Origin of the sequence: Kitasatospora gansuensis (assembly GCF_014203705.1) — a bacterium.
Taxonomy (GTDB): domain Bacteria; phylum Actinomycetota; class Actinomycetes; order Streptomycetales; family Streptomycetaceae; genus Kitasatospora; species Kitasatospora gansuensis.
On sequence record NZ_JACHJR010000001.1, the window covers coordinates 7,185,897 to 7,241,976 of the forward strand.

54 protein-coding genes and 1 pseudogene (2 of these 55 only partly in view) are annotated in these 56,080 nt (G+C 71.6%); 20 read left to right on the forward strand and 35 right to left on the reverse strand.

Features of this window, described 5'->3' with window-relative positions; translation table 11 throughout:
• Together F4556_RS32400 and F4556_RS32405 are read right to left on the reverse strand one after the other, a co-directional pair.
• A protein-coding gene (locus tag F4556_RS32400) for a hypothetical protein (RefSeq protein ID WP_184922526.1) crosses the window boundary here: on the reverse strand, positions 1–240 show its start. Its footprint begins 672 nt before the window's first position; only the first 240 of its 912 coding nucleotides appear in the window; it begins with the start codon at positions 238–240; its stop codon lies off the left edge, out of view.
• A 125-nt stretch (positions 241–365) separates the two neighbouring features.
• Positions 366–1,817, reverse strand: coding sequence for an MFS transporter (locus tag F4556_RS32405; RefSeq protein WP_184922528.1), 1,452 nt, complete (start codon positions 1,815–1,817; stop codon positions 366–368).
• 127 nt (positions 1,818–1,944) lie between these two features.
• Between F4556_RS32405 and F4556_RS32410 the strand changes: the two genes are divergently transcribed.
• Positions 1,945–2,634, forward strand: a complete 690-nt coding sequence (locus F4556_RS32410) for a TetR/AcrR family transcriptional regulator (RefSeq protein WP_184922529.1) — start codon at positions 1,945–1,947, stop codon at positions 2,632–2,634.
• Between the two features lie 58 nt (positions 2,635–2,692).
• Here F4556_RS32410 and F4556_RS32415 read toward each other — a convergent pair whose 3' ends face one another.
• Both F4556_RS32415 and F4556_RS32420 read right to left on the reverse strand, forming a co-directional pair.
• A complete protein-coding gene (locus tag F4556_RS32415; protein WP_376775761.1) occupies positions 2,693–3,679 on the reverse strand; it encodes a cytochrome c oxidase assembly protein in 987 nt (328 codons plus the stop codon).
• Between the two features lie 97 nt (positions 3,680–3,776).
• A complete protein-coding gene (locus F4556_RS32420) occupies positions 3,777–4,265 on the reverse strand; it encodes a MarR family winged helix-turn-helix transcriptional regulator (RefSeq protein ID WP_184922531.1) in 489 nt (162 codons plus the stop codon).
• A 114-nt stretch (positions 4,266–4,379) separates the two neighbouring features.
• Between F4556_RS32420 and F4556_RS32425 the strand changes: the two genes are divergently transcribed.
• A complete protein-coding gene (locus F4556_RS32425) occupies positions 4,380–4,790 on the forward strand; it encodes an organic hydroperoxide resistance protein (RefSeq protein ID WP_184922533.1) in 411 nt (136 codons plus the stop codon).
• A 56-nt stretch (positions 4,791–4,846) separates the two neighbouring features.
• Here the strand turns inward: F4556_RS32425 and F4556_RS32430 are convergent, their stop codons facing one another.
• The 5 genes from F4556_RS32430 to F4556_RS32450 all read right to left on the reverse strand — a co-directional run bounded on the left by F4556_RS32430 (position 4,847) and on the right by F4556_RS32450 (position 8,748).
• Positions 4,847–5,758 carry an amino acid ABC transporter permease gene (locus tag F4556_RS32430; RefSeq protein ID WP_184922535.1) on the reverse strand — a complete coding sequence of 304 codons (912 nt, stop codon included), beginning with the start codon at positions 5,756–5,758 and terminating at the stop codon, positions 4,847–4,849.
• Positions 5,755–6,420, reverse strand: coding sequence for an amino acid ABC transporter permease (locus F4556_RS32435; RefSeq protein ID WP_184922537.1), 666 nt, complete (start codon positions 6,418–6,420; stop codon positions 5,755–5,757). The genes F4556_RS32430 and F4556_RS32435 overlap by 4 nt, the downstream gene beginning before the upstream one ends.
• Before the next feature lie 69 nt (positions 6,421–6,489).
• Entirely contained in the window at positions 6,490–7,326 is an 837-nt protein-coding gene (locus F4556_RS32440; RefSeq protein WP_184922539.1) for a glutamate ABC transporter substrate-binding protein, read from the reverse strand.
• Positions 7,327–7,368: 42 nt separating this feature from the next.
• Positions 7,369–8,148, reverse strand: coding sequence for an amino acid ABC transporter ATP-binding protein (locus tag F4556_RS32445; protein ID WP_184922541.1), 780 nt, complete (start codon positions 8,146–8,148; stop codon positions 7,369–7,371).
• Between the two features lie 192 nt (positions 8,149–8,340).
• The gene (locus F4556_RS32450; RefSeq protein ID WP_184922543.1) at positions 8,341–8,748 is read right to left on the reverse strand and encodes a hypothetical protein; all 408 of its coding nucleotides are present in this window, start codon (positions 8,746–8,748) and stop codon (positions 8,341–8,343) included.
• Between the two features lie 264 nt (positions 8,749–9,012).
• On the opposite strand from F4556_RS32450, the gene F4556_RS32455 reads away from it, so the two are divergent.
• The 9 genes from F4556_RS32455 to F4556_RS32495 all read left to right on the forward strand — a co-directional run bounded on the left by F4556_RS32455 (position 9,013) and on the right by F4556_RS32495 (position 15,914).
• Positions 9,013–9,177: a hypothetical protein gene (locus F4556_RS32455; RefSeq protein WP_184922545.1), complete on the forward strand. Its 165-nt coding sequence runs from the start codon at positions 9,013–9,015 to the stop codon at positions 9,175–9,177.
• 249 nt (positions 9,178–9,426) lie between these two features.
• The gene (locus F4556_RS32460) at positions 9,427–9,915 is read left to right on the forward strand and encodes a hypothetical protein (RefSeq protein ID WP_184922547.1); all 489 of its coding nucleotides are present in this window, start codon (positions 9,427–9,429) and stop codon (positions 9,913–9,915) included.
• A gap of 202 nt (positions 9,916–10,117) precedes the next feature.
• Positions 10,118–11,620 (forward strand): ATP-binding protein, encoded by a 1,503-nt coding sequence (locus F4556_RS32465; RefSeq protein WP_184925549.1) that lies wholly within the window; start codon positions 10,118–10,120, stop codon positions 11,618–11,620.
• Positions 11,617–12,024, forward strand: coding sequence for a roadblock/LC7 domain-containing protein (locus F4556_RS32470; protein ID WP_313068952.1), 408 nt, complete (start codon positions 11,617–11,619; stop codon positions 12,022–12,024). The genes F4556_RS32465 and F4556_RS32470 overlap by 4 nt, the downstream gene beginning before the upstream one ends.
• Complete coding sequence (locus F4556_RS32475) at positions 12,021–12,380, forward strand: DUF742 domain-containing protein (protein ID WP_184922549.1); 360 nt, start codon at positions 12,021–12,023, stop codon at positions 12,378–12,380. The genes F4556_RS32470 and F4556_RS32475 overlap by 4 nt, the downstream gene beginning before the upstream one ends.
• Entirely contained in the window at positions 12,361–12,984 is a 624-nt protein-coding gene (locus F4556_RS32480; RefSeq protein WP_184922551.1) for a GTP-binding protein, read from the forward strand. Before F4556_RS32475 ends, F4556_RS32480 begins: the two co-directional genes overlap by 20 nt.
• Before the next feature lie 43 nt (positions 12,985–13,027).
• Positions 13,028–14,473, forward strand: a complete 1,446-nt coding sequence (locus F4556_RS32485) for a cytochrome P450 (protein ID WP_184922553.1) — start codon at positions 13,028–13,030, stop codon at positions 14,471–14,473.
• 133 nt (positions 14,474–14,606) lie between these two features.
• On the forward strand, positions 14,607–15,266 hold the full coding sequence (locus tag F4556_RS32490; protein ID WP_184922555.1) for a DUF1326 domain-containing protein: 660 nt from the start codon (positions 14,607–14,609) through the stop codon (positions 15,264–15,266).
• Between the two features lie 27 nt (positions 15,267–15,293).
• A complete protein-coding gene (locus F4556_RS32495) occupies positions 15,294–15,914 on the forward strand; it encodes a DUF1326 domain-containing protein (RefSeq protein ID WP_184922557.1) in 621 nt (206 codons plus the stop codon).
• A 46-nt stretch (positions 15,915–15,960) separates the two neighbouring features.
• On the opposite strand, the gene F4556_RS32500 is transcribed toward F4556_RS32495, so the two are convergent.
• From F4556_RS32500 to F4556_RS32595, 20 genes are read right to left on the reverse strand one after another with little or no spacing between them, the layout of a single operon-like run.
• Entirely contained in the window at positions 15,961–16,761 is an 801-nt protein-coding gene (locus tag F4556_RS32500; RefSeq protein WP_184922559.1) for a DUF2182 domain-containing protein, read from the reverse strand.
• 59 nt (positions 16,762–16,820) lie between these two features.
• Positions 16,821–17,750 (reverse strand): LipP1 family hormone-sensitive lipase, encoded by a 930-nt coding sequence (gene lipP1, locus F4556_RS32505; protein WP_184922561.1) that lies wholly within the window; start codon positions 17,748–17,750, stop codon positions 16,821–16,823.
• A 16-nt stretch (positions 17,751–17,766) separates the two neighbouring features.
• Positions 17,767–18,477: a 4'-phosphopantetheinyl transferase family protein gene (locus F4556_RS39585; RefSeq protein ID WP_184922563.1), complete on the reverse strand. Its 711-nt coding sequence runs from the start codon at positions 18,475–18,477 to the stop codon at positions 17,767–17,769.
• Entirely contained in the window at positions 18,474–19,766 is a 1,293-nt protein-coding gene (locus F4556_RS32515) for an aminotransferase-like domain-containing protein (RefSeq protein ID WP_313068956.1), read from the reverse strand. The genes F4556_RS39585 and F4556_RS32515 overlap by 4 nt, the downstream gene beginning before the upstream one ends.
• Entirely contained in the window at positions 19,763–20,854 is a 1,092-nt protein-coding gene (locus F4556_RS32520; RefSeq protein WP_184922565.1) for an alpha-hydroxy acid oxidase, read from the reverse strand. The genes F4556_RS32515 and F4556_RS32520 overlap by 4 nt, the downstream gene beginning before the upstream one ends.
• Positions 20,851–21,498 carry a hypothetical protein gene (locus F4556_RS32525; RefSeq protein ID WP_184922567.1) on the reverse strand — a complete coding sequence of 216 codons (648 nt, stop codon included), beginning with the start codon at positions 21,496–21,498 and terminating at the stop codon, positions 20,851–20,853. Before F4556_RS32525 ends, F4556_RS32520 begins: the two co-directional genes overlap by 4 nt.
• Entirely contained in the window at positions 21,498–21,782 is a 285-nt protein-coding gene (locus tag F4556_RS32530) for an acyl carrier protein (RefSeq protein WP_184922569.1), read from the reverse strand. Before F4556_RS32530 ends, F4556_RS32525 begins: the two co-directional genes overlap by 1 nt.
• Positions 21,783–21,806: 24 nt before the next feature.
• Positions 21,807–22,736, reverse strand: coding sequence for a 3-oxoacyl-[acyl-carrier-protein] synthase III C-terminal domain-containing protein (locus F4556_RS32535; RefSeq protein ID WP_184922571.1), 930 nt, complete (start codon positions 22,734–22,736; stop codon positions 21,807–21,809).
• Positions 22,733–24,100 (reverse strand): condensation domain-containing protein, encoded by a 1,368-nt coding sequence (locus F4556_RS32540; protein ID WP_184922573.1) that lies wholly within the window; start codon positions 24,098–24,100, stop codon positions 22,733–22,735. Before F4556_RS32540 ends, F4556_RS32535 begins: the two co-directional genes overlap by 4 nt.
• Entirely contained in the window at positions 24,100–25,740 is a 1,641-nt protein-coding gene (locus F4556_RS32545; RefSeq protein ID WP_313068958.1) for a class I adenylate-forming enzyme family protein, read from the reverse strand. The genes F4556_RS32540 and F4556_RS32545 overlap by 1 nt, the downstream gene beginning before the upstream one ends.
• Positions 25,737–26,726 carry an alpha-ketoacid dehydrogenase subunit beta gene (locus F4556_RS32550; RefSeq protein WP_184922575.1) on the reverse strand — a complete coding sequence of 330 codons (990 nt, stop codon included), beginning with the start codon at positions 26,724–26,726 and terminating at the stop codon, positions 25,737–25,739. The genes F4556_RS32545 and F4556_RS32550 overlap by 4 nt, the downstream gene beginning before the upstream one ends.
• Positions 26,726–27,697, reverse strand: coding sequence for a thiamine pyrophosphate-dependent dehydrogenase E1 component subunit alpha (locus F4556_RS32555; protein WP_184922577.1), 972 nt, complete (start codon positions 27,695–27,697; stop codon positions 26,726–26,728). Before F4556_RS32555 ends, F4556_RS32550 begins: the two co-directional genes overlap by 1 nt.
• On the reverse strand, positions 27,690–28,619 hold the full coding sequence (locus F4556_RS32560; protein ID WP_184922579.1) for a phytanoyl-CoA dioxygenase family protein: 930 nt from the start codon (positions 28,617–28,619) through the stop codon (positions 27,690–27,692). Before F4556_RS32560 ends, F4556_RS32555 begins: the two co-directional genes overlap by 8 nt.
• Entirely contained in the window at positions 28,616–29,647 is a 1,032-nt protein-coding gene (gene hppD / locus F4556_RS32565) for a 4-hydroxyphenylpyruvate dioxygenase (protein WP_184922581.1), read from the reverse strand. Before hppD ends, F4556_RS32560 begins: the two co-directional genes overlap by 4 nt.
• Before the next feature lie 36 nt (positions 29,648–29,683).
• Positions 29,684–30,952: a beta-ketoacyl-[acyl-carrier-protein] synthase family protein gene (locus F4556_RS32570; protein WP_184922583.1), complete on the reverse strand. Its 1,269-nt coding sequence runs from the start codon at positions 30,950–30,952 to the stop codon at positions 29,684–29,686.
• On the reverse strand, positions 30,949–31,509 hold the full coding sequence (locus F4556_RS32575) for a hypothetical protein (RefSeq protein ID WP_221503754.1): 561 nt from the start codon (positions 31,507–31,509) through the stop codon (positions 30,949–30,951). The genes F4556_RS32570 and F4556_RS32575 overlap by 4 nt, the downstream gene beginning before the upstream one ends.
• Before the next feature lie 2 nt (positions 31,510–31,511).
• A complete protein-coding gene (locus F4556_RS32580) occupies positions 31,512–32,669 on the reverse strand; it encodes a beta-ketoacyl synthase N-terminal-like domain-containing protein (RefSeq protein WP_184922585.1) in 1,158 nt (385 codons plus the stop codon).
• Between the two features lie 32 nt (positions 32,670–32,701).
• The gene (locus F4556_RS32585) at positions 32,702–32,920 is read right to left on the reverse strand and encodes an acyl carrier protein (RefSeq protein ID WP_313068960.1); all 219 of its coding nucleotides are present in this window, start codon (positions 32,918–32,920) and stop codon (positions 32,702–32,704) included.
• 2 nt (positions 32,921–32,922) lie between these two features.
• Positions 32,923–33,192, reverse strand: a complete 270-nt coding sequence (locus tag F4556_RS32590) for an acyl carrier protein (RefSeq protein WP_184922587.1) — start codon at positions 33,190–33,192, stop codon at positions 32,923–32,925.
• Positions 33,182–34,636, reverse strand: coding sequence for a class I adenylate-forming enzyme family protein (locus F4556_RS32595; RefSeq protein ID WP_313068962.1), 1,455 nt, complete (start codon positions 34,634–34,636; stop codon positions 33,182–33,184). The genes F4556_RS32590 and F4556_RS32595 overlap by 11 nt, the downstream gene beginning before the upstream one ends.
• A gap of 495 nt (positions 34,637–35,131) precedes the next feature.
• On the opposite strand from F4556_RS32595, the gene F4556_RS32600 reads away from it, so the two are divergent.
• The 6 genes from F4556_RS32600 to F4556_RS32625 are packed head-to-tail and all read left to right on the forward strand — an operon-like array spanning position 35,132 to position 40,258.
• Positions 35,132–36,028 (forward strand): methyltransferase domain-containing protein, encoded by an 897-nt coding sequence (locus tag F4556_RS32600; protein ID WP_184922591.1) that lies wholly within the window; start codon positions 35,132–35,134, stop codon positions 36,026–36,028.
• Positions 36,025–36,303 (forward strand): acyl carrier protein, encoded by a 279-nt coding sequence (locus F4556_RS32605; protein WP_184922593.1) that lies wholly within the window; start codon positions 36,025–36,027, stop codon positions 36,301–36,303. Before F4556_RS32600 ends, F4556_RS32605 begins: the two co-directional genes overlap by 4 nt.
• On the forward strand, positions 36,303–37,496 hold the full coding sequence (locus F4556_RS32610) for a glycosyltransferase (RefSeq protein WP_184922595.1): 1,194 nt from the start codon (positions 36,303–36,305) through the stop codon (positions 37,494–37,496). The genes F4556_RS32605 and F4556_RS32610 overlap by 1 nt, the downstream gene beginning before the upstream one ends.
• Entirely contained in the window at positions 37,493–38,257 is a 765-nt protein-coding gene (locus F4556_RS32615) for an ABC transporter permease (protein WP_184922597.1), read from the forward strand. Before F4556_RS32610 ends, F4556_RS32615 begins: the two co-directional genes overlap by 4 nt.
• Positions 38,258–38,273: 16 nt before the next feature.
• Positions 38,274–39,266, forward strand: coding sequence for an ATP-binding cassette domain-containing protein (locus F4556_RS32620; RefSeq protein WP_313068964.1), 993 nt, complete (start codon positions 38,274–38,276; stop codon positions 39,264–39,266).
• A gap of 35 nt (positions 39,267–39,301) precedes the next feature.
• Positions 39,302–40,258, forward strand: coding sequence for an NAD-dependent epimerase/dehydratase family protein (locus F4556_RS32625; protein WP_184922599.1), 957 nt, complete (start codon positions 39,302–39,304; stop codon positions 40,256–40,258).
• A gap of 44 nt (positions 40,259–40,302) precedes the next feature.
• Here F4556_RS32625 and F4556_RS32630 read toward each other — a convergent pair whose 3' ends face one another.
• The 4 genes from F4556_RS32630 to F4556_RS32645 form a co-directional block, all read right to left on the reverse strand.
• Complete coding sequence (locus F4556_RS32630) at positions 40,303–43,323, reverse strand: RICIN domain-containing protein (protein ID WP_246511938.1); 3,021 nt, start codon at positions 43,321–43,323, stop codon at positions 40,303–40,305.
• Between the two features lie 588 nt (positions 43,324–43,911).
• Positions 43,912–45,468, reverse strand: a complete 1,557-nt coding sequence (locus F4556_RS32635) for an RICIN domain-containing protein (RefSeq protein ID WP_184922603.1) — start codon at positions 45,466–45,468, stop codon at positions 43,912–43,914.
• Positions 45,469–45,695: 227 nt separating this feature from the next.
• Positions 45,696–47,216, reverse strand: a complete 1,521-nt coding sequence (locus F4556_RS32640) for an arabinofuranosidase catalytic domain-containing protein (protein WP_184922605.1) — start codon at positions 47,214–47,216, stop codon at positions 45,696–45,698.
• 98 nt (positions 47,217–47,314) lie between these two features.
• The gene (locus F4556_RS32645) at positions 47,315–49,543 is read right to left on the reverse strand and encodes an alpha-L-fucosidase (protein ID WP_184922607.1); all 2,229 of its coding nucleotides are present in this window, start codon (positions 49,541–49,543) and stop codon (positions 47,315–47,317) included.
• Positions 49,544–50,421: 878 nt separating this feature from the next.
• Here F4556_RS32645 and F4556_RS39240 point away from each other — a divergent pair.
• Both F4556_RS39240 and F4556_RS32655 read left to right on the forward strand, forming a co-directional pair.
• Positions 50,422–53,226 carry a galactocerebrosidase gene (locus F4556_RS39240; protein ID WP_184922609.1) on the forward strand — a complete coding sequence of 935 codons (2,805 nt, stop codon included), beginning with the start codon at positions 50,422–50,424 and terminating at the stop codon, positions 53,224–53,226.
• Between the two features lie 108 nt (positions 53,227–53,334).
• Positions 53,335–53,580 (forward strand): RICIN domain-containing protein, encoded by a 246-nt coding sequence (locus F4556_RS32655; RefSeq protein WP_184925569.1) that lies wholly within the window; start codon positions 53,335–53,337, stop codon positions 53,578–53,580.
• A gap of 151 nt (positions 53,581–53,731) precedes the next feature.
• Here the strand turns inward: F4556_RS32655 and F4556_RS32660 are convergent, their stop codons facing one another.
• Complete coding sequence (locus F4556_RS32660; RefSeq protein WP_184922611.1) at positions 53,732–54,697, reverse strand: AraC family transcriptional regulator; 966 nt, start codon at positions 54,695–54,697, stop codon at positions 53,732–53,734.
• A 101-nt stretch (positions 54,698–54,798) separates the two neighbouring features.
• On the opposite strand from F4556_RS32660, the gene F4556_RS32665 reads away from it, so the two are divergent.
• On the forward strand, positions 54,799–55,557 hold the full coding sequence (locus tag F4556_RS32665) for a nuclear transport factor 2 family protein (RefSeq protein WP_184922613.1): 759 nt from the start codon (positions 54,799–54,801) through the stop codon (positions 55,555–55,557).
• A gap of 79 nt (positions 55,558–55,636) precedes the next feature.
• Here F4556_RS32665 and F4556_RS39590 read toward each other — a convergent pair.
• Positions 55,637–56,080, reverse strand: a pseudogene (locus F4556_RS39590) (beta-galactosidase small subunit) (it continues 621 nt past the right edge of the window).

Below are 56,080 nucleotides of genomic sequence, written 5' to 3' on the forward strand. Positions count from 1 at the left end.
GAACACCTGGAGCGCGCGGCCCGCCGGGTCGTCGGTGGTGACGTGGAAGGTGACCAGTCCGCCGGGGGCGCTGGCGGGGGCCTGGATGCCCGAGGCGCCAATCCGCACCTCGATCGGGACGGGGGCGGAGCCGGTCCGGCCGGTGGCGTCGGCCGTGCCGATCCCGGTGAGACCGGAGGTGAGGGCCAGGGCGGCGACGGCTGCGGCTCTGGCACCGCGGAACAGCAGTGCGGTGTACATGGATCTCCTGTTCGCAAGGGACGTCCCCCGGATCCAGACCAGCACCGAACGCTCCGACGGACCGTCAGGCACGCGGACGGACTGGCCCGTTGGGGCCAGTCCGGACCACCGAACGAGGTAGGCCGTCAGGGTGCGCCGTCCTCCTGCGGGCGGGCCCGCTCGGGCAGCAGGAAGGCGAGCGCGGCGGCGATCAGCAGGCCGACGGCGGTCAGGCCCAGGGTCCGGCCCGCTGCCGGACGGAAGCCGTCGGAGGCGGCCCAGCCGAAGAAGGCGGTGCCGAGCACGGCGACCCCGACCGAGCCGCCGAGCTGCTGGACCGCGTTCAGCACACCGGAGGCGGTGCCGACCTCGTGCTCCTCGACGCCGGCCAGCGCGATGTCGAAGAACGGCGCCATGATCAGGCCGAGCCCGAGGCCCGCGACGACCAGCGCCGGGATCAGCTGCCAGGAGGTCAGCCCGTCGGCGCCGTACGAGAGGGTGGCCCACAGGATGAGCGTGCCGAGCACGGCGACCGTCAGACCGAGGTGCAGCACCCGGCGGCCGTACTTGGGGCCGAGCACCGCACCGGACAGGATCGCGCCGGCCACCAGGCCGAGCGAGAGCGGGATCATCGTCAGACCGGCGTGCAACGGGGTCCAGCCGAGGCCGAGTTGGAGATAGAGGGTGAAGACCAGCATCAGCCCCGCGAACGCGCCGAAGAACACCACACCGGCGGCCAGCGCCCCGGTGAAGGCACGCCGGCCGAACAGTGAGGGCTCGACCAGCGGGGAGCCGCCGCGGCGCTTCAGCCGCCGCTGGTAGCGGGCGAAGACCAGCAGGACGGGCAGCGCGGCGGCCATGCTCAGGTACGTCCAGAGCGGCCAGCCCAGCTCGCGGCCCTGGACCAGCGGGAAGACCAGCAGCAGCGCGGCCAGGCCGACCAGCAGCACGCCGGGCAGGTCGAGGCGGACGGCGCCGTCGGCGCGGGTGAGGTGGTTGGCGGGCAACAGCCGGGTGGCCGCGGCGACGGCCAGCAGGCCGAGCGGGAGGTTGACCAGGAAGACCATCCGCCAGCCGGTGCCGAGCCAGTCGGCGTCCACCAGGAAGCCGCCCAGGGTGGGGCCGAGCACCGAGGAGAGCCCGAGCACCGGACCGAACAGCCCGAACGCCGCGCCGATCTCCCGGGGCGGGAACATCAGCCGGATCAGGCCGAGGCCCTGCGGGATGAGCAGCGCGGCGAAACCGCCCTGGACGGCGCGGGCCCCGATCAGCAGACCCGGGTCGGTCGCGGCGGCGCAGGCCGCCGAGGCGAGGGTGAACCCGGCGGCGCCGAGCAGGAAGAGCCGCTTGCGGCCGAAGATGTCGCCGAGCCGGGCGCCGGTGACCATCAGCATGGCGAAGGCCAGCGTGTAGGCGGCGGCGATCCACTGGATCTGCGACTCGCTGCCGCCCAGGTCGCGCAGGATCGCCGGGGAGGCGACGCCGGTGATGGTGGCGTCCAGCAGGTCCATCACCTCGACCAGCAGGACCACGCCGAGGGCGGCCCAGCGGTGGCGGTAGAGCGGTGGTTCGGTGGGTGCGTCGAGCACGGCGGTCATGGCGACTCCTTGACGGAACGGCGTTCGTCGAGGCGAACAGTGTTTGTCTTGACGAACACCGTTCTACGACTGGAACGGCGTTCGTGTCAAGGTAGGATTCGGGAGTCGCCTACTCCGGAGGTTCCGCATGACCAGCTGGCCCGACACCTGGCCCGGCCGGGAGAAGCCCGCGCCCAAGCGGCAGCCGCTCAGCCGGGAGCGGATCGTGGCGACCGCGCTGACGATCATCGAGACCGAGGGCCTGGACGCGCTCTCGATGCGCCGGGTCGCCCAGGAGCTCGGGACGGGCGCGGCCAGCCTGTACGCGCACATCGGCAACAAGGACGAGCTGCTGGAACAGGTGCTGGACCTGGTCTACTCGGAGATCACCACCGAGACACCGGATCCGGCCCGCTGGCAGGAGCAGGTGAAGGACCACCTGCGACGCGCCCGCAAGGTGCTGACCAGCCACGGCGACCTGGCCCGGGCCGTGATGGCGGCCAACGTGCCGGTCACCCCGCACGCATTGGACAACGCCGAGGCGGTGCTCGGTCTGTTGAAGGCCGGCGGTCTGGACGACCGGACCGCCTCCTACGGCGTGGACGTGCTGTCGCTGCTGGTCACGGCCACCGCGTTCGAGGAGAGCAGCCGGTGGCGGGTGTCGGCGGAGGACGCCTCGGCGTACGGCGAGCGGATCAGGACCTTCTTCGCGTCGGTGCCCGCCGACCGCTACCCGCTGGTGGTCGCGCTGGCGGGGGAGCTGACCCGGGACGTCGGCGACGAACGGTTCGAGTTCGGCCTGGACATCCTGGTGGCAGGGCTGGCCCGGCGGGCCTGACGGAGCGTCGGGGAAAACGAAGAGCCCCCGCCGGGGCGGGGGCTCTTCGCGGGAGGGGTCAGCCGGCGTCGGCCGCCCGGGCGCCGCGCTTGTCCAGCGAGGCCAGGTAGGCGTTGTAAGCGACCAGCTCGGCGTCGCCGTCCCGGTCGGCGGCCCGGTCCCGGCGGCGGGCCTGGCGCTCCTCCGACTTGGCCCACTGCAGGGTGAGCGCGATCAGCACGATCGCGGTCGGGATCTCGCCGAACGCCCAGGTGATGCCGCCCGCGAGCTTCTGATCGTTGATCAGGTCGGTGCCCGGTGGCGCCATCGGGGTGTCGAAGGTGGTCACCAGCGAGCTGGTCGCCATCATCACCGCCACGCCGAAGAAGGCGTGGAACGGCATCCCCATGAACAGCTCGATGATCCGCAGCACGAAGCCGGGCCGGTGCGGGCCCGGGTCCACACCCATGATCGGCCAGAAGAACAGCAGGCCGACCGCGAGGAAGTGCACCATCATCCCGATGTGCCCGACCCGGTAGCCCATCAGGAAGTCGAACAGCGGGGTGAAGTAGAGCGCGTACAGGCTCGCGACGAACAGCGGGATGGTGAAGGCCGGGTGCGAGATCACCCGGACGTACCGGCTGTGCAGCAGTGCCACCAGCAGCTCGCGCGGGCCCTTGCCGCTGCCCTTGCGGGCCGGGCGCAGCGCGCGCAGGGCGAGCGTGATCGGCGCGCCGAGCAGCAGCAGGATGGGGGAGAGCATGGAGAGCACCATGTGCTGGATCATGTGCGCGCTGAACAGCACCATGCCGTAGTCGTTCAGCCCGGTGCAGGTCACCAGCAGGACGGTGCCGAGACCCGCGGCCCAGGCGATGCTGCGGCCGACCGGCCAGCGGTCGCCGCGCCGGACCAGCCGGACCACGCCCGCGCCGTACAGCCCGAGCGCGACCAGGCAGCCGATCAGGAACGGCCAGTCGGGCGACCAGGCCAGGGCGGAGTCGGCGGTGAACGGGCCGAGCGGCACCATTCCGCCGTGGTGGTGCATCCCGGTCATGCCGTCGCCCATCGGCGGGTCCTGCTTTCCCTCGTCACTTCCGGTCGGACCGGGCCGCACTGCGGGTCCGGTTCGTCCGTTTTGCTTCGGGGGTCAGCCTAGGCGGCGCTTATCCCGCGGCCGCACCCGCCCCCGGCGTGTTCGCCGCGGCGTCCAGCGAGCCGGTGACCCGGGCCAGCAGGGCGTGCAGGGTGGCGGCCTCGGCGGCGGAGAGGTCGGTGGCCTCGATGATGCCGCGCGGCACGCAGACCGCCTGGTCGCGCAGGGCCGTCCCGGCGTCGGTGAGGCGGATGGTGACGGACCGTTCGTCCTCGGCGCTGCGGGTGCGCCGCACGTAGCCGGTCGCCTCCAGGCGCTTGAGCAGCGGGGACAGGGTGCCGGAGTCCAGCCGCAGGTACTCGCCGATCTGCTTCACGGGCAGGTCGCCGTGCTCCCAGAGCACCAGCATCGCCAGGTACTGCGGGTAGGTCAGCCCGAGGTCCTTGAGCAGCGTCCGGTACACGCCGTTGAAGGCCCGCGAGGCGGCCTGCACGGTGAAGCAGATCTGGCGGTCCAGGCGCAGCAGTTCGGTCTCGGGCACCTCGGTCGGCTCGGTCATGGCTCCAGAATAGCTGTGGGCAGCTCAGTTGTGCACAACTGAATTGCGTGCAATGCTTCTCGGCAGAGGGCGAGCCGGACACGGGTCGCCGAGCCACGAAAGGGACGGGTCACCATGGACGCGCTGTACACCGCTGTCGCCACCGCCAACGGCCGCGAGGGCCGCACCGTCAGCTCCGACGGTCAGCTGGACCTCGCGCTGGCGATGCCGCCCGCGCTCGGCGGCAACGGTCAGGGCACCAACCCCGAGCAGCTCTTCGCCGCCGGGTACGCTGCCTGCTTCGCCAGCGCGCTCGGCCTGGTCGGCCGCCAGGCCCGGGTGGACACCAGCGAGATCTCGGTCACCGCCGAGGTCTCGATCGGTAAGGACGGCGCCGGCTTCGGCCTCGGCGTGGTGCTCCGGGTCGAGCTGCCCGACGCCCTCTCCGGCGAGAGCGGCCTGTTGCTGGTCAAGCAGGCCCACGAGGTCTGCCCCTACTCCCGCGCCACCCGCGGCAACATCGAGGTCGAGCTCGTCGTCGAGTAGTCGCCCGGTACGTCGGGAGCCCCGGGCCGCACCGCGGTCCGGGGCTCCAAGCGCTGTCACCTGCCTTCGATGTCGTCCCGGCCCAGGTGCTCGCCGGGGGTCGCCAGCTCCTCCACCACGCCCACGCCGACCACCGCGCCGGTGGACCTCCGGCCGCGCCGCAGCCGGCCCTCCAGCCAGCTCGCGAAGGAGGTGAGCGCGAAGTTCACCACCACGAAGATCACTGCGACGACGGTGAAGCTGGCGATGGTGTTCGCCCCGTAGTTCGCGCTCATCGGGCGGACCGACGCCAGCAGCTCGGAGAAGCCCAGCAGCGCGCCGCCCAGCGCGGTGTCCTTCACGATCACCACCAGCTGGCTGACGATCGCGGGCAGCATCGCGGTGACCGACTGCGGCAGCAGGACGTGCCGCATGACCTGGTTCTTCCGCATGCCGATCGCCTTGGCCGCGTCGGTCTGGCCCTGCGGGAGCGACAGGATGCCGGCCCGGACGATCTCGGCGAGCACCGAGGCGTTGTACAGGACCAGGCCGGTGACCACCGCGTACAGCGGCCGGCTGTCGGGGCTGACGTCGGTGAACTCGGCGTAGGCCGCGTTCGCGAAGAGCATCAGGATCAGCACCGGGATGGCCCGGAAGAACTCCACCACGGTGCCCGCCGCCCCCCGCGTCCAGCGGTGCTCGGAGAGCCGGGCGATGCCGAACAGCGCGCCGAGCGGCAGCGCGATCACCATCGCGAGCGAGGCGGCGACCAGCGTGTTCTCGAGCCCGGGCAGCAGGTACGTCTCCCAAGCGCCGGAGTCGGTGAAGAACGGCCGCCACTTGTCCCACTCGAGCTGGTTCTTGTCGGCGAGGCTCTGCACCACCCACCAGACCAGCACCCCCAGGGCGGCCAGGAACCCCACGGTCAGCAGCACGTTGTGCCGCTTGGCCCGCGGCCCTGGGACGTCGTACAGGGTGGTCGGCTTCATCGCTTCACCGACACCTTCTTGCTCACCCAGCCGAGCAGCAGCCCGGTCGGGAGGGTGAGGCAGATGAAGCCGAACGCGAAGATGGCCGAGATCAGGATCAGCTGGGCCTCGTTCTCGATCATCTCCCGCATCAGCGCCGCGGCCTCGGCAACCCCGATCGCGGCGGCCACCGTGGTGTTCTTGGTCAGCGCGATCAGGACGTTGGTCAGCGGGCCCACCACCGAGCGGAAGGCCTGCGGGAGGACGATCAGCCGCAGCACCTGGAAGAAGGTCAGGCCGATCGCCCGAGCCGCCTCGATCTGTCCGGCGGGCACCGTGTTGATGCCGGACCGCAGCGCCTCGCAGACGAACGCCGAGGTGTAGGCGGTCAGACCGAGCACCGCGAGCCGGAAGTTCACGGTGGTGAAGTCCTCCGCGCCGAGGCTGACGCCGAGGGTCTGGAACAGGCCCAGCGAGGTGAAGACGATGATCACGGTGAGCGGGATGTTCCGGACCACGTTCACGTAGGCGGTGCCGAAGCCGCGCATCAGGGGCAGTGGGCTGACCCGCATGGCGGCCAGCACCGTCCCCCAGACCAGGGCCCCGGCGGCGGAGTAGAGGGTGAGCTGCACCGTCACCCAGAACGCCCCGAGCAGGTCGTACCCCTCGAGAAAGTCGAACATGCTCCCCTGCCCTTCCGCAGAGGTGCCGGGGCGCGCCACCGGGCGGGCGGCGCGCCGGGGTCACCGGCTTCAGCTGCTGACGACCACGCCGATCTTCGGTGCGGGCTCGTTGTGGTAGTTGGCCGGGCCGAAGTTCTTCTTCACGGCCGCGTCCCAGGAGCCGTCGCTGACCATCTTCTCCAGCGCGGTGTTGATCTGGGCCTTGAGGGCGCTGCCCTTCTGGACGCCGATGCCGTAGTTCTCGTTGCTCATCTTGAAGCCGCCGAGCTTGAACTTGCCCTTGAACTGCGACTGCGCGGCGTAACCGGCGAGGATCGAGTCGTCGGTGGTCAGGGCGTCGACGACCTTGTTCTCCAGGCCGGTCAGGCACTCCGAGTAGCCGCCGTACTGCTGGAGCTGGGCATTGGGCGCGATCTTCGTCTTGACGTTCTGCGCCGAGGTGGAGCCGGTCACCGAGCAGAGCTTCTTGTCGTTCAGGTCCGCGGGCTGCTTGATGGTGTCGTCGTCCGCCCGGAGCAGCACGTCCTGGTGCGCCAGCAGGTACGGACCGGCGAAGTCGACCTTCTCCGACCGGGTGGGGGTGATCGAGTACGAGGCGGCGATGAAGTCGACGTCGCCGCGCTGGAGCAGCGTCTCGCGGTCGGCGCTCTTGGCTTCCTTCCACTGGATGTCCCCGGCCTTGTGGCCGAGCTGTTTGGCGACGTACGTGGCGACGTCGACGTCGAAGCCGGTGTACTTGCCGTCCGGGGTCTTCAGACCGATGCCCGGCTGGTCGAACTTGATGCCGACGGTGATCTTCTTACCGCCGCTGCCCGTGTCGTCCTTGTTGTCGTCGCCGCAGCCGGCGGCGGTCAGTGAGAGGGCGAGGGCGGCGGCGGCCGCGACGGTGGCCTTGTGAACCTTCATGGTGATCATCCCCAGTACCGATGAGTCCCGGTCAGTTCCCGGTCAGTGGTGAAGGATCTTCGAGAGGAAGTCCTTGGCTCGCTCGCTGCGCGGGTTGGCGAAGAACTGATCGGGCGTCGTCTCCTCCACGATCCGGCCGTCCGCCATGAACACCACGCGATTGGCGGCGGAGCGGGCGAAACCCATCTCGTGGGTGACGACGACCATGGTCATCCCGTCCCGCGCGAGTTGCTGCATCACCTCCAGCACCTCGTTGATCATCTCGGGGTCGAGCGCGGAGGTCGGCTCGTCGAAGAGCATGATCTTCGGGTCCATGGCCAGTGCCCTGGCGATCGCGACCCGCTGCTGTTGACCGCCGGAGAGCTGTGCCGGGTACTTGTCGGCCTGGGAGGCCACGCCCACCCGGTCGAGCAGTTGGCGGGCCCGCTCCTCGGCGGCCTTCTTGTCCTTCTTGCGGACCTGGATCTGGCCGAGCGTCACGTTCTGCAGCACGGTCTTGTGCGCGAAGAGGTTGAAGGACTGGAAGACCATGCCCACGTCGGCCCGGAGCGCGGCCAGCTCGCGGCCCTCGGCGGGCAGCGGCCGGCCGTCGATGACGATCTCGCCGGAGTCGATGGTCTCCAGCCGGTTGATCGCCCGGCAGAGCGTGGACTTCCCGCCCCCGGAGGGCCCGATCACGACGACGACCTCGCCCCGGGCGATGGTCAGATCGATGTCCTGGAGGACATGGAGCTCGCCGAAGTGCTTGTTGACGTTGCTCAGCACGACCAGATCGCCCGGGCTCGGAGTAGTAATTTCCTTGGCCACGGTGACTCCACTCATCGGCTTCATGGTCCGTCTTCCGGACGGACGCCGCACGCCAGGAGCGGGTGGGGTCGGCTCGCCGCCGGCCGCGCCGCTGCCGGGAGCTCACGGCGGTGACGCGTGGGCGGTGTTCGTGGGCCTGTCGGCAGGCACCACAGCGCGGTGCGCCCCGCCCGTGGCTCGGGCGGGGCGCACCGGCTCAACGGGCTGTCAGCACTCGGGAACGGTCGGAACGTGGAAGTTCCAGTTGCCGTCCGCGAAGGCCCCGTACACGTAAGCCGTCCCGGACCAGTAGCCGTAGCTGGCCGAGTAGACGGTGTTCACCTTGTACCAGACGTTGCCCCCGTTGTTGATGTTCTCGCCCCGGGTCCAGCACCTCATGTCGACCGCGTCCCCGGACCACGAGTACGACCACAGGTCGCCGGTGGTCTTGGCCGACCACGAGTACGGCTGCGAGTAGACGCCGACCCCGTGGTTGGTCGCGTGGTTGTTGAGGTAGTACCACCCGACGGCGGACGCGTCGCCCGTCGACAGACCGACGCCGCCGGCCGCCATCGCCGCCACGGCCACCGCAGTCGCGCCGCGGCGCCCGATCTTGCCGAGGATGCCCTTGACCATGTCGATTCCCCTGTCCTGTCGAACCGTTGTGCCGTCCCTGTTGACCTCGACGGCGGTGACAGCTGACCGGACCGCCGGTGGTGTTCGCTACGGCCTGACAGGAACTGACAACAGCTGACACCGCCTGACGGATGGCCCGAACACGCCCTCCTGCCCATCGAAGCCGGCGGATCACTGATCGCCGCCGTCACCCCATCGATATGATCCGTACGCGACAATCGAACAGTGCCACCAAGGATCTGACAGCTGACAACGGGGGACGTCATGGCGGAGCCGGAGCACGATCCACAACTCGGGGAGCGAGCACCGGCGCCGACCGCGGCCGAGAGTTTCGCCGCCGACCTGCGCAAGCTCCGCCTGGACGCGGGCCAGCCCTCGTTCCGCACGATGGCGAGGACGGCCGGCTCCATCTCCCACACCACGCTCTAAGAGGCCGCCTCCGGCTCGCGCATACCGTCCTGGCCCACGACCAGGGCATACGTCCGGGCCTGCGGCGGCAACGAGCAGGAGTGGCACGGCAGGTGGAGCGCCGCCGTCGGCGCGGAGCCGGTCGCCGCCCCGGCTCCGGTTCCGCTAGCCGTACCAGCCCCGGTTGCGCACCCCGCCGCGCCCGCCGCCGCACCGCACCGGGAGCGTCGGCGGGTCTGGACCCACGCGATCAGCCTGCTCCTCGGCATCGTGCTCGGTGTCGGCGGCACACTCGGCCTGGTCACCGTCCACGCCCCGGCCGCGCAGACCGACGCCCATGGCTGCCCGGTCGAGGACACCGAACCCCCGGCCTCCGGCCCGCCTGCGGCGGCGGACCACACGGCCGACGCCGCAAACCCGTCCTGGGTCGCCCGGACCGCCTTCGACCAGCAGGCCGTCTCCAGCACCGAGGCTTCCCTGCCGGTGCAGTCCCCGGTCGCCCGGGGAGACGCCCTGGTCGTCTCGATGATGCTCACCAGCACCTGCCCCGGCGCTGTCTCGGTCACCGACTCCCGGGGCGACCGGTTCCAGCTCGTCGGGGACGTCAGCGACTCGCTCCGCCACCGGGTGCTCGTCCTCGCCGCGTTCGGGGCTGCCGCGCTCACCACCGCTCACCAGAACACCACGGACACCGACCACTGCGCCGCCACCGGGCAGACCACCTCACAGTGGGCCGCCGTCCTCGCCGTCCTCCACTGAAGGTCGGCATCGCCGCGGGGCCGTAGCACGAACTCTCCGTACCGAGCGGTGGTTTTTCGGGCGGATCGCTCTCATGGGCGAACCAGGCCCGGACGGGGGTACCGCGGGCCCGGGGCAGCGAAAGGGTAGGGCCGATACCGGCCCGGCCGGCGGCGCGAGAAACCTCGCCGGTCCGTACTCTTTCGATCGTTTGAGGATGCTGATGCTTCGTGCTGGATCGTCGCTCGGAGGTTGGCGCTCCGCGGCCGTTCTCGTGTGGTTCCTGCCCCCGGTCGTGATGGCGGCCGCCGCTGTCGGCGCCGCGTCGGCGGCCTCGGCCGACGCCCGTGGGGGAGTCGTCTGGTGCGGGGTGGTGGGCACCGTGGCGGTGGCGGTGGTGGCTGCCGAGGCGGCGCGCCGAGGGCGTGCGCTGGCAGCTCTGCGCGAGCGGTACGCCCGGCAGGAGGGGGAGCTGCGCCACCGGCTCGCCCGGCAGGAGGCCGAGACGGTCCGGCTGGCCAGGGTCACCCTGCCCGAGACGGTCGCCCGGCTCCAGCGCGGTGAGTTCACCGAGGACGTGCTGAGGGCGTACGAGCCCCACGACGGCGTCGTCGGACCGGAGTTCCAGGCCGCCAGGCAGGCGGTGCTGCGGACGGTGCTCGAGGCGGTCGACGCCGAGGAGGGCCTGCGCGAGTCCGCGCAGCGGGCGTTCGTGAACATCGCGCGCCGGGTGCAGGCGATCGTGCACCGGCAGGCCGAGGACCTGCGCGAGATGGAGGACCGGCACGGCAACGACCCGGCGGTCTTCGACGACCTGCTGCGCCTGGACCACGGGAACGCCCTGGTCGGCCGGCTCGCGGACAGCATCGCCGTGCTCGGTGGCGCCCGCCCCGGCCGTCAGTGGAGCAGGGCGGTACCGCTGTACAGCGTGCTGCGCGGTGGCATCTCGCGAATCCTGGACTACCAGCGGGTGGAGTTGCACCCGGTGTCCGAGGTCGCCGTGGTCGGCCCGGCCGCCGAGCCGCTGATCCACGCGCTGGCCGAGCTGCTGGACAACGCCACCCGGTACTCGCCGCCGCACACCAACGTGCACCTGACCGCGGTCGAGGTGCAGACCGGCATCGCGATCGAGATCGAGGACGGCGGCCTCAGCCTGAGCGAGGAGGGCCGGGCCCGCGCCGAGCGGATGCTCAAGGAGGCGCAGGCCGGCATCGACCTCAACGACCTCGGCGAGACCCCCAGGCTCGGCCTGGCCGTGGTCGGGCGCCTCGCGCAGGAGTACGGCTTCCAGGTCTCGCTGCGCCCCTCCGCCTACGGCGGCGTGCGGGCGGTGCTGATCGTGCCGCAGGACCTGATCACCACGGCGCCCGCCGGGCGGGCCCACGGTGTCGTCCCCGGTTCCCGGCCGGGCCCGGCCACCCTGCTCGGGTCGGCGGGCGGATCGCGGCCGTGGGGGTCGAGGACGGTGCCCGCCCTCGCCGTGGAGCCGCCGCTCGGGACCCCGGCGGTGGGTGAGCCGACCCCGAACGGGCTGCCGCAGCGCCGTCGCCATGCCGCGCCCTCCCGGACCGGCGCTCCCGGGGGCTCCGCAGCGCCCGCGGCGGCGGCCCCGGTACAGCCCGGTGTCTGGCTGGCCGCGTTCCACGAGGGGGTGAACGGCAACGCGCCGTCCACCGGCGCGGCCGACCGCGTCGGTGAAGAGTCGGGAGAGAAGGGCGAGCAGTGACTCAGCAACGGACCAACATGGACTGGATGCTCAAGGAGCTGGCGGACGGTGTCCCGCACGCCCGCCACGTCGTCGTGCTCTCCGCCGACGGCTTGCGGATGGCCCAGTACGACACCGACACCGACACCGCCGACCGCCTCGCCGCCGCCTGTGCGGGTCTGCAGAGCCTGGCCGCCGCGGTGGGACAGGAGTTCCCGCACGGGGACGGCCGGATGCGGCTGGTGGTGATCGAGATGGGCGGCGGCTTCTTCTACCTGATGGCGGCCGGCGCTCGCGCCTACCTCGCGGTGCTCGCCGACGAGGGCGTGGACGCCGGGCTGATGGGCCAGCGGATGCGGGACCTGGTCGCCCGGATCGGCGAGCACCTCAGCACTCCACCGCGCACCAGCGAGCAGGTCGTATGAGCGCAGCCGGCCAGGAGTGGGACGAGGGCAGCCCCGAGCGGCTCTACGTGATCACGCGCGGCCGCGGCGGTCCGGCCGGGCGGACCACCTTCGACCTGGTCACCCTGATCGTCGCCCGCTCGGAGCCCACACCCGCGATGCAACCGGAGCACGCGGCGATCCTGCGGATCTGCGGTTCGCCGCTGTCGGTGGCCGAGATCTCCGCCCACCTGCGGTTACCGATGAGCGTGGTCACCGTGCTGCTGGCGGACCTGCTCACCGAGAAGCGGATCGAGGCCCGGGCCCCCGTCCCGAAGGCGATCCTTCCCGACCACGCCCTGTTGGAGGCGGTGATACATGGACTTCAGAGGCTCTGAGACGGCGCTCGGGCCGCAGAGCGCGGATCTGCTCCCGGCCACGGCCGCCATGGCGGTCAAGGTGGTGATCGTGGGCGGCTTCGGCGTCGGCAAGACCACCCTGGTGGGCTCCGTGAGCGAGATCCGGCCGCTGACCACCGAGGAGACGATGACGCAGGCCGGCGCGGATGTCGACGACGTCGCGGGGATCGAGCGCAAGACCTCCACCACGGTCGCGATGGACTTCGGCCGGATCAGCATCAACGACGAGCTGGTGCTGTACGTGTTCGGCACCCCTGGGCAGGAGCGGTTCTGGTTCCTCTGGAACGGCCTGTTCGAGGGCGCCCTCGGCGCGGTCGTGCTGGTCGACACCCGCCGCCTCGAAGTCAGCTTCGACGTGATCGGGCGGCTGGAGGACAGCGGCGTGCCGTTCGTCGTCGCGGCCAACACCTTCCCCGAGTCGCCGACCTACCCGATCGAGGAACTGCGGGCCGCCCTCGACCTGCCCGCCGAGGTGCCGATCGTCCGGTGCGACGCCCGCACCCGCGAATCGGGCCGCGACGTCCTGATGGCCCTGATGCGCTACCTGTACGACCTCGCGGCCCCGCCCCCGCCCGCGCGCTGACCGCCCCTGACGACACCCACCTGACGACACCCCCGGAGATACCGTGACCACCCCGTTCCGTGACGACGCCTCCCTCACCCCGCCTCCCGGCTGTCCCGCCCACGGGCTCGGCGCGCACGGACTCGGCGCCGACGGCCTCCGGCGGCTCTACGGGCCGGAGGCCGAGGCCGACCCGGCGGCCCTGTACGAGAAGCTGCGGGCCGAGCACGGCGAGGTGGCGCCGGTCCTGCTGCACGGCGACCTCCCGGCCTGGCTGATCCTCGGCCACTCCGCGAACCTCACCGCGATGCGGACCCCGTCCCGGTTCTCCCGGGACTCCCGCCGCTGGACGGCCTTCCAGGAGGGCCTGGTCACCCCGGACTCCCCGCTGATGCCGGTGATCGCCTGGCAGCCGCTCTGCGTGTTCGCCGACGGAGCGGAGCACAAGCGCCTGCGCGGGGCGGTCACCGACGGGCTGAACCGCTTCGACCGGCGCGGGATCCGCCGCTACGTCACCCGGTTCGCCGACCAGCTGATCCAGGACTTCGGACCGGCCGGCGAAGCCGAGCTGGTGGCCCAGTTCGCCGAGCACCTGCCGATGCTCGTGATGACCCACGTGGTCGGGATGCCCGAGGAGTACGGGCCCCGACTCGTCGCCGCCGCACGGGACTTGATGAAGGGCACCGAGACGGCCATCGCGAGCAACGACTACGTGGTGGCGACGCTGCGCCGGATGATGGAGCGCAAGCGGGTGGCGCCCGGCGCCGATCTGGTGTCGTGGCTGATGCAGCACGAAGCGGGGCTCACCGACGACGAGGTGCTGGAGCACCTGCGGGTGGTGCTGCTCGCGGCGAACGAGACGACCGTCAACCTGATCGCGGACACGCTCAAGATGGTGCTCACCGACCGCCGGTTCCGCGCCCACCTGTCCGGTGGCCACATGACCCTGCCCGACGCCCTGGACCAGGTCCTCTGGGACTCCGCGCCGATGTCGCTGGTCGCGGGCCGGTGGGCCACCGGCGACACCGAGCTCGGCGGCCAGCAGATCAAGGCCGGCGACATGCTGCTGCTCGGTCTGGCGGCCGGCAACGTCGACCCGGTCGTCCGCCCCGACCTGTCGAAGCCGCTGCACGGCAACCGCGCTCACCTGGCCTTCGGCGGCGGCCCGCACGAGTGCCCCGGCCAGGACATGGGCCGGGCCATCGCCGAGACCGGCATCGACATCCTGCTCACCCGGCTGCCCGACCTCCAACTCGCCATCCCTGAGGGTGAGTTGACCTGGACCTCGGCCTGGCTGTCCCGGCATCTGGTCGAGCTGCCGGTGCGCTTCACCCCGCGGGCCAAACCCGCCGGGGGAGCGGCGCTCGCGGTCGGTGCCGTACCCACGACGCCGCCTCCTCCGCCGCCGACGGTGGCGCCCGCCATGCCGGTCGCCCCGCCCGTCACCGCGACCGTCCCCCGGCAGCGGCGCAGCTGGTGGAGCGTCCTGACCGGGCCGTTCCGGCGCTGACGCGCGGAGAGTCTTCCCAACCCGGGCTGCGGGGCGCAGGCTGGAAGGGAGGCCGCTCCGTGATCCCGGGAGCGGACTCGGGACAGTGGCCTCGCCGATCGACGCCGTCCGGGGGTGGCGGGAGAGAAGCGAGATGACTGGACAGGCCGTGACGACGGATACCCGCTGGCACCTCGCCGGCGATTGGTTCGACACCTGCAAGTGCGCCATTCCCTGCCCGTGTACGTTCGCCCAGCCGCCCACCTTCGGCGACTGCGACGGCATCCTGGCCTGGCGCATACGTGAGGGCAACTACGGCGACGTGCGGCTGGACGGCCTCAACGTCCTGATGCTCGGATCCTTCACCGGCACGTTGTGGGCGGGCGAGCACAGCGACGCGTACGCCGCCGCCTTCTTCGACGAGCGGGCCGACGAGCAGCAGCGCGCCGCGCTCGGGGCGATCTTCAGCGGACAGGCCGGAGGGTGGCCGGCGGAGTTCGGCGAGGTGCTCGGCGCCGAGATGCGGGGCGTGGAGTTCGCGCCGATCCGGGTGACCGTCGACGAGGATCTGGCCTCCTGGAGTGCGGAGATCCCCGGGCGGGTCATGGCGGCCGCGGAGGCGCTGACCGGGCCGACGACGCCCGAGGGCGCACGGGTCGAGGTCCACAACGCCCCGGGCGCGGAGATCGGTCCTGGCCAGGTCGCCACCTGGGGCCGGTCGACGGCCGACCGGGCGGACGCGTTCGGCTTCAGCTGGGATCGCACCGGGCGGTCGAGCAAGCACTTCCCGTTCGACTGGAGCGGCCCGTTCTGAAGGAGGCCCGTTCTTAAGGAGGACTGCATGACGTACACCATTTCCGGGAACTACCTGGCCGCCTGCTCCTGCGCCGTGGTCTGCGGCTGCAGCGTGGACGCCCAGCCCAGGGACCCGCGGGGCGGCACCGAGTGCTGCGGCACGGCGGTGTTCCACATCAACGAGGGGCGCCTGGACGACACCGACCTCGGTGGGGTCGACTTCGCGTTCTACAACGAGTTCCCCTCGCATCTGACCGCCGGCGACTGGAAGGTCGGCGTGGTCATCGACAGCGGCGCCAGCGACGCGCAGGCGGCTGCGGTCGGCCGGATCCTCTCGGGTGAGGAGGGCGGACCGTTCGGCGAACTCGCCCAGTTCATCGGCGAGTTCCTCGGATCCGAGCGCGGCGAGGTGTCCCTCACCGACGGCGAGCACCCGGGCCTGAACGTGGCCGGGCACAGCCGGCTGACGTACGAGCCGCTGCTCGGCGCCGACGGCACCCCGACCACGGTCAAGAACGCGATGTTCGGCTTCTCCACCGAGTACGGGATCGGCAAGGCCAGCGGCACGTCCAGCGCCTTCGGTCTGACCTTCGATCCGGCCTACGGCGAGACGGCCGACTTCGTCTTCAGCAGCGAACAGGAGGCGGGAGCGCCCAAGGGACGGTGAGCCGCCCCGGGCACATCGTGGAGGAGGTCTCCCGGCCTCCTCCGCGCTACATCATCCCGCTCGGGGTCAGCCCCGGCAGCAGCCAGCTCTGGAACGGCGCGAGCACCGCCAGTACGAGGAACGCCACCCCGCTCACCCTGGCCAGCAGCGCACCGTGGCGCCAGAGTTTCTCCAGGAAGATCACCACCGCGATCCCCGCGATCGCCGCCACGTTCATCACCCCGAGCGGGACCAGCACCACCATCAGCGCCCAGCAGCAGCCGAGGCAGTACCCACCGTGGTGCAGGCCGACCCGCAGGTCCCGGAGCGGCGGACGGTAGCCCGCGTACCGCATCAGCTGCGCCATCGGGCTGCGGCAGTGCCGCAGGCACACGTACTTCAGTGGGCCCAGCTGGTACAGCCCGGCCAGGGCGAAGGCCGCCGCGCCGATCCACTTGCCGGCCTCCGGGTCCCGGTCGACCAGGTCGCCGGTGAGTGCGAGACCGCCGTACGCCAGCAGCCCGAAGGCCGTCCACACCAGCAGGTAGCCGCCGAGGAACTCCGTGGTGCGCAGCGCCCGTTCGGCGCCGCTCGACTGCCGGGCGATGCCGCGGGCCCAGGTCACCGCCACCGGTGCCACCGAAGGCAGCATCATCGCCGCCATCATGGCCAGCCACAGCAGCAGGAACAGCGGCAGCGCCATCCCCATCGTGCCCGGCTCGATCCCCATGTCCCTGGCCTGCCCGACCGTGAGGACCCAGGCCAGCGCCGCGATCAGCGCGATCAGGGACCACGCCAAGGCCAGGTCCCTGGGGGGCATCAGCACCCCGGTGCGCAGCGGCTGCTTCTCCACGGTGACGGTACGCATGGCGCTCTCCTGCCTGGCCCTTCCAGGACAGCACATCCGTGGCGGCGGCACCCGTTGCGTCAGCTCGCGCCGAAGCGGTCGCGCAGGAAGCGGGCCGCCTGGCGGTTGGCGGTGCGGGCGGCGTCGACGGTGCCGGTCATGGTGAAGAAGCCGTGGGCCATGCCGGGGTAGCGGGTGAGTTCCACCGGCACTCCGGCGGCGGCGAGCCGGGCGGCGTAGGCCTCGCCCTGGTCGCGCAGGGGGTCGTACTCGGCGGTGAGGACCAGGGCAGGGGGCAGCCCGCTCAGGTCGGGTGCCCGGAGCGGGGAGGCCAGCGGGTTCCCGGCGTCCTCGGGGGCGGTCAGGTAGTGCCGGCCGTACCAGGCCACCGAGTGGTGGTTGAACAGCCACGGGTCGGCGTTGGCGCGCATCGACGCGTCGTCGGCCAGCTGGTCGGTGTTGGGGTAGACCAGCAGTTGCGCGGCCAGGGCGAGGTCGCGGGCGAGCAGGGTCACCGCGGCTGCGAGGTTGCCGCCGGCGCTGTCGCCGCCCACCGCGAGCCGGGCCGGGTCGGCGCCCAGCTCCTCGGCGTGGTCGGCGACCCAGCGGAGGGCCGCGTGGCAGTCGTGCACCGCCGCCGGGAACGGGTGCTCGGGGGCGAGCCGGTAGCCGACGGTGACGACCAGGCAGCCGGTCGCGGCGGCAAGGTCGCGGCAGAGCACGTCGGAGGTGTCGATGCTGCCGAGGGTCCACCCGCCGCCGAAGTAGTAGAGCAGCGCGGGCAGCGGCCGTTCGGCGCTGGGCCGGTAGATGCGGACCGCCAACTGGCCTGCGGGGCCCGGGAGGTGACGGTCGGTCACCTCGTGCAGGGCGCGGGGACTGCCGCCGGTGGCCCGGATCGAGGCCAGGTCGGCTGCTCGGGCCTGCTTCAGCGACAGGGTGTAGAGGGGGGCTGCGCCGTTGCGGGCGCGCTGTTCGCGCAGGGCCTGGAGCTGGGGGTCCAGGGGCATGGTGGTGCTCCGTTCATCACAGGGTGGTGGGGTCGGGCCAGGTCCAACGGCGCAGGGTCACCCGGAAGGTCTCGGTGCCGGACAGGGCGACGGCTGCCCGGTAGCCGGGCGGCGCGGCGACGTCGGTGACGCGGTAGTCGTGCGCCCAGGCGTCCTCGGGGTGCTCGCCGGTCCCGGCGTCACTGTCGTACAGCGGTATCCGCAGCGCCTGGGTCAGTCGGCCGCCGTGCGCCTTGACCAGGGCTTCCTTGCGGGCCCAGAGCCGGGCGAAGCGGTCGGCCCGGTCGGCCGGATTTGCTGCCGCCCGGACGAAGCGGGCTTCCTGGGGCGGGAAGTAGCGCTCCGCCATGGCGGTGGCGTCCAGCCGTGGCAGCACCCGTTGGACGTCCACGCCGACCCGGCGGGAGGCGGAGACCGCGACCATGGCGACGGTGTCCGAGTGGGAGAGGTTGACCTCGGCCCCGGTGTGACGGCCGGTCAGTTCGGGCTTGCCGTGCGGACCGTGCCGCCAGCGGAGCTCCTCCGGCGCGACCCCCAGTCGCCGGGCGAGGATGTGGCGGACCGCGCCGTGGGCGACGACGAACCGGCGACGGTCGTCCGCCGAGCGGTAGCCCTCGGCGCGGAGCCGCTCGCCGGGGTCCAGTACGGCGAACAGGTCCGCCAGGGCAGGCCCGGGCTGCTGATCGGGCACCAGCCACAGCCGGACGGTGTCCTGAGTGCCCGTCACCGTGGCTCCGCCCGGTCCCTGACCAGCTGGGCGAGTCGGCGTACGCCCTCCTCGATCTGCGCCGGTTCCAGCGCGCTGCAGGACAGCCGGAGTGCCCGCCGCCCGCCGTCGCCGGCGTGGAAGAAGCTCATCGGGGTCCACAGCACCCCGTAGTCGCGGCCGGAGATCTCCAACAGGCCCTCGTCAGCGGTCAACGGCACCTCGACCACCGCGAAGAAGCCGCCGTCCGGCGCGTTCCAGCGGACCCCCGGCTGGTCGGCGAAGGACTGTTCCAGTGCCGTCAGCAGGGTGCGCAGATTGCGGCGGTAGAACCGGGTCTTCTCCTGGAGCGCGGTCCTGAGACTGCACCCGGACTCGATCAGGAAGCCGCCGACCAGGGCCTGCGCGACCGGTGAGGTGTTCACCGTGAGCAGGCTCTTCACCGTGGACAGCTCCTCCGCGAGCAGCGTCCGCCGGCCCTGACGGTCGATCACGGACTGGTCGGCGACCAGGAATCCGATCCGGGCGCCGGGGAAGCAGGACTTGGCGAAGGAGCCGAGGTAGACCACCCGCTGCCCGGTGTCCAGCGCCTTGAGCGCGGGCCGGGGCTCGTCGTCCAGCCCGAACAGCCCGTACGGGTCGTCCTCCAGCACCAGCAGGTCGGCCTCCGCCGCCACTTCCAGCAGCCGCCGCCGGGCCGGCACCGGCATCGAGGCCCCGGACGGGTTGGCGAAGTTCGGCACCAGGTAGAGGGCGCGGGGACGGCGGCCACCGGCCCGGACGGCGCGGGCGACCGCGAGCACGGTCTCCGGGTCGAGGCCGTCCGCCGTCTCGGGCACCGGTACCACCTCGATGCCGAGCAGCCTGGCCGCGCCGGTGAACCCGACGTAGCAGGGCTCGACGGCGAGCACCACGTCGCCGGGCCCCGCGCACAGCCCGCGCAGCGCGACGACCATGGCCTCCTGGGCGCCGGTGGTGACCATCACGGCCTGCTCGGGGACCTCGATGCCCTCGTCCTGGGCGAGCATCCGGGCGATCAGCGGGCCGAGGTGGCCGTTGGTCCGGCCGTACTGCAGCAGGTGGCGCTGCCGCTGCTCCGGGTCGAGGCCGAGCCGCTCCAGGTGGGCGAGGTAGGTCCGGAGGTAGCGGTGCAGGTCATCGGTGCCGTGGAAGCCCTCGTACGGCCGTCCGGCCGCCAGCGAGATGGCGTCGGGGAAGCGGGCCGAGACCTCGTTCAGGAAGTTCATCGACGCCGAGGCCGGGTCGGACACCGACGCGTGCAGGTCCTCGCGGGCCAGGCCGTCCCTCACAGCGCGGTGCCGAGCGTGACGGCCGACCGGTCGACGGCCGACAGGGCGGGGCGCCCGGTGAGGGCCATGGTGTGGGCGAGCTCCTCGGTGGCCAGGCCGAGCACGCCGGCCACCCCGGCGGCGCCGTCCACGGCCAGCCCCCAGAGGACCGGGCGGCCGAGCAGGACCGCGCGGGCGCCCAGCGCGAGCGCCGCGAAGGCGTCGGTGCCGCTGCGGACGCCGCCGTCGAACAGCACCGGGCAGGCGGCGGCCCCGACCGCGTCCACCACCTCGGCCAGGGCGTCCAAGCCGGCTGCCGCGCCGTCGAGTTGGCGGCCGCCGTGGTTGGAGACCACGATCGCGTCGGCCCCGTGCTGTACGGCGAGCACGGCGTCCTCGGCGGTCAGGATGCCCTTCAGGACCAGGGGCAGCGTGCTGCGCTCGCGCAGCCAGGCCAGGTCGGCCCAGGTCACGGACGGGTCGACGGCCTCGGCGGTGTGCACCGCCAGCGCCGAGCGGCCGGCGGCGGAACGGTGGGCGGAAGCCATCAGAGCCGGGCCGAGGTTGACGGCGGAGATGCCGGCTGGGATCGCGAAACCGTTGCGGGCGTCCCGGTGGCGCCGTCCCAACTGCGGTGCGTCCACGGTCAGGACGATCGCGCGGTAGCCGGCCGTGGCGGCCCGGTCGACCAGGGCGGCCAGCACCTCGCGGCGGCGCAGCCAGTACAGCTGGAGCCAGAGCGGGCCGGCGGCCTCGGCGGCGATGTCCTCCAGCGTGCGGCTGGCGAAGACGCTGACCACGTAGAGCGCCCCGGCCGTCCCGGCGCCCCGGGCGGTGGCGAGCTCGCCGTCGGGGTGCAGCAGGCGGTGGTAGGCGGTGGGCGCGACGCCGACCGGGGTGGCCAGTCGGGCGCCGAGGAGTTCCGTCCCGGTGTCGCAGGCGGAGACGTCGACCAGCACCCTGGGGCGCAGCGTCACCCGGGCGAAGGCGCGCCGGTTGGCGCCGAGGGTGCGCTCGGCTCCGGCGCCTCCTTCGACGAAGTCCCAGGTTTTATGGTCGAGTTGATGCTGCGCCAGGTCCCGGTAATCCTCCAGGTGGAGTGGGGTCACAAGGGCACCTCGCCGGCCAGCTCCCACCACGGGTCGGTGCTGCTCGACTCCTCGGCCAGGGCAGTGGTGACCCTGGCCACCCGTTCTCCCGGCAGCGGTTCGCCGAACAGCAGGGCTACGCCTCGGCTTTCGGCCGGGACGGTGACCGGGACTCCGGGGTCGTACGGCAGCGCGTCCTGTTCGACCACCAGCAGCAGCGCCCGCCGGAGCCCGCCCGAGCGCGCGTAGGCGTCGACCAGTCGCAGTGCGGTGAACGCGCTCGCGGAGCCATGGTCGCTGACCGCGAAGGCCATCGGGGTGCCGGGGCAGACGTGGCTCAGATAGCTGGCCGTGGCGCGTCCCGGGGTGAGGTCGGGGACGGAGTACGCGAGCACCAGCAGGTCGACCGACTCGCCTGCGGGCACGGTCGCGCGGATCAGCGCCTCGGCCATCTCGCCGTAGGACTGGCCCCGAAAGGGACCGGGGTCGAGTTCGCGTCCGTACGGGCGCAGCAGGTCGGTGAGGTAACGCCGCAGGCGCTCGGCGTGGACGGGGTCGTCGGCCAGCGCCGCCGGTTCCGGGAAGGCCAGCCGTACGGTGCGGCGGATACCCCAGTGAACTGATGGTCCGTCAACTACCGTTGCTGGTACGAAGGTACGCAACATCACGCCTCCGGGAGCAGGTTCCCGGCGACGTAGTCGGCCAGCGAGCCGACCGTGCTGAAGTCGTCCCGGCCGAGCTCCTCGACGCTGATCTCCACCGCGAGGCGGTCCTCCAGCTCCAGGATGAGTTCGAGTCCGGTGGTCGAGCTCATCCCGAGGGCTGCCATCAGCGTGGTGTCGGCCGTGGCCCCGGTGACCTCGCGCTTCAGCACGTGCGGGAGCAGGGTGCAGATGGTGTCGACCAGCCGCTCGCGCAGCGCGGGGCCGGTGGTGTCGTGCTCGGTCATGGTGGATCCTTCGGGGGTGGGTGGTCAGTGCTGGAGGACCATGGCGGCGAAGGTGGCGCCGCGTCCGGCGCCCGCGGCGGCCATCACGTAGGGCTCGCCCGGCCGGAGCAGCCCGCGCTGACGTGCCGTCCGGTAGTTGACGAGGTTGTCCGCGCAGAAGACGTGCCCGACCGTCGCCACGTTGTCGAGCACCACCCGCTCGCGGGGGTAGCCGAGGATGCGGCAGACCTGGTGCCAGGCCACACTGTTGACGTTGTGCGGCAGGATCACCCCGATCGCGTCCATGGTCAGCCCGGCCCGTCCGACGGCGGCGAGGACCGCCGCCGCCAGTGCGTCGGCGTAGATCCGCTGGAACTCCAGGGCCCGTTCCGGCTCTTCGGTGTCGAACTCGCCCCGGATGTCGGCGGCGTAGGACAGCACCCGGTCGCGGTCACCGGTGGGGGAGACCAGGCAGGCCGCGGCGCCCTCGCCGAAGAAGGAGGTGTCCGGGACCATCCCGGCCTCGGGGGTGAACGCCTTCTCCCCGGCCAGGACCAGGGCGAGGCCGTCGGGGTCGGCGTCGGCGGCGAGCAGCCGGCCCGCCACGTCGATGGCCAACAGGCCCGAGGCGCAGGCGTGATGGCCGACCGCGAACACCGTCGCCCGGTCGAGGCCCAGCTCCCGGCACAACTCCCGGACCGGGTCGTGCGGGTAGGGCACCACGGTCGGGAAGGTACGGGCATGCAGCACGTAGCGGACCCGGTGCTCCCGGCCGCGCAGGGCGTCCAGGCCGGCGGCCGCGCCGCGCAGCAGGTCGAGCAGGCTGCCGTGCGGATCGCGGGCCACCTCGCCGAGCCGGTGGTAGCGGCGGAAGATCCTGACCTGCATCGGGGTCAGCCCGAAGTCCCCGGCGAGCTCCTCGATCGGCACCCGGCCTGGCGGCAGGTGGTCGGCCACCTCCAGCAGCGCGGTCACCGGAGCCGCCCCGACGGCCGTGCGCCGGACGGCACCCGGGCGGGCGTAGCCGGATCGAGGGCCGCCTCGACCGCGACCGCCTCCAGACCGTGGGCCAGCGCCTCGGCGTCACCGGGGGAGAAGTAATGAGTGTCCGTCTGAATCTCCATCAGCAGCCCGCCGGGGGCGTCGTCGAAACTGACCATGAGCGCGTCGGTCGCGATCTCACTGCGGCGGACCCACCGGAACGCGCTCTCGGCCCGCGCCCTCCGCAGCCGCCGGCCGCTGGGTGGGCTGTCCTCCGCCGACGGCCCGTCGGTGCTGCGGTCGTTGAAGAAGCACTGCACGTCGACGGCCTCGTCCCGCTCCGCGGAGACCCGGGCGAGCAGCTCGTTCAGCTGCTCCGGGTGGAAGTAGGCGTGTTTGTGGGTGGCCATGGTGCCGCGCCGGGTCAGTTCGACCGCTTCGTCGACGGTGCCGTCCCCGATCTCCAGGACCGAGACGCCGGCCTGGGCGACCATGCACACCACCTCGCTCAGGCCGGGCCGGAAGCGGTTGTTGACGACGGGTCGGAGCACCACCGGACCGACGCCGGTGACCCGGTGCAGCGCGACCGCGTACAGAGCGAGCAGGACGGTCCGGTTGTCGGTGCCGGTTCGTTCGGCGATCACCGGCAGCGCGAGCCGCAGGGCGGGGGAGTGGAACTCGGCGGTCCAGTGCCGGGGCGTGCGCGGGTCCGCCGACGGGGGGAACCGGCGGGCCGGTATCGCCCGCAGGACCCGCTCCCAGTGCCGCAGGGCCTGGTCGTTCTGCCGCTGCCCCGCCGGTGAGCGCTGCCAGGCGGCCTGCTCCAGCTGCTGCAGGCCGGTGACCGGCGCGGTGGACCGCTGCCGTACCTCGCGGAGCATGATCGCCCCGCCGGCGGCGTCGGTGACCAGGTGGTTCATGATGCTGATCAGATGGGTGGCCCGGCCGTCCCGGCGCACCACGGCCATCCGGACCGGCCATTCGTCGGTGTAGTCGAAGGGGGTGGAGCGGTAGCGCTGTTCGACCTCGCTCGCGACCTGGTCGGGGTCGGCGTCCCCGGCGTCGTAGACCTCCAGCGTGGTGCTGCCGGAGTCGAAGAGCTGCTGGGTGGGGCGGCCCGCCGGGTCGATCCTGAGCCGGGTCCGCATCGAGGGGAACCGGCCCATCAGGTAGCGCAGTTCCTCGGCCACGTCGGCGACGGTGGTGCCGGCGGGAAGCGCGGTCCGGCCGCCGATGGGCAGCGAGCTGTGCTGGCCGACCATCGCGTGCCAGATCTCCCACATCCCCCAGGACAGCTCGTCGACGCCCGCGCCGTCCCCGGCGAAGTGCACGGTCACCCGTTCGGCCTGACCGCCCATCAGAGCGCCGCCGTCCCGGCCCGGTGCCGCTGCCGCATCAGGAACTTGCGGACCTTGCCGGTCGGGCCGACGATCAGCTCCGACTCCGGGACGGCCACCACCCGGCGCAGGGTCGCCGCCGCGGCGTCGGTCAGCGCGGCGCGGACCGCCGGGGTGCGGTCGGCGTCCGGGTCGGCGGTGGTGTGCAGGGCGAGCAGGACGTCGGTGACGACCCGGCCTTCGATCTCCAGCGACACCACCGTGCAGTCGTGCACGTCGGGGCAGTTGGCGAGGATGCGCTCCTCGCTCATCGCGGTGTAGAGCCACTCGCCCCCACCCAGGTCGACAGCGTCGACCGCCCGGTCGACGTGGAAGTAGTAGCCCTCCGCGTCCCGGTACATCAGATCGCCCGTCAGGTAGTAGCCGTTCAGCCGGTTGCGGTAGGTGGCGCCCGAGTCGTTCCAGTACCCGGGGGCCAGCGTCGGCGCCTTCAGGCCGAAGTGGCCGACCTCGCCGACCGGGACCTCGCGGCCGGTGGTCACGTCCAGCAGCGCCACCTCGGCGAAGCCGTGCGGCACCCCGACACAGCGCCCGTACCGCTCGGTGTCGGTGCCGTGGGTGAGGTGGAAAGCGGAGTGCCCCATCTCGGTGGAGCCCAGGCCGTCGACGAAGCTGGACCCGGGGACCCGCCGGATCCCCTCGCGGGTGACGGTCTCCCGGGAGCCGGCCGCGACCAGCCGGCGGATGTGCGGCTCGTGCGCGCAGTCGCCGGTGTTGAACCACAGGGCTACCGAGTCCAGCTGACGGCTGCTCAGGTCGTGGCGGGCCAGCTGGGCCCAGGTGGCCGCGAAGCCGAAGACCCCGGTCGGCCGCCAGCCCTCGATGGCGTCCAGCACCGCCGCGCCGTCGTTCTGGGTGGACAGGAACAGCAGCTCACTGCGTTGGCACAGGGCCAGGTTGAGCGCCGAGACCCCGGCGGCGTGGGCGGCCGGCAGCGCGCTGAGGATCCGGGCCGCGCCCCGGGCCCGGGGTGCGGCCAGCCGGAACAGCCGGGTGGCGGCGAACAGGCTGGCGTGCGAGTGCACGACCGCGGTGGGCATCCGGGTGGTGCCCGAGGAGTGGGTGATGGCGATCGGGTCGTCGGCGTGGTGCCGGTACGGCGCGGGGGCCCGCGCCGGATCCCCGGTGCCGGGCGCGGCGGTGTCGCCGTGGACGCGCACCCCGAGGTCCTGGCCGGCCAGCCGGGCCCGGTGCTCCGGGTCGGTGAGCAGCCCGACGCCGCGCAGCCGCCGGATGTACTCGGCGGCGATGTCGCCGGGGACGTACTGGTTCACCAGTGCCGGGATCGCGCCCAGCCAGGTCAGCGCCAGGAAGTTCAGCAGGCAGTCCGCCGAGCCGGACACGTACACCGCGACCGGGTCGCGCGGGCCGATGCCCTGCTCGTGCCACCAGGCCGCCCTGGCCGCCACCCGCTCGCGGAGCTGACCCAGGGTCAGGCCCTGCCCGGTCGGGTACCCGTCGACCGGGAGGTCGAAGGCGGCGCCGGGACCGTCCGGGTCGGCCCCGTGCTCGAACAGCTTGGGCAGCACGTTGCCCGCGCCGAGGCCGGGGTCGGCGGCCAGCCGCGCTCTGATGTTGGTGCCCGTGTTGGTGCCCGTCACTCTGCGCTCCTTGAGGGGTGTCCGTTGACCGCCTGCTCGACCGCCGTTCTGAGCTGGGCCCGGGTGGGCTGGCAGGCCAGGTCGAGGGCCCGGGCGAAGGGCAGCACCGCGCCGTCCGGCCGGGTGACCCGGCGGGGCGGCGCGATCAGCCGCATCTCCTCGGCCGCGGTGGCGACGATCTCCGCGCCGATGCCGCAGCTCCGGTTGGAGTCGTCGACGACGACCAGCCGCCCGGTCCGCTCCAGGGACGCGGCCAGCCCGGACCAGTCGAAGGGGAACAGCGAGCGCGGGTCGAAGACCTCGACCGAGACCGAGCCGGCCAGCTCCTCGGCCACCGCCAGGGCGTCGTGGACCAGGTGACCCACCGCCACCACGGTGACGTCACTGCCGCTGCGGTGGATCCGGCCGACCCCGAGCGGCACGGGGACCAGCCGGTCGAAGTCCAGGTCCTCGCGGACCCCGAGCGCGCCGGAGGGGGCGAAGACCACGACCGGGTCGTCGTCCCGGATCGCCGTCGCCAGCAGCCCGTACGCGTCGGACGGGGTGGCCGGCACCACCGTCTTCACGCCGACGTGGGCGAACAGGCTGTACGGGTGGTCGGAGTGCTGGCCGGCCCAGCTCTCCCGGGAGCCCGAGCCCGGCAGCAGGTAGGTCACCGGCACCCGGGTCTGACCGCCCGTCATCAGCGAGAACTTGTGCGCCTGGTTGGCGATCTGCTCGAAGACCAGGAACAGCAGCGCCGGGATCTGGAACTCGATCAGCGGCCGCAGCCCGGCCAGCGCGGCGCCGGTGGCGAAGCCGGTGAACGCCTGCTCGGAGATGGGCGTGTCCAGCACCCGGTCCGGGCCGAAGCGCTTCAGCAGTCCGGCGGTGGCGTGGGTGACGGCCACCCCGACGTCCTCGCCGAACACGCAGACGGCCCCGTCGCGGTCCATCTCGTCGCCGATCGCGCGGTTCAGCGCCTTGAGGTAGGAGAGCTTCGGCATCAGCGCGCCCCCGCCCGGCCGCGCAGGCCGGTGGCGTAGAGGTGGTCCAGCGCGGTGGCCGGGTCGGGGTGCGGGCCCGTGCGGGCGTACCGGACCGCGTGGTCGAGCAGCGACCCGAGCTCCGCGTCGATCGCGGCGCGGGCGGCGGCCGGGATGCGCGCGCCCTGGATCTCCAGCGGGTCCCTGGTCCGTCCGGCGGCGACCTCCGCGTCGGTCCGGTAGCGCGGGCGGGCGGTGTGCTCCCAGGTGTGGTGGGCGTCGAAGCGGTAGGTGGTGCACTCCAGCAGGGTCGGGCCCCCGCCGGCCCTGGCCCGGGCGACCGCCTCGGCGGTGGCGTCGAGGACCGCCTCCGGGTCCGTCCCGTCCACCGCGCGGGCCGGGATGCCGAAGGCGGCGGCCCGGCCGAGGATGCTGCCGGCCACCGTGTCGGCGGTGCGCATCGAGGTCGCGAAGCCGTTGTTCTCGCAGACCAGGACGACCGGCACCCGCCACAGCGCGGCCAGGTTGAAGGTCTCCAGCACCACGCCCTGGCTGACCGCGCCGTCGCCGAAGTAGCCGACCGCGACCCGGTCCGAGCCCGCCCGCCGGAACGCCCAGGCGGCGCCCGCCGCGATCGGCACGCCCGCGCCGACGATGGCGTTCGCGCCGAGCACGCCCACCCCGAAGTCGGCCGCGTGCATCGAGCCGCCGCGACCCTGGTTCAGCCCGGTGGTCCGGCCCGCCAACTCGGCCATCATCCGGGCCGGGTCGGCACCCTTGGCCAGTACGTGGCCGTGGCCGCGGTGGGTGCTGGTGATCACGTCCTCGGGGCGCAGCACCGCGCAGGTGCCCGCGGCGATCGCCTCCTGGCCGGTGTACGGGTGGATGCCGCCCAGCACCACGCCGGACCTGACCAGCTCGATCGCCCGCTGCTCGAAGCCGCGGATCAGCGCGACGGTGCGGTAGAGGGCGGCGGACGGTACGTCAGCCACGGTGGACCGCCCCCTGCCAGAGCACCGGGCAGTACGCCGGGTCCGCGTAGTCGGGCCGCCCGTCCGGCAGCCGCCGGACCAGCACGTCGTGGTTGTACGCGGCCGGGCTGCCGTCGCTGAGCGCGAAGTCGCGGTACTCGTTCGCGCCGTCCTGCAGGTGGAAGGAGACCGCGCGGCGCGGCCGGTCACTGCGGTTGGGCCCGCTGCCGTGGTAGGTCCGGCAGTGGTGGAAGCTCAGGTGGCCCTTGGGGATGACCAGCGGCACCTTGCGGATCACCGCGCCGTTGTAGGCGGCGTTCTCGGCGAGCACCCGCTCCAGGTCGGCCCGGTCGCGGTCGGCGAAGTGACGGGTCATCGAGTCCTGACGACCCGTCTCCCGCCACCGGTGGCTGCCGTCCACCACGGTGAGCGTGCCCATCTCCTCGTCGCAGTCGTGGAAGGGGACGAACGCGGTCAGCATCCGCTCGGAGGTCGAGGTGGACCAGTAGTGCTTGTCGAAGTGCCAGGGCACGATGTTGCTGGGCTCGCCGACGACCGCCGGCTTGAGGATCAGCGTCGACTGGAACACCCGGATCTCGTCCACCCCGGCCAGCAGCGCGGCCACCGCTCCGAGCAGCGGCTTGCACAGCACCTTGGCGATCGGGTCGCTCTCGTAGTGGACGTAGTCGTTGTGGCGCTGGACCGGCCCGTCCGAGGGCCGCCAGGCCGCCAGCCGGGGAGGGAGGACCGGCAGGACGCGGCTGCGCGCGCCCGCGTAGTAGTCCGCGCTCGCGGCGGCCAGCCGGTCCACCTCCTGGTCGGTGAACAGCTTCTTCGTCAGGTACCAGCCGTGCTCGGCGTAGAAGGCGATGTCGTCGGCGTCCGGCAGCAACGCCAGTTCCTGGTCGGTGAGTTCGAACCGCAGGGTCCGGGTGGTGGTCATCGCGCGAGCTCCCTCTCCTTGGCCTCGTACAGCGCGGGGATGTTGCTGGTGCCGAAGGTGCGGGCGCCGTGACGCTCGATCAGCTCCCAGAAGAAGGTCCGCCGCACGTGCATCGAGGTGGCGAAGATCTGGTAGAGCTCACCCCAGTGGTCGCGGTCCAGCAGGATGCCGCGCGTGCGCAGCCGGTCGGCCGGAAGCCCGGCCAGCGCGCGGTAGTACCCGTCGGGGGTGCGCGCGAAGCCGATGCCGCGTCCCGCCAGGGTGTCGACGGCTCCCACGATGTCGCGGCTGGTCAGGGCCAGATGCTGGACGCCGGGGCCGCCGTGCCAGGCCAGGAAGTCGTCGATCTGGCCGGGGGACCGGCTCAGGTCCGGCTGGATCAGGGTGAGCGTGATGCCGCCGCCGGGGCTCTGGACCACCTGGGAGAACATGCCCTGGGTGCCGACCTCGATGTACTCCTCGAAGATCACCTCGAAGCCGAAGGCCTTGCGGTAGTACTCCGTGGTGCGGTCGAGCTGCCCGTCCGGTACGCAGACCGCGGCGTGGTCGATGCTCAGCAGCAGTTCCGGCTCCGGCATCGGTGGGAGGTCCGGCAGTTCGAGCACGCCGGGCAGGAACTCGCTTGCCGCGCCGCGCCGTTCGACCAGCCGGTGCACCACGTCGCCGAAGCCGGAGACGGTGGCGGTGACCATGGAGCCGTACGCCCTGGGTGCCTTGACCGCGGTCGCGCCGCCGGCCACCGCGGTGGTGTACGCGGCGGTGGCGTCCCGGGTGCCGAAGGCGATCACGGCCACGCCGTCGCCGTGCCGGGCGACGTACTCCACCGCCGGGTGATCCGGCGTCAGACCCGAGGTCAGCAGCACCCGGCAGTCGCCCTGGCCCAGCAGCAGGCTGCGCTGCCCGGGCAGGCCGGTCTCGGGACCGCCCTGGCCGTACAGGCGGAAGCCGAAGCCGGAGCACAGGAGATACGCCGCCTGACGCGCGTCACCCACGTAGAACTCGACATGATCGACGCCGAGGAAGTCCATTTGCGGTAGCCGTTCCTTCTCTGTTTCGACGGTGTGTCAGACCCGCCTGGCGAGCCGGGTGCTGGGCAGGCCGTAGACCAGGCTGATGTTGTGGCCGCCGAACCCGAACGAGTTCGACATGACGTGGCGGATCCCCGGCGCCGGGCGCGGGCCCTTGCGGACGTGGTCGAGATCGCAGGCCGGGTCGGGGTCGTCGAGGTTGTGGGTGGGCGGCAGCAGTCCGCGGCGCAGCGCCAGCACGGAGACCGCCGACTCGACCACCCCGGAGGCGCCGAGCAGGTGGCCGGTGACCGCCTTGGTCGCGCTGACCGGCGGGGCGTACCCGCCGAAGACCTTGCGGATCGCGACCGCCTCGGCCAGGTCGCCCAGGCGGGTGCCGGTGCCGTGCGCGTTGACGTAGCCGACGTCCTCGGGGCCGATCCCGGCGCTGCGCAGGGCCTGCCGCATGCAGGCGGCGGCGCCCTCGCCGTCGGGGTGCGGGGTGGTCGGGTGGTGGGCGTCGTTGGTCGCGCCCCAGCCGAGCAGGTCGGCGTACCCGGCCGCGCCGCGGGCGTCCGCGTGCTCGGCGCGCTCCAGCACCAGTACACCGGCACCCTCGCCGAGCACCAGCCCGTTCCTGCGGCGGTCGAAGGGTCGGCTGGCGCCGGTCGGGTCGTCGGCCCAACCACGGGCCAGCGCACGGGCGTTGCCGAAGGTGTCGGCCAGGGTGGGGAACAGCGGCGCCTCGCCGCAGCCGACCACCACCACGTCGGCCTCGTCGGCGCGCAGCAGCCGCAGCCCCTCCCCGACGGACTGGGCCCCGGCCGCGCAGGCCGTGCCGATGGCGGAGCTGTAGCCGCGGATGCCGTGCCGGATCGCGACCCGGGCCGAGCTCATGTTGGGCAGCATCGCGGGCAGCAGGTACGGGCTGACGCCCAGTCGGCCGCGCTGGGTCCGCAGCACGACCTGGGACTCCAGGGTGGCGAGACCGCCGGTCCCGGACAGGATCACCCCGATCCGGTACGGGTCGACGTCGCGGCCCACCTCGATGCCGGCGTCGGCCAAGGCGTCCGCCGCGGCCCGCATGGCCAGTACGACGCAGCGGTCCACCAGCCGGGTCTCGGGGGCGGGCAGCACCGAGGCGGGGTCGATCGGCGGGGCGAAGCCGGCCACTTCCAGCGAGCCGGCCAGCGGTCCTTCGGGGTCCGGCCGGACCAGTCCGGACCGGCCCTCGCACATCGCCGCCATGACCTCGTCGGCGCTGGAGCCCACCGGGGTCACCAGGCCCATCCCGCTCACGACGACGTCCGCCCGTCCGTGGCTCATGGCTGTGCTCCCTCGTGCTGTGGTTCCTGCTTGCGGCCGAGCAGGACGGCGGCGGCGCGGTCGAGGCCACCGGGGACGTGCGCCTGGTCGACGCGGATCAGCAGGGCCTCGTCGGCGTCCCCGTCGGCGAGCAGCAGGGCCGTGACGGCCAGTCCGGCGGCGGTGTCGCCGACGGACACCACCGGCCCGGTCAGCTGCCACTGCGCGGCCAGGTGCCCGGCGACGGCGTTCGGGACGGCCTGGAAGAACAGCAGCGGGCCGATCCGGCCGCCGGTGTCCACGGCCTCGGCGACGTGCACCGCACCGGTGAGATCGCCCAGCGGGCCCGCCAACACCACGGCGGTGACCGGCCGTTGGGGGGAGGGGCGGCGCAGCAGGCAGCGGCGGGCCGTCTCGGCGGCGAGTGGGCTGTACGAGGAGACCACGAACCCGGCGATCGCCGGTGGGACCCGGTCCTGAGCCGACTCCGGCCACTCCGCCGAGGCCAGCACTCGCAGTCCCGCCGCCGAGGCGGCCGCCGTCAGGGCGGCGACGGTGGCGGGTGCGGTCGAGGTCATGATCACGGCGTACCGACCAGGAGTGCGGTGTTCGCTCCGCCGAAGGCCGTACTGAGGCTCAGCGCGTGGTCGGTACCGGTGGCCGCGGCCCGGCCGAGGACCAGGTTCAGCGGGCAGGTCTGGTCCGCGCCGAGGTAGCCCGCGTTCACCGGCAGTCGCCCGGCCCGCAGGGCCGCGATGGTGACGACCAGTTCGAGCAGGGCGCCGGCCTCCAGGGCCTGGCCGTGCACCGACTTGGTGGAGCTGACCGGCACCGTCGCGGCGCTTTCGCCGAGCGCCCGGTGCAGGGCGGCGGCCTCGGCGGTGTCGCCGATCGGGGTGCCCGAACCGTGGGCGTTCACATAGCCGATCCGCTCCGGGCCGACCCGGCCCCGGTGCAGGGCGTCGGTGATCGCCCGGGCCAGTCCGGCGCCGTCCGGCCGCGGCCGGCAGACGTGGTAGGCGTCGCCCGCGCGTCCCCAACCTGCCAGCACTGCAAGGGCGTTGGCCCGCCGGGCGCGGGCCGCCGAGGCGGCCTCGACCACCACGGCGACCACGCCGTCGCCGAGCAGCAGCCCGGTCCGGCCGGAGCTGAACGGACGCACCTGCCCGTCGCGGGCGAGCGCCCGGCCCGCGTCGAAGACCGCGAACTGGTCGGCCTCGACCAGGTAGCCGGCCGCCACCACGATCCGGTCGGCCTGCCCGCGGGCGACCGCCGAGGCGGCGTCGGCGACGGCGGTGCCCGAGGCCACGCAGGCGGAGGTGTAGGCGCGGGAGCCACCGGACAGCCCGGCCCGCCGGGCGACGGCCTCCGCGAACGCGTCCGCGCCGTGGGCGGGGCGGTCCGGCGCGGGGACCCGGGCGAGCGCCGGATCGCCGTGCACGGCGAGATGCAGCGGGCAGTCCGCGCGCTGGGCGGCGGACAGTCCGGCTCGGTCGCAGGCTTCACCGACGGCGCGGTCCAACTCGTCGGCCAGGACGGGGGAACCGGGGTGCGCCGCGGCCCGGCCGACCCGCCGGCCGGACACGTCGAAGCGCTGCACCGGCGCGAACGCCGGTGTGCCGTCGAGCGCGGCGGTCAGTAGCGGCTCGACGCCCCGGCCGAGGGCGCTGAGCACGGCGGCCCCGGTGACGACCACGGAGCGGGGGCCGCGACGGGCAGTTGACACGGTGTCAGTCATCTCGGTCACCTCGTTCCGGAGTCGTAGGGGGATCACTGGTGGAGCTCGCCGAGCACGTCGATCACGCCGGAGACGGTGGTCATCCGGGCCAGGGTGTCGTCGTCCAAGTGCCGGTCGTAACGCTGCTCGAGCTGATGGACCAGCCAGGCCAGCTCCATCGAGTCGATGCCCTCGGGCACCTCCTCGGGGGCGCGGTCGCCGAATCCGGCGAGCATCGCGACCACCTCGTCCCGCCCGGGTGCGGCCGGCACGCTCAGTGGCCCGCGGCCGGTGCGGAGCGAAGCCGGGCGGCCACGGCCGCACCGAACTCACCGACCGTCATGGTGCCGAGCAGTTCGGCCTCGTCGTCGTCGAACCTGACGCCGAACCGCTCCTCGACCCGGACGCCCAGCTCGGCGAGCGAGAGCGACTCGAGGTCGGCGCCGGCCGGACCGAGCAAGGTGTCGTCGTCGACGCCGGTGACGTCGTAGTTCATCTCGCTCAGCGAGGCGAGCACGAACGCGCGGATCTCCTCAGTGGACATCGCTGCTACTTCCCTTTCGATCGGTCTGTTCCTGGGTGGGTTGCCGCTGCGGCCGGCCGGCGCCGCTCAGGGCGGTCCGGTCGCGGACCAGCTTCCCGGTGGCGGTGCGCGGCAGTCGGTCGACGACGTGGAGGAGGCGGGGCCGTTTGTAGGCCGCCAGCCGTTCGGCGAGCCGGGCCTCGATCCGCTCGGCGGTGCCACCCTCGCCGAGCACGACGTACGCCTCGATCGAGGTCCCGAAGACGACGACCGCGGCGGTCACCTCCGGCAGGGCGGCGAGGGTGTGTTCGACCTCGGTGAGATCGACCTTCAGGCCGCCGATCGACACCTGCGAGTCCAGCCGGCCCAGCACCCGGACCCGTCCGGTGTCGGCGCCGACCGCGCCGCCGTCCTTGGTGTGCAGCCAGCCGTCGGCCCAGCGGGTCGGGCCCGTGGCGTCGGTCCGGCCGTGGTCGAGATAGGGCGACTGCCCTGCGGCGACCAGCAGTTCGCCGTCGACCGCGCGCAGTTCCATGCCGGGCGCCGGGGTCAGTTCGGGCCGGTGCGCGCCGAACAGGTCGGTGGCGATGACGCCGACCTCGGTCATCCCGTACATGCTGCCGAGGCGGATGCCGTAGCGGTCCACGAAGGCGTCGTGGACCTGGGCCCGGACCAGCTCCCCGCCCGTGGTCATGCCGGTGAGCTGGGGGAGCCGAGGCGGTTCGGTCACCCAGCTGAGCAGTTCGAGGTGGAACGGCACGCCGAGCAGGGTGGTCGGTTCGGGGCCGGCCGCGACCGTGGCGAGGATGCCCTCCGCCGTGTGCCGCTGCGGGAACGCGAGCCGTACCCCGGCGTGCAGGCAGTGCAGCAGGCCGCCGACCAGGCCCAGGACGTGCACCATCGAGGCGAGCGAGACGATCCGCTCGCCGGCCCCGGGCACCCCGTCGATCCGGGCGTACCGGTCGAGTTCGGCGACCAGGTCGGCTGCGGTACGGCCGATGATCTTCGACGGGCCGGTCGAGCCCGAGCTGAGCTGGACGAGCGCGTGCGAGGTCCGGGCCGGGCGGCCCGGGTGGGTGGTGAGGACCTCCCGCTGCTGGTGGAAGCCGCGGGCCGGGCCGCTGCCGACCGGCTGGGCGGCCGACACCACCAGTTGAGGTTCCAGCCGGGCGAGGGCCCGGTCGGTCTCGAAGGGGGTGAGCCGGTGGTCGAGCAGGGCGGCCTGGGCCCCGATCCGCCAGCTCGCCAGCAGGTTGGTGACCAGGGCGAGCGAGGGGGACAGGTGCAGGGCGACCGAGCCGCCCCGGCGTAAGCCGGCTGCGGACAGCGCGGCCTGACGGGCCCGGACCAGCCGGCGCAGTTCGTCCCGGCTGACCGGTTCGTCGAAGAAGAGGCAGGGCTCGGTGCCGGTGCCGCGCAGGAGGAGCTCGTCGACCCAGGAGGGGTCGAGTGGGAGCGCTCCCACCCTGCTCAGCGGGGTTGTGGCGGCAGATTTCATTGGATAACCAGAACCTCTTCCCGGGTCATGCCAAAGGGGCTGAAGAAATTCCCATGCCGAACTTTCGACGCTGAATTGCCCGGTGTCAAGACCCGGGACTCGCGGCGGTTTTCCGCAACTCGCCGGCCCCGGGATCGGGTCGGGCAGATGTGTTTGTTTGGTGCGTTGACGAGAGTACGCTCCCCCACTAGTGTGACCGCCGGTTGGTCAACTTCCGTGGTTCAGCAGGTCGTTGCCAGCTCCTGATCGGCCGTCAGCCGCACTTGCCGCCCTGGCCAGGCGGCTCGCTCCTTTCGACGCCGCCGCAGAGGCGGTGTTCCTTCCGCATGCTTACGGGCGGCGGGTCCGGTGGGCGCGTCCCGCAGTGGATCAGACCAATTCGGCCTTGCGGGTTTCCTTTCCGACGTCCTTTCCGGCTGCCTTGTTGTACGCATTCATGCCAACTTTTCGAGGATCGGCCAAGTGGAACCAACAATCGGCTCCGGCCTCAACACGGCCGTGGAGCGCTACTACGACATCACCCTCGACCTGTACGAGGACCTGTGGGGCGAGCACGTCCACCACGGCTTCTGGGATCCGGGCGAAGTTCCGGGCCCGGACGGGGCGGACCGGCACGCGGCCACCGACCGGCTGGTCCGTGAACTGGTCGACTACGCCGCCGTGCCCGCCGGATCGCGGGTGCTCGACGTGGGCTGCGGCATCGGCGGACCGGCGCTGCATCTCGCCGGAGCGCTGGGCTGCACCGTCGAGGGGGTCACCCTCAGCGCCCGGCAGGCCGCCCGTGCCAACGAGAAGGCGCGGGCCGCGGGCGTCGCCGAACGGGCCCGCTTCCACCAGCTGGACGCGCTCGGCACCGGCTACCCGGACGAGTCCTTCGGCGTGGTCTGGGCACTGGAGAGCCTGATGCACATCGCGGACCGGCAGGGCTTCTTCGCCGAGGCGCTGCGGCTGCTCGGCCCGGGCGGCACGCTCGCCGTCGCCACCTGGTCGGTCCGCGACGGGGAACTGGACGAGGACGAGCGGGAACTCGTCCGGCAGATCCTGCTGCACCAGGTGATGCCCGACTTCTCCTCCCTGGAGGAGCACGAGCGGCTGGCCCGCGCGGCCGGCTTCACCGACGTCGCCACGGTGGACTGGAGTGGTGCCGTCGCCAACTCCTGGGACCCCGGCTTCGCGCAGATCCGGGAGTTCGAGCGGGGGCCGGCGGCGATGCGCGACCTGGCCCGCGAGCGCGGAGTGGACGTCCTCGGCTTCTTCCACGCGGGACCGCTGATGAAGAAGGGCTTCGACACCGGCGTCATCACGTACGGCGCGCTGCGGGCCACCAAGCCGCGGCCGGACTCCCGGCCGGAGCGGTGAGCCTGCTCCGCCCGATCGCCGAACTCCTCCGGGAGGTCGTCGGCGAGGACCGGGCCTGGCTGGACGGCATCGGCGCTGACACCCGGATCGACGGCGAACTCCTGGTGGAGAGCCACGAGTTGGCGGCCTGGAGCCTGGCGCTGCGCCGCCACTACGGGGACCGGGTCGACCTGGTCGGGTACGTGGCCGGGCTCGACATCGACCGGATCATCGCGCTGACCATGGGAGAGGTGGCCGCCCACGTCGCCACCGCAGCTGCCGGGCCCGGTTCCTGATGGGCCGTTACCTCTTCGTCTCGCTGCCGCTGACCGGCCATGTGAACCCGCTGGCCGCCGTGTCCGCGGAACTGGTCGCGCGCGGGCACGAGGTGCTGTGGGCCGGCTCCGAGTCCTTCCTGCGGCCGCTGCTCGGCCCCGACGCCGCGATCGCCCCGATCCCGTTGCGGGCCCACCGAGGCCAGGCCGACCGGGGCATGGCCGCCGCCAAGTCCCGCTGGGACGGCTACATCGTCCCGCACGCGAAGAGCACGCTGCCCGGCATCGAACGCGCGGTGGCCGCCTTCCGTCCCGACGTGCTGGCCGTGGACCAGCACGCGGTCGCCGGTGCGCTCGCCGCCCACCGGGCCGGGCTGCCCTGGGCCTCGATGGCGCCGACCACCATGGAACTCACCCGCCCGTACCGCGCCCTGCCCAAGGTGGAGGCGTGGATCCGGCAGCGGCTGGCGGCGATCTGGACCGCCGCGGGGTTGCCCGGCGAGCCGCCGCACGACCTGCGGTTCTCCCCGCACCTGCTGCTCGGCTTCACCGGCGAGGCCCTGACCGGCCCGCTGGAGTGGCCGCCCAACGCCGTCCTGGTCGGCCCCGCGCTGGCGCCGAGGGCGCCGGACACCGCCTTCCCCCGGGACTGGCTGGACCCCGCCCGGCGCCACGTCCTGGTCACCGTGGGCACCCTGTCGCTGGACCTCGCCCAGGACTTCCACGCCCGGGTGGTCGAGGCGCTGCGCCCGCTCGGCGACCGCGTCCAGGCGATCGTGGCGGCACCGGACGGCACCGTCCCCGACCCGCCCGCGCACGTCCTGGTCCGCCCCCGCGTACCGGTGCTGGAACTGATGCCCCGTCTGGACGCGGTGGTCAGCCACGGCGGGCTGAACACCGTCTGCGAGGCGCTGGCCCACGGGGTGCCGCTGGTGATCGCCCCGATCAAGGGGGACCAGCCGATCAACGCCGCCCAGGTGGCGGCGACCGGTGCCGGCCGCCGGGTCCGGTTCGCGAGCGTGCGGCCGGAACCGCTGCGCGCGGACCTGTTGGCCGTGCTCGACGACCCGTCCTACCGCGCCGCCGCGCGCCGGGTGGGGGAGTCCTTCGCCGCCGCCGGGGGCGCACCGGCGGCGGCCGACCACCTGGAGACCCTGCTCACGGGCCCCACGCTCACGGGCCCCACCGAACGATTGGGAAGCGCACCGACGTGAAGACGCTCCGCGACACCTGGCTGATGTTCCAGCGGCACCTGCTGCTGATGCGGCGGTCCCCGCTCTCGATCGTCCTGGGCGTGGCCCAGCCGATCGTCTACCTGGCCCTGTTCGCGCCGCTGCTCAAGCCCGCACTCGCCTCCATGGGCGCGGGCTCGATGGCCGACGCCTACCGGATCTACGTGCCCGGCATGCTGGTCGCCCTGGCGCTCGGCGGGGGCCTGTACGTGGGCTTCGGCCTGCTCGGCGAGCTGGGTTCGGGCGTCATCGAGCGGGCCAGGGTCACCCCGGTCAGCCGGGTGGCGCTGCTGCTCGGCCGGGCCCTGCGGGACGTGGTCGTGCTGGTGATCCAGGCGGGCATCATCATCGTGCTGTCGATGCCGCTCGGACTCTTCGTCCGGATCCCGGACCTGCTGCTCGCCTACGTGCTGCTGGCCCTGATCACCCTGAGCAGCGCCTCGCTCTCGTACGGCATCGCGCTCAAGGTGAGCAACCCCGACGTCCTCGGCCAGCTGGTCAACAACCTGGCGCAGCCGCTGATGCTGCTGTCGGGCACCCTGCTGCCGCTCGCGCTGGCACCGCTCTGGCTGCGCCGGGTCTCCGACTGGAATCCCTTCAGCTGGGCCGTGGTCGGCATGCGCGAGCTGTTCGCCGGCCACGCGGGCGACCCGGCGGTGTGGCAGAGCATCGCGCTGATGGCCGTGGTGGCGCTGGCGGCGCTGGTCTGGTCGGCCCGTCAGTTCGCCCGCTCCGTCCGCTGACCCCTTCTGACGACTGATGACTGATGACAAGGACCTGCCGATGATCGAGACCAGCGGACTGCGGAAGTCCTTCCGGACCGGGCGCGGCCGGAACGCCGCCACCGTGGACGCGGTGGCGGGCCTGGACCTCACCGTGGCCCAGGGTGAGATCTTCGGGTTCCTCGGCCCCAACGGCGCGGGCAAGACGACCACGCTCCGGATGCTCGCCACCTTGCTCCCGCCGGACGGCGGCGACGCCGTCATCGCCGGCGCCGACCTGCGCACCCGGCAGGCCGAGGTGCGCCGGAACATCGGCTACATCGCCCAGGGCGGTGGCACCTGGGACGATGTGACGGCCCGTGAGGAACTGGTGCTGCAGGCCCGGATGCACGGCATCGGCAAGGCCGAGGCCCGGAGCCGGGCGGTCGCCGCCCTCGACTCCTTCGACCTCACCGGGTACGCCGACCGCAACTGCCGCACCTACTCCGGCGGCCAGCGCCGCCGGGTGGACATCGCCCTCGGCGTGATCCACCGGCCCAAGGTGCTCTTCCTCGACGAACCCACCTCGGGTCTCGACCCGCAGAGCCGCGCGCACGTGTGGGACGAGGTCCGGCGGCTGCGCGGCGAGGGCATGACCGTCTTCCTGACCACCCATTACCTGGACGAGGCCGACGCGCTCTGCGACCGGATCGCCATCATCGACGGCGGTGGCATCGTGGCCGAGGGCACCCCAGCCGCGCTCAAGCGCTCGATCGCGGGCGAGGTGGTCACCGTCGGGGTGGCCGACGCCTCGGTCGCGGTTGCGGAGAAGGCGGGTGAGGTGCTGGCCGGGCAGGCGTGCGTGCGCTCGGCCGAGGTCCGGAAGGACGGCGTGCTGCGCCTCGCGGTGGACGCCGGCGAGACGGCGATGCCACAGATCATGCGGGCCCTGGCCGACGCCGGGATCGAACTGGCCACCATCGAGCTGCACCGCCCGACCCTGGACGACGTGTTCCTCGCCAGGACCGGCCGCTCGCTGCGGGAGTCCTGACCATGACGCGCGGTGCGACGGAAGAGGAGAACCAGATGGACCGGACCGTGCGCCGAGCGGTGGTCACCGGAGGGGCGGGCTTCGTCGGCTCGCACCTGTGCGACCGGCTGCGGGAGGAGGGCGTCTCGGTCGTCTGTATCGACAACCTGCTGACCGGCTCGGTCGACAACCTGGCCGCCCGGGCCGACGACCCCGGGTTCGTCCTGGACCGCAGCGACGTCTCCGAGGAGTTCGACGTCGAGGGACCGGTCGACCTGGTCCTCCACCTCGCCTCGCCGGCCTCGCCGCACGACTACGCGAGGCACCCGATCGAGACGCTCAGAGCCGGTGCCCACGGCACCCTGAACGCGCTGGAACTGGCGCGCCGAAAAGGCGCCCGCTTCCTGCTGACCTCCACCTCCGAGGTCTACGGCGACCCGCTGGTCCACCCCCAGACCGAGTCCTACTGGGGCAACGTCAACCCGATCGGCCCGCGCAGCCAGTACGACGAGGCCAAGCGCTACGCGGAGGCGCTGACCACGGCCTACCGGACCGCCCTGGGGGTGGACACGGTGATCGTCCGGCTCTTCAACACGTACGGTCCGCGGATGCGGCCCACCGACGGGCGGGCGGTGCCGACCTTCATCACCCAGGCACTGGCCGGGCAGCCGCTCACGGTGGCCGGCGACGGCGCGCAGACCAGGTCGATCTGCTACGTCGACGACACCGTGAGCGGCATCCTGGCCGCGGCCGCCGGCCGGCACCAGGGGCCGATCAACATCGGCAACCCGGTCGAGCTCAGCGTGCTGGAACTGGCGCAGTACATCCGGGAGTTGTGCTCCTCGGACTCGCCGGTCGAGTTCGTCGAGCGGCCCGGCGACGATCCCACGCTGCGCCGCCCGGACATCGCGCTGGCCCGGTCGGTGCTGGGCTGGCAGCCGGTCGTCGACTTCGACAAGGGGCTGGCGATGACCATCGACTGGTTCTCCCGGCTCGCCCTTGCCGGTCGCTGACCGCGCCGACAGCCGTCAGGATCCGGGTGACGGTTGGGAACGGATCACGCCGGTACCAGCTGCCACTGCTGGTTGGCGCCGCTGCCGGAGGTGTACTGCACGACCTTGGCGTTGTCGCCGGCGTCCCAGTTGTACACGTCCGCCACCAGCCCGCTGTCGTGGCTGACGATGGTGAAGTACCCGTCGCCGGTGGGTCGCAGGTACCACTGCTGATTGGTGCCGCCGCTGGAGGTCCACTGCTGGAGCGGGAGCCCGACGGTCTGGGAGTAGCCGTCGACATCCAGCGCCTTGCCGCTGCCGGTGTATCGCAGGGTGTACGCACCCGCGGGGGCCGCGTCGATGGTCCAGGCGCCGCCGTCCGCCCTCTGGACGATCGGCGCGCCGTCCGTGGTCGCCCCGCCGGCCACGGCGAGCGACTTGCCGCTGAAGCGGTTGACGAGGCGGTAGTTCGTGCCCACCACGGGCTGGTTGGCGATCTCGAAGCGGTCGACGGTGCCCCAGTCGTGCGTGGCAGCGGCCCGCTGGGTACCGGTGACGCGCACCCGGACGGTGTGCGTGGCGGACGCCAGCCGAGGGCTGGTCCACACCGGGACGTCGCCGGCGCGCGCCGCGGAGTAGAGGTCGACCAGCGCCTCGGCCCCGCCGTCGACGGAGACGCCCACGATGCCGTGGCTCGGCGCGGTCACGGCGCGCAGTGTGACGCCGGTGCCGACGAAGCTCAGCGTCGACGTGTCGCCCGTGGTGTCACTGTAGGAGTTCGTGCCGGCGTACGGGCCGCTCTCGCCGGTCGCGTGACTCCAACTGCCGTTGTAGGTAACGGCGGTGGCGGCGTCGTCCACGGAGGTCGCCGCGCTGCCGCTGCCCAGGTTGAGGTACTCGACCGAGTCGGTGAACGTGGTGCTGCCCGACTTCGTGGTCGACAGCACCAGGTACACCCGGGAGCCGCCGGCCGGAGCGGTGAACGAGATCGGCTGGGTGACCCGGGAGCCGAGCGGGATGGTGAGGGGTGCGCTTCCGGACGCGATGACCGCGCCGTCGGGCCGGTCGAGCCGCGCCGTCCAGTTCAAGCCGATGGAAGTGCCGCTGAAGTCGTCGTTGAAGACGGTGATGTTCCGGGTGACGGTGCTGTTGTAGGAGTAGGAGTCCACCGCCTGCGGGAGCGGGAAGTTGCCGTCGCTGTCCGACTCGCCGGAGGCCGACCAGTAGGGCAGGTCGACAGCGGCGATCGGGTTGAAAGCGGCCTGGATCCGCTGGATCTGCGGGTTGCTCCACGGGGCGGACAGGTTGTCCTCGCCGTAGACGGGGTGACCGCCCTCCTCGGGTACGAAGTCGGTGCTCTTCACGCCGGGCACGAAGCCGGCCCAGCCGGACAGCAGGGTGTAGGGGCGCAGGTCGCTGGCGTCCTTGGCGCGCTTGGCAACCGTCGTGGTGGCGAACCACTCGAAGCCCTGCTTGGTGTTGGACTTGTCCCAGACGTACTCGCCCTCACCGTCGGGCCGGCCGGCCAGGTCGGCGCGCCGCTCGCCGTACTTGCCGATGCCGTCGATGTAGTGCGAGAAGACGGCGAAGTTGCCGTTCAGCATGTTGGGGTACGGGTTGGTGTTCCAGGCGGTGTCGACGCTGACCGGCCGGGTGCCGTCGTTGCCGTTCATCGCCGCGTAGAGGTCCTTCTCGAAGGACTCGGAGTCGAAGCTGCTGATGTCGTTCTCGTTGCTCTGGCTCCAGCGGACGATCGCGGGGTGGTTGCGGTCGCGCAGGGTCAGCGCCTTGGCGTGGTCGACCATGTTGTCGTGCCCGGCGACGAAGTCCTGGCAGCTGCAGGTGCCGCGGATGGCGGTCTCGTCGATGACCATCAGGCCCATCTCGTCCGCCACGTCGAGCATGTACGGGCTGCCAGGCTCCTGGTGGATGCGGACCACGTTGTAGTTGAGCCGCTGGTAGTTGTCGACCGCCTGCGGCCAGCCGCCGTTGCCCGCGGACGGCGGGAGGAAGCCGGGGAGCGTGTCGTAGGCGTCGCCCTTGCCGCCGTTGTCGATCCGGTCGTAGTCCGCGCCCTGCAGGCTGTCACCGCGGAAGTTCATCCGGACGCCGTTGACGTAGTAGTACTCGCCGTTCTGGGTGGTGTCCCGGAACCCGAACCGGTAGCCGGCGTCGCTGGTGCGGCCGTCGTCGGTGGTCGCGTGCACCGACAGCTTGTGCAGCTGGGCGCGGTACCCGGCGCGGTAGGGCACGTTCGGCCACCAGTACGAGGAGGAGCCGAGGTTCCACGCCACCGGGCCGACCGTCACCTTGGCGGTCGAGTGGGCGGCCACGGTGACCGTGCGGCCGGGCAGCGCCGGGTAGCTGAACGACCCACCGCCGTCCGAGGCGAGCGCGCCGGTCAGCGTCACCGACCGCGAGCTGCCGGAGGTGTTCGTCACGGACACGTCGTAGGTGAGGGTCTGGTTGGCAACGGAGGTGCGGACGAACGCGTCACTCACGTGCACCGCCGGGTACACGCGCAGGAACGCCGAGCGGTAGATGCCCTGCGGGATCGCCTCGGACCAGTTGGCGGCGTCGGGGACCAGGGTCTGATTCCCACTCGCGTTCTTCAGGGCGTAGCGGCCCTTGACGTTCACGCTGATCGTGTGGGTGGTGCCTGGGGCGGCGAAGGCGGAGATGTCGAAGTTCGACTGCGTGAAGGAGGTGGTCCGGGTGGCGACCACCTGCCCGTCGACCGACAGCGTCGCCTCATGGTTCACCGCGCCGAACTCGATCCACACCGACTGCGGCTGCCCCGAGTTCGGCACGGTCACGGTGCGCGAGTACGTCGCCTCGTTCACGTCGGTGAAGCCCTGCTTGTACCAGCCGCCACCCGGCACGTTGATCGACGTCGCCGAGCGGCCCTTCGGTGTGAAGTTCCAGCGCCCGGCCAGGTCGACCGACGCGATCGCGGCGTTGCCGGCAACGAACCCGTTGATGTCCGTCACCGCCGTGGCTGACGCCGCCTGAGGCACCGTCAGGACTGCGGCGGAGGCCGGTTGCGGCGCCGTCGGGACCGCGGCGAGCACGGCCGCGACGGCCATGGCCACTTGTACGAACCATCGCCGACGTGACGACGGACTGTGCTGCTGCATGGTGGCCTCTCGGTGGGGGGGGATCCGGGATTGTTAGCGCTAACATTCGCGTCCCGGCGAAGGGCTGGTTACCCGTGCTGGAATGGCGAATGCGACCGACGACCGCCTCGGCCCGTCCCCGGCGCCCGGCAGTTCGTCGTCGCCCAGGGCGCCGGCGACGAACGTAAGTCCGTCTTGGCGTGCCGTCAAGTAGTGCCGCAGCAACAGATCTTGGCGAGGCGACCGGTTCGGCTCGCTGGAGTGGCGGCTCCGGCGGAGGACGCCCGGGCGGCAACCTTTCGCGGAGCAGCGGCAACTGACGAGCGATCCACCAAGCGGCCGAAACCAGGAGCAGCGCTTGAACGAGACATACCCCATCGCGAGCGGACGCGGCAGGCGCGCACGCGCCGTCTGCAGCGACAAGGTGCTGGAGATGCCCGGGGCGGACACGCGTGGTCGGAGTCCGACGTCTGCAACGCGCTGGCCGCAGGCGCGGGTCGGTCCAGCCCACAGTCGTGCCGGGGGCTCCACCGAGCCCCCGGCACGACTTCTTGCTCGTTACTGCCGGCTCCATTTCTGGTTGGTGCCGCCGTTGCAGGTCCAGAGCTGGACGGGGGCGCCGTTGGCGGTGGAGGCAGCCTTGACGTCCAGGCACAGACCGGACTGGACGCCGGTGACGGTGCCGTCGCTGTTGAGGTTCCACTGCTGGTTGACGCCGCCGGTGCAGTCCCAGATGGCCACCTTGGTACCGGGAGAGGTGCCGAAGCCGTCGGCGTCCAGGCACTTGTTGCCGTAGATCCGTAGTTCCTTGGCAGGAGTGGGGTTCCACTGCTGGTTGGTGCCGCTGTTGCAGTCCCAGATCTGGGTCTGGGTGCCGTTGGCGGTGCTCGCGCCGGGCACGTCCAGGCAGCGGTTGGAGCCGACGCCGCGCAGTACGTTGCCCGTGCCGCTGCCGCCTCCGGGATTGGTGCCGGTGCCCCAGCCCCACTGGAGGCGGTCGAGGCCGGATTGGTTGGTGACGGTCACGGACAGGTTGGTGCCACTGCCGTTCAGGGAGGTGATGGCGCAGGAGGCGTTGTCGCAGGGCCCGGGGCCCTGGGTCTGGCCGGATTCCTTGACGCCGGTCCACAGGACGGTACCGATGCCGAGGCTGCGTGCGGTGTCGGTGACGGCGTAGAGGAAGGAGATGTTGTTGTTGCCATCCTTGGGGCCGCTGTAGTCGACGCCGGTGTTCATCGGGACGCCGAACTCGGTCACGATGGCGCGGTCGGCGTAGCCGCACAGATTGCCGGTGAACTCCTTGACCCAGTCGGCCTCGGTGCTGTGTGAGACGCCGAACATGCTGTAGGTGTGGATGGACAGCAGGGTGCCGGACAGCCGGGAGTCGGCGCCGACACCGCACAGACTCGCGTCGCCCCACAGGCCGGGGACGATCACGTGGTCACGGGGGAGGCCGGGGTAGTGCGTCAGCCAGTCGGCTTCGAAGTCGGTCAGCTCGGTGGCGCTGTAGGCCCAGGGCTCGTTCATGATGTCGAAGTAGAAATTGCTCTTCGCGCCGTACTTGTTGATCATCGTGTCCCACATCCGGTAGAAGGACGCGGTGTCGCCGACCTTCCCGTTCTGCAGCCACGGCGCAACGACGACCTTCATGCCCAGCGCGGTGGCGGCGTCCAGCGTCGCGGTGTAACTGCCCCACCAGGCTCCCGAGGTGGTCGCCGCGTTGAATCCCATCCGGACGGTGTTGGCCCCCGTCTTCTGGAAGCCCTTGAGGACGGCCATGGACTTCGAGTACACGGTGGCGTAGTCGTCCGACTCCGACAGGCCGACGGGGATATTCGGGCCGGTGATGAAGTTGTCCCTGGGATCTGCCCAGTTCACTCCACGGAACTGGCTGGTGCCCGAGGCCGCCGCCGGGGCGGCCTCCGTCGTGGACGCGGCCTGGGCCGTGCCGCTGGTCAGCAGCCCGAGCAGCGCCAGGGCCGCCGAGCCGGCGATCAGGCGCCGGGCGGTACGGACGCGGCTGTGCCGGGGCCCCGGGCCGGCGGGAGCATTCGCCGAGCCACCGTTGCCAGGTCGTTGCCGGTGGCGAAGCAGGCCCCACGTCGTGCTGTTCACGAAGTCTCCTTGCGAGGTTGGGGGATCGCTTTCCGGCGTTGTCAGCGCCGGATGCGGATAGCTGGTCGGTGGCAGTGAAAGGCCGCCTCCACGGCGGCAGGTCCTGGGATCGGTGGCCGGACCACGGGGAGTAGGCACGGGTAGCCGCCGCTGCCCGTCACGGGTGGTGCCGCCTCCTGGTCCGGAGAGCGGTACCACCGCGCTTGTCCTTGCTGAACGCCGTGGGATCAGCCCAGGGTCCACTTCTGGTTGCTGCCGGTGTTGCAGGTCCACAGCTGGACGAGGGCGCCGCTGGCGGTGGAGGCATCCTTGACGTCCAGGCAGAGCCCGGATGCGGCTCCGGTGATGGTGCCGTCGGAGTTGACCTTCCACTGCTGGTTGGCCTGCCCGTTGCACGCGTAGGTCTGGACCCGGGTGCCCGCGGAGTTCCCGTAGCCGGCGGCGTCCAGACACAGCTGCGAGGAGCCCGAGTAAACCGTCAACTCGTTCGATGACGTGTGCGTGAAGATCTGGTTCGCCCCGTCGTTGCAGTCCCAGGTCTGCAGTTGGGTGCCCCCCGCGGTGGACCATCCCGGCACGTCAAGACACTTGCCCGCGCCCACCGCGTGCAACTCACCCTTGTTCGCTCCGGTGGCGGAGGCGGCGTAGCCGACGGAGGTGATGTTGGACTGGACGGCGTCCTCGGTGGCGTTCGAGGGGTAGCCGGCGGTCATGACGCCTTCGTAGAAGGTGCCGGCGGAGCTGTTGCTGTTGTCGCCACCGATGCCGAGGAGGACAGCGCCCTGCTTCTTCATCGGGTGGTAGCCGGCGGCGTTGGGGCGTACGCCGTCGTAGAAGGTCGACAGGCCGCCGGACCGAGCGTCGCCGCCGCGGATCGCCCAGTGGTTGGACTCCCCCTTGACGATCGCGGTGGTGAACCGGTGGCTGATCGTCGGGTCGTTGGCGTTGTAGCCCGGGTTCACCCCCGAGAACAGGCCGTTCTCCATGTCGGCCATGATCCACGGGCCGCTCCCGGCGCCGGTGCCCCAGGCCCGGATGCTGCCGAAGTAGATCGCCTCCATGGTGCCGTTGCCGTCGTCGTGGTTGGTGGTCTCGGCGTTGCCGTAGTCGAAGCAGCAGCCGCTGTTGTAGTGGGTGCCGTCGAAGATGGCGTACATGCCCTCGGGTTGGTCGCCGATGGCGATCCCGTTGGTGTGGTTGTTGCGGTAGCCGGTGCCAGGACTGACGAAGACGCCGTAGGCCTTGTGGCCGGCGACGGTGATCGGGGCGGCGGTGGCGTCCGCGAGGGCGTCGGATCCGCCGGGGCCCGGGCCGTTGAACGTACCGAGCGGAGCCCTGGTGAGGTGGTTGCCGCGGCCCGACTGGTCGTAGATGACGCTGATCTCGCACCTCGTACCCGCGCAGAACGAGTCCTGCGCGGCCGCGTCGGCGTATCCGCCCGTGGACAGGACGCCGATGTCCCGGATGGCGTTGTCCGAGGCACGCTGAACTTGGTACAGCGGCCCGTTGTACGAGGAGTACAGCATGCGCGTCGTGCTGTGCGCGGCTACACAGGGCGTGCCGCCCGCGGCGTACAGGTCACACGGAAGCGAACCCGCCGCCTGTGCCGTGCCGACCGTCGTCGTGGCGCCGACCAGTGCACCGGTGACGAGCACGGCTGCGGCCCCGATGCGGGCCCACACGTTCGCCCGACGGTGCGGTGGACCCGCGTGGGGGCTGGATCGGGTCGGCTCCTGTGCTCGTTTCATCTCTGTTCCTAACTGCTCGAACGCATGGCGGCTGACGGTGTGTTGGCGCTGATCCCTTCTCCGCGTACGGGGACGGCGGACGGCCGGAGGCCGGCAGGTCACTGGACGGTGAAGGTCCACAGGAGGTTGGTGCTGCCGGTCCAGGCCCATTGCTTGGTGGCGGAGCCGGAGGTGACCTGGCCGCCGCCGTCGAGGACGAGGCCGGTGGTGCGGTTGGCGATGGTGTACCGGCCGTTGCCGCGGTCGGTGATCTGCCACTGCTGGTTGGTGCCGCCGTTCCAGGGGGCCTGCTGGGCCGGCGCCCCGTTGGCGGTGGCGCCCCAGCCGTCGGCGGCCATGCCGTTGGTGCGGTTGACCAGACGGTAGTAGCCGTTGCCCAGATCGACGGCCTGCCACTGGAGGTTCGGGCTGCCGTCCCAGGTCCACTGCTTGAGGTTGCTGCCTGAGGCGACGTTGCCGCCGCTGTCCAGCGTCAAGCCGTCGGTGACGTTGGTGAGGCGGAAGTACTTGGCAGGGTCGAAGAGCACCTTGAGCGAGGTGACGGCGTCGTTGTTGCCGGTGTCGCGCAGGTCGGCGTTGTCGGTGGGGAAGGTCCAGGCCGTGCCGGAGAAGTTGTCTCCCGAGTAGCCGATCACCTGGTAACCGGCGGGTATCCGGAGGGAGGAGATCGTGCGCGCCGCAAGGCCGGCGCTCTGCAGTTGCGCGGCCGTGTAGCTGCCCAGCCCGAGCTTCGCTGCCGTGCCCGCGTACGAGACATCGCTGTACGCGGTGGCGACGCCGTTGCCGCCGAGCACGGGAATCTGGCCGGAGAAGGTGAACTTCAGCACGTACGCGAGGGCGTTGAACGGCGCCGAGGCCGACGGAAGGCTGATGTGCAGGCCGTCGCTGCTCTGCGTGGGGGTGGGCAGGTCGATGTACGTGCCGCTGTTGCTGTTCAGCAACCGCACGGACGTCAGTGATCCGAGGTCGATGCGTCCGCTCGCCAGGGTGGTGATCGTCGTGGAGTTGCCGGGCCAGCCCAGGACCGTTGCGTACAGGACGGTGTCGGCCTTGTCGCGGGTGAACCGGAAGTCCCTGTTCGTTCCGGCCACAGGGGCGGTGAAGGAGCCTCCGCCCATCTTGGTCGGGCCTTCGCCGTGGACGGTCCAGGCGCGGGTGGCGTACAGGGATTCGCCGAACCGCTTGAGATGGTCGCCGAGTCCCAGCAGGACGTCCTGCTGGCCCTGGGGGATGGTGCCGTCGGCCATCGGGGCGATGTTGAGCAGCATGTTGCCGTTCTTGCTGATCCGGTCGATCAGCGCGTGCAGCATCTGGGCGGTGGAGTAGTAGCCGATGCCGACGGTGTAGCACCAGCTGGAGTCGCTGACGCTGTCGTCGGTCAGCCAGTACGGGCTGGTGATGTCGGCCGGTCCGCCGCGTTCGTAGTCGAACATCTCGCCGTTGTTGTTGTAGCCGTCCTTGTAGGTGGCCACGACTTCTCTGCCCCAGGAGATGGCCTGGTTGTAGTAGTAGGAGAGGAAGTTCAGCCGCTGACTCTCGTCGACCAGGCTCAGGTCGAAGTCCTCCCAGAGGATGTCCGGCTGCGCCAGGTCCACGACCTCCTTGAGCTTGTCGAACCACAGCTGGTTCTCCGCGGCGGTGCCGAGCTGCCCGTACAGCTTCTTCAGGCCGGCGGTCGGCTGGGCGGGCACGTGGTCGTAGAAGCCGTTGAAGTTGAACGCGTGGTGCATGGCCACGAGAAGCTTCAGGCCCTTGCCCCGGATGGCGTCGCGGAAAAGTGCCAGCAGGTCCAGACGCGGCCCGTGCTGGACGGAGTTCCACTCGTTGGCCGAGCTGTTCCACATCGAGAACCCGTCGTGGTGTTCGGACACCGGTCCGGCGAACTTCGCGCCCGCGTTCACGAACAGCTGCGCCCAGGCGTCCGGGTCGAATCTTCCCCCTTGGGAGACCAGCTTGGGCGCGAACTGCACCCAGTTGCCCGCCTTGTCGCGGGCTCCGTCGAGGAAGTTGTTGTACGGCCACACCGAGGGGTCGCCGTAGGTGGCGACGTGGTGGCTGTTGGCGCCCAGGCCCGGGATGTACATGTTCCGCGGGTACCACTCGTTGTCGTACGCCGGGACGCTGAAGGCACCCCAGTGGAAGTAGATCCCGAACTTCGCGTCCTGGAACCACTCCGGCGCCGGCGGGTGCTGGTCCACCGACGCCCACGTGGGCGAGTACGACGAGGGGGCCGCCAGCGCCCTCGTCGTACCGAGAGTGAGATCCGCCGCCACGGCGGCGACCACACCGGCGGCACTCGAAAGGAACACGCGCCTGCTGATGGTCATAGCGGAACCCTTCGTGGGGACGCCCGAATCCGCTTGGACGTCCTATGGATCGGTAGCTGCCATGGAGCTGGTTTCGCCCGGCCGTACGGAGCGACCAGGGGAAAGCGCGGTGCCGGCGGTGAGGGCGCTCGTCGACGCCCCTCGTCTGTTCTGCGCGTGTTGCCTTATGTTCGATTCCGCCTGTCGCGCTGCAATGCGTGTCGGCGAGACACATCGCTGATGATGTCAGCACTGGTGGAAATCGATACATGGGATGAATCCCGTGAAGGGCTGCCTGGCGACCCGCACAGTGCAGCCGTGTCCGGTTCGCCCGGACCGTGAAAGAGCTTGCCCTGATCGAATCAGTCGGTCAAGAGGCATGGCATACATAGGATGTATTGGCTCGTATGCGCGTTCATGGCCTCAGGTGCGTCGTACTGCCGGGGGACCGTCGAGACCCTTGACAGTGCTGTTCTGAAGCGGTTCCCTGGGTCTTGTGTTTGATTCTGCGTCATCTTGATTGGTTGCGTTAGCCAAGGTGACGAGGTCGGGGCGTGTCGCATGGCCGGTCGCGGCCACACCTGCGAGTGAGGGTCGCCATCATGTCGGCCCGACGCCTGGCACCAAGACCCAGGACCGCCCCGCAACACCACCCGGTGCACGCCGTGGGCGTCGGCAAGTGCCTTGACGTGCCGGGATGGTCCACCGCGGACGGTACGCACCCGGGGATCAGGGACTGTCACGGCGGATCCAACCAGCGACTGACCTTCGGCTGACGCCGCAGTGACCCCGTGCCCGAGCCGCGGGTGCGACCCAGCAGACCCAACCCCCGCGCCACGCACCCGCGCTCATCGGTGAGCAGATGCCCGGATGCGAATGCGCGTCTCAGGAGGACGTAGATGTCAGGAATCCCATGGCCCAGTTGGGCAGGGCGCCGCCTGCCGGTCGCTGCGGCCGTCACGGCCCTGGTGGCCGCGCTGTCGGTCGGAGTGCCCGCGACGCACGCGGTCGCCGCCTCGGCGACCACCATCGCGGTGAATGGATCGTCGCCGGGACTGACCTTCGACGGCGACGGCGCGATCAGCGGAGGCGGGGGGAACAGTCGCCTGCTGGCGGACTATCCCCCAGCCCAGCAGAGCCAGATTCTGGACTACCTGTTCAAGCCCGGATACGGGGCGCAGGTGCAGATCCTCAAACTGGAAACGGGCGGCTCGGGCAACTCGACCTCGGGCGCGGAGCCGTCCTTCGAGGAGGTCGAGGGCAATATCAACTGCAGTGCGGGGTACGAGTTCTGGCTGGGCCGGCAAGCAGTTCAGCGCAACCCCGGCATCAAGCTGTACGGGCTCACCTGGTCCGCTCCCGCATGGGTCGGTTCGAGCTTCTACAACGCCAACGGGATCCGGTACGTCCTGGACTGGCTGGGATGCGCGAAGCAGCACGGCTTGACGATCAGTTACATCGGTGGCTGGAACGAGCACGGTTACGACGCCAACTGGTTCCCCCAGCTGCGCAGCGCCCTCGACAACAATGGCTACGGCAGCGTGCAGGTGGTGGCCGCCGACGCGAACGACTCCGGATGGTCGACCGCGGACGGACTGGCGAGCAACCCGGCGTTCAAGGCGGCCACGGCAGTGGTCGGCAACCACTACCCGTGCTCCCCGTACAGCGGCTCCAGTTCCTACACCCAGTGCACCAGCACGCCGACGGCCAAGGGGCTCGGGCTGCCGCTGTGGGCCAGCGAGAACGGAACGCTGGACCACCAAGCCGGCGGAGCACCGATGGCCCGCACGAACAACCTGGTCTACCTCCAGGGCCGGATGGTCGCGAACATCAACTGGCCGATCGTGGCGAGCGCCTATCCCGATGTCTCCTTCGTGGGACAGGGGCTGATCAGGGCGGACCAGCCCTGGTCGGGTGCCTATGACGTGGGTCTGTCGACCTGGGCGATGGCCCATACCACCCAGTTCGCGCAGCCGGGCTGGCGCTACCTCGACAGCGGCTCCGGATACCTGGGCGGATCGTCCTACACGCAGGGCAGCTATGTGTCCCTGAAGTCGCCCGACAACCACGACTGGTCCACGGTCATCGAGACCACGAGGGCTTCCGGCCCGCAGACCGTGACGTTCAACGTGGGAGGTGGACTGTCGACAGGCACGGTCCATGTCTGGTCCACCAACCTGGCGTCGAGTGATCCGTCCACCTGGTTCGTCCGGAATCCGGATGTCACCCCGGACGGCTCGGGGAAGGTCACGGTGACCCTGCAACCGGACCGGGTCTACTCCTTCACCACCACGACCGGCCAGGGCAAGGGGACGGCTTCCAGCCCGGCGGCGGCTGAGCTGCCGCTGCCGTACAGCGACGACTTCACTTCGGAAGCGTTCGGCAGCCAGCCCCGCTATCTCGGCACGATGGAGGGCGCGTTCGACGTGCAGCCGTGCGTGGGGCGCTCCGGGCGATGCGTCCAGCAGGAGACGCCTGCCCGGCCGCTGGAATGGGGCTACTTCAACGGCGACACGCGTCCCTACACCGCAGGTGGCAACGGCAACTGGACCAACTACCAGGTCTCGGCCGACGTGATGAACAAGGCCGCCGGATCAGTAGGCATCGCGGGCCGTCAGCAGAGCGCAGGGGAGCAGTGGAACGCGGGAGAAGACCCGACCCACGTGAAGGGCTACTGGTTCTCGTTGAGCGACAGCGGCGCGTGGTCGGTCACCCGTTCCGACTTCGCGGACAACAAGCTGACGCTGGCGAGCGGCACGATGCCGAGCGCAGCAGGACCGGGTACCTGGCACCACCTCGCGCTGGGGTTCAGTGGTGCGACCATCACGGCTGCCGTCGACGGCACGACGGTCAGCACGGTCACCGACACCGCGTACAGCGCCGGCAAGGTCGCACTCTTCACCGGCGGGTACACCGTCGGCAGCCAGTTCGCCAACCTGACGGTCGCGCCGCTGCCGGGTGGCACAGCACAGACGGTGACCGTGCCCTACAGCGCCGTCGGCCAGTGGCAGTACTCCGGGTCCTGGTCCAGCGGTGGCGGCAACACCTGGTCCGCCGCCGTCGGCGCCACCGCCACCCTGACCTTCAAGGGAAGCTACGTGGCACTGGACTCCATCGCCTACGACAGCCAGGGCGTTGTGACGGTCTCGGTCGACGGCGGTGCGGCGACCTCCGTGGATCTGTACCGCAACTCCAGCCAGGGCGTGACCGCACCGGTCTTCACCGCCAACGGCCTCGATCCGACGGTGACCCACACGCTCAAGGTCACCGTCACCGGTACCAAGAATCCCGCCTCCAGCGGAACTTGGGCCTCGGTCGCCTACGCTGTCGTCGGGACGCCGCAGACCATCCCGTACAGCGCCGTCGGCCAGTGGCAGTACTCCGGGTCCTGGTCCAGTGGCGGCGGCAACACCTGGTCCGCCACCGTCGGCGCCACCGCCACCCTGACCTTCAAGGGAAGCGGTGTGACGCTGGACTCCATCGTCTACAACGGCCAGGGCGTTGTGACGGTCTCGGTCGACGGCGGTGCGGCGACCTCCGTGGATCTGTACCGCAACTCCAGCCAGGGCGTGACCGCACCGGTCTTCACCGCCAACGGCCTCGATCCGACGGTGACCCACACGCTCAAGGTCACCGTCACCGGTACCAAGAATCCCGCCTCCAACGGCACTTGGGCGTCCGTGGCCGACGCCGCCATCACCTAGAGTCCGCGCGGTGTCATGATCGATCCTTGGGTTCCGTTCCCGCGCGGGGACTACGGCCCGTACAACGCCAACCAGTACTACGTGTACTCGGCGGGCCGCGAGTTGTAGATCGGAGGCAAGTGCCTTGGAGCGAGCAGCGACGGCACCGCCAACGGCACCAAGGTCATCACCTGGGGCTGCAACAGCACCAGCAGCCAGAAATGGACCTTCCATCCGGATGGCAGTATCACCAACGACCTCTCCGGTCTCTGCCTCGATGTCACCGATGTCGGCACGGCGAACGGATCAACCGTCCAGCTCTGGGGTTGCTCCGGCGGCTCGAACCAGAAGTGGACGGCCGCCAGCGACGGCTGACGGATCCTCGGGAAGCCAACCGGCGGGGGAGGAGGTCCCGCCAGGCTGCTGGTCGCCTTCCCGTACGGCGGGACCACTCCGAAACATGCTCCGCAAGGTCTAGGTCGTGTCGCAAAAGCGGATCATGTCCACATGAGTGGTGAGGCGAAGGCTACGGCTGCTTGGCAGGAGCCGGCGGTCTTGTCGTATCTGGTGGCGAGGCCGCGCCACAGGGGTGTTGGTGTGCGCGGAAGGTGCCGGGGGGCAGGCCGGTCTCCCGGGTGAAGAACTTGCCGAAGTTGGTGGGTTCGGTGAAGCCGAGGCGGCGGCCGATGGTGGCGACGGGCAGGTCGGTGTGGGCCAGGAGGCGGCCGGCCTCCAGGGCGACGCGGGCGTCGATGAGGGCTTTGGCGTTGCGGCCGGTGGCGGCTTGGCAGGCGCGGTTGAGGGTGGGCAGGGAGTAGCCGACGCGGGCGGCGTAGGCGGCGGCGCTGCGGGTGGTGGCGAAGGAGTGTTCGAGTTCGTGCCGGAAGCGCAAGAAGGTGTCGCTTCCGATGGTGGCGGGGCCGGGCCGGCTGCCGTCCGGGGTGGGGAGTCTGGCGATGCGGAGCACGAGTGCGGCGAGTAGGTGGCGCAGGAGTTCCACGGTGGCCGCGCTGCCCGGCTCGTCCACGGCGCTTCGGTACTCGGCGGCCAGTTCGTCCAGGGCGGCGGTGAGTGAGGTGTTCTCGTGTGGTGCGAGATTCCGGACGGCGGGGCTGAAGGGGCTGAGCAGGGTGCGGGCGGCTTCCAGGGGCGGCAGGAAGGCGGGGGTGAACAGCACGATGGTCGCCTGGATCGGCTGGGCCGGCTGGATGGGTCGGGGCAGGCGCAGTACTCGGCCGGGGGCCACGTGCAGCAGGGTGCCCAGGGGTGAGGGGTGTTCTTGGAAATCGACCATGGTGGTGGCTTCGCCCGCAGTGATCAGGATGATCTGATGGAAATCGGTGCGGTGCACACCGAGCAGCGCTTGCCGGGAGAGTTTGCTGGCCAGATGGGCAATGCTGGTCACTTCGATGCCCAGCGGGGCGCGGTCGGGGTTGTGGAAGCCGTACTCGGCGACGCGCGTGCCTTCGCCCGGATGCTCGGTTTTGACCATGATGCTTTCGGATCCTACCTCGCGGCAGCGGCACCCCCTGGCCGAAGGTGGAGGTGCGACTGGCGGGGACGGCTCCGCCTCCGCATCGGAAGGGACGTGTCATGGGCAACAAGGAACTGGTTCTGCAGGCCGCCGATGAGCTGTTCGGCAAGAAGGACCCTGCCGCGGTGGACCGCTGGGTCGCGGCCGACTACCGCCAGCACAGCTCACTGGCCGCCGACGGCCCTCAGGCCCTGCGCGACCTGGTGGCCGGTCTGCCCGACGGTTTCCGCTACGAGGGCGCCCGGGTGATCGCGGACGGCGACCTGGTCGCCCTGCACGGCACCTACTACGGCTTCGGACCGGACCCGCTGGTGGCCTTCGACCTGTTCCGCGTCGACGCCGACGGCAAGCTGGCCGAGCACTGGGACGCCCTCACCCCGGTCGTGGCGAAGACCGCTTCCGGCCGCTCGCAGACCGACGGGCAGGGCGCGCCGCGTGACCTGGACCGGACCGAGGCCAACCGGGCCCTGGTCCTGGAGTTCGCGGAGCGGGTCCTCAAGGGTGCCGACTACTCGGTGCTGACCGACTTCATCTCCACCGAGACCTACCTCCAGCACAACGCGGAGGCTGCCGACGGCCTGGACGGCTTCGGCGCCGCCGCCGCGAAGTGGGGCGAGCAGGGCAAGAACCTGGTCTACAAGACGGTGCACAAGGTCGTCGCGGAAGGCGACCTGGTCCTGCTGCAGTCCGAGGGCGAGTTCGGGGTGCCGGTGGCGTACTGGGACCTGTTCCGTGTCGCCGACGGCAAGATCGTCGAGCATTGGGACGTCATCGCGCCGGTCCCGGCCGAGCTGCCGCACTCCAACGGCCTGTTCTGAACCCACCGGGGGCCGGCCAACGGAGCGTGAAGCGGCCCGCCGCACCAGGCACTCCGGTGCGGCGGGCCGCTCGGTGACCTCAGCTCCGGTGCAGGGGAGTCAGGATGAACGCCAAGTCCGCCGGCCCGAGTTCGAGCCGGTACCGAGGCAGGACACCGGGTCCCACGGCGGCGGTGCCGAGGCCCTGGACGCGGTGGTCGGTGTGGAGGTGGATCACCGGGCCAGGGACCAGTTCGGTGTGGTGCCGTGCGGCGTCGAGCTGCTGGTCGGTCCAGCGGCGTGCGGAGAAGTGGAACGGCTCCTCGCCCGCGATGCGCATTCCGTTCCCGGCCGGGTCGGTGAAGGTGGCCCAGCGGGTGTCCGCGCGGTTGCTGTTCTCCTGGGGGCGCACGTAGGGCGTCTGAAGCTCGTCCACGGTGGCACGGAAGCGTCCGACGCGAACCGCCTGGCGGGAGTCGGGGTACGCCTCGCCCGGGCCGGCGCCGAACCGCTCGACCCGCGACCGGTCGGTGGGAATCTCTCA

What these genes read in the sequence shown, in the direction of transcription:
- F4556_RS32405 (WP_184922528.1), bottom strand. Translation starts at nt 1,817, where the DNA reads ATGACCGCCGTGCTCGACGCACCCACCGAACCACCGCTCTACCGCCAC.
- F4556_RS32410 (WP_184922529.1), top strand. Translation starts at nt 1,945, where the DNA reads ATGACCAGCTGGCCCGACACCTGGCCCGGCCGGGAGAAGCCCGCGCCC.
- F4556_RS32415 (WP_376775761.1), bottom strand. Translation starts at nt 3,679, where the DNA reads ATGGGCGACGGCATGACCGGGATGCACCACCACGGCGGAATGGTGCCG.
- F4556_RS32420 (WP_184922531.1), bottom strand. Translation starts at nt 4,265, where the DNA reads ATGACCGAGCCGACCGAGGTGCCCGAGACCGAACTGCTGCGCCTGGAC.
- F4556_RS32425 (WP_184922533.1), top strand. Translation starts at nt 4,380, where the DNA reads ATGGACGCGCTGTACACCGCTGTCGCCACCGCCAACGGCCGCGAGGGC.
- F4556_RS32430 (WP_184922535.1), bottom strand. Translation starts at nt 5,758, where the DNA reads ATGAAGCCGACCACCCTGTACGACGTCCCAGGGCCGCGGGCCAAGCGG.
- F4556_RS32435 (WP_184922537.1), bottom strand. Translation starts at nt 6,420, where the DNA reads ATGTTCGACTTTCTCGAGGGGTACGACCTGCTCGGGGCGTTCTGGGTG.
- F4556_RS32440 (WP_184922539.1), bottom strand. Translation starts at nt 7,326, where the DNA reads ATGAAGGTTCACAAGGCCACCGTCGCGGCCGCCGCCGCCCTCGCCCTC.
- F4556_RS32445 (WP_184922541.1), bottom strand. Translation starts at nt 8,148, where the DNA reads ATGAGTGGAGTCACCGTGGCCAAGGAAATTACTACTCCGAGCCCGGGC.
- F4556_RS32450 (WP_184922543.1), bottom strand. Translation starts at nt 8,748, where the DNA reads ATGGTCAAGGGCATCCTCGGCAAGATCGGGCGCCGCGGCGCGACTGCG.
- F4556_RS32455 (WP_184922545.1), top strand. Translation starts at nt 9,013, where the DNA reads ATGGCGGAGCCGGAGCACGATCCACAACTCGGGGAGCGAGCACCGGCG.
- F4556_RS32465 (WP_184925549.1), top strand. Translation starts at nt 10,118, where the DNA reads ATGCTTCGTGCTGGATCGTCGCTCGGAGGTTGGCGCTCCGCGGCCGTT.
- F4556_RS32475 (WP_184922549.1), top strand. Translation starts at nt 12,021, where the DNA reads ATGAGCGCAGCCGGCCAGGAGTGGGACGAGGGCAGCCCCGAGCGGCTC.
- F4556_RS32480 (WP_184922551.1), top strand. Translation starts at nt 12,361, where the DNA reads ATGGACTTCAGAGGCTCTGAGACGGCGCTCGGGCCGCAGAGCGCGGAT.
- F4556_RS32490 (WP_184922555.1), top strand. Translation starts at nt 14,607, where the DNA reads ATGACTGGACAGGCCGTGACGACGGATACCCGCTGGCACCTCGCCGGC.
- F4556_RS32495 (WP_184922557.1), top strand. Translation starts at nt 15,294, where the DNA reads ATGACGTACACCATTTCCGGGAACTACCTGGCCGCCTGCTCCTGCGCC.
- F4556_RS32500 (WP_184922559.1), bottom strand. Translation starts at nt 16,761, where the DNA reads ATGCGTACCGTCACCGTGGAGAAGCAGCCGCTGCGCACCGGGGTGCTG.
- lipP1 (WP_184922561.1), bottom strand. Translation starts at nt 17,750, where the DNA reads ATGCCCCTGGACCCCCAGCTCCAGGCCCTGCGCGAACAGCGCGCCCGC.
- F4556_RS32525 (WP_184922567.1), bottom strand. Translation starts at nt 21,498, where the DNA reads ATGTTGCGTACCTTCGTACCAGCAACGGTAGTTGACGGACCATCAGTT.
- F4556_RS32530 (WP_184922569.1), bottom strand. Translation starts at nt 21,782, where the DNA reads ATGACCGAGCACGACACCACCGGCCCCGCGCTGCGCGAGCGGCTGGTC.
- F4556_RS32540 (WP_184922573.1), bottom strand. Translation starts at nt 24,100, where the DNA reads ATGGGCGGTCAGGCCGAACGGGTGACCGTGCACTTCGCCGGGGACGGC.
- F4556_RS32550 (WP_184922575.1), bottom strand. Translation starts at nt 26,726, where the DNA reads ATGCCGAAGCTCTCCTACCTCAAGGCGCTGAACCGCGCGATCGGCGAC.
- F4556_RS32560 (WP_184922579.1), bottom strand. Translation starts at nt 28,619, where the DNA reads ATGACCACCACCCGGACCCTGCGGTTCGAACTCACCGACCAGGAACTG.
- hppD (WP_184922581.1), bottom strand. Translation starts at nt 29,647, where the DNA reads ATGGACTTCCTCGGCGTCGATCATGTCGAGTTCTACGTGGGTGACGCG.
- F4556_RS32570 (WP_184922583.1), bottom strand. Translation starts at nt 30,952, where the DNA reads ATGAGCCACGGACGGGCGGACGTCGTCGTGAGCGGGATGGGCCTGGTG.
- F4556_RS32575 (WP_221503754.1), bottom strand. Translation starts at nt 31,509, where the DNA reads ATGACCTCGACCGCACCCGCCACCGTCGCCGCCCTGACGGCGGCCGCC.
- F4556_RS32580 (WP_184922585.1), bottom strand. Translation starts at nt 32,669, where the DNA reads ATGACTGACACCGTGTCAACTGCCCGTCGCGGCCCCCGCTCCGTGGTC.
- F4556_RS32590 (WP_184922587.1), bottom strand. Translation starts at nt 33,192, where the DNA reads ATGTCCACTGAGGAGATCCGCGCGTTCGTGCTCGCCTCGCTGAGCGAG.
- F4556_RS32610 (WP_184922595.1), top strand. Translation starts at nt 36,303, where the DNA reads ATGGGCCGTTACCTCTTCGTCTCGCTGCCGCTGACCGGCCATGTGAAC.
- F4556_RS32620 (WP_313068964.1), top strand. Translation starts at nt 38,274, where the DNA reads ATGACTGATGACAAGGACCTGCCGATGATCGAGACCAGCGGACTGCGG.
- F4556_RS32625 (WP_184922599.1), top strand. Translation starts at nt 39,302, where the DNA reads ATGGACCGGACCGTGCGCCGAGCGGTGGTCACCGGAGGGGCGGGCTTC.
- F4556_RS32630 (WP_246511938.1), bottom strand. Translation starts at nt 43,323, where the DNA reads ATGGCCGTCGCGGCCGTGCTCGCCGCGGTCCCGACGGCGCCGCAACCG.
- F4556_RS32640 (WP_184922605.1), bottom strand. Translation starts at nt 47,216, where the DNA reads ATGAAACGAGCACAGGAGCCGACCCGATCCAGCCCCCACGCGGGTCCA.
- F4556_RS32645 (WP_184922607.1), bottom strand. Translation starts at nt 49,543, where the DNA reads ATGACCATCAGCAGGCGCGTGTTCCTTTCGAGTGCCGCCGGTGTGGTC.
- F4556_RS39240 (WP_184922609.1), top strand. Translation starts at nt 50,422, where the DNA reads ATGTCAGGAATCCCATGGCCCAGTTGGGCAGGGCGCCGCCTGCCGGTC.
- F4556_RS32660 (WP_184922611.1), bottom strand. Translation starts at nt 54,697, where the DNA reads ATGGTCAAAACCGAGCATCCGGGCGAAGGCACGCGCGTCGCCGAGTAC.
- F4556_RS32665 (WP_184922613.1), top strand. Translation starts at nt 54,799, where the DNA reads ATGGGCAACAAGGAACTGGTTCTGCAGGCCGCCGATGAGCTGTTCGGC.